Origin of the sequence: Lelliottia sp. CFBP8978 (genome assembly GCF_034046055.2) — a bacterium.
Classification (GTDB): Bacteria; Pseudomonadota; Gammaproteobacteria; order Enterobacterales; family Enterobacteriaceae; genus Enterobacter.
Genome location: NZ_CM188253.1, coordinates 631,810 through 689,480, shown reverse-complemented (window position 1 = coordinate 689,480; position 57,671 = coordinate 631,810). Strand labels below are relative to the sequence as shown.

The window sequence follows — 57,671 nt, the reverse complement described above, 5'->3', positions numbered from 1 at the left end:
GGGAGAGGGCCGGGGTGAGGGGAAGAATTGGCATGCTCTCCCATCAGCTCTTTCACCAGCTCCACGCAGCGCAGGAAGCGGCCGTCATAGTCCGACTCCTCCACATGAACAAACTCCACGTTATTTTCGCGCAGCATATCCACCAGCATGGTCTGGAACTCTTTGCGATCCACCGAGCTACCGAGGCTGCGCATGCCATCAGCCACCCACGGCGTGTTGTTCTCCAGCAGAATCACCAGATCGAACCGGTATTCGTCAATCAGCGCCTGCACAAACGGATGTTCGCGCCCTTCGTACTTTTTACAGAACGCCTGGGTGGTGACAAAATCGGTATCAACAAACGCGACTTTATTGGCGTATTTGACTGCAAAATCAATGTACTGGGCATGACCTAGCGCGATTTTATCGTAGTCAGAATACTGAAGTGCCATCTCATCACCGCCCAGGTGTGAGAAAACATAATCACGTCCGTATTCCCACGCGCTGCTGGTGTTGAAAATGTTGGCCAGTTTATTGACCAGCGTCGATTTCCCGCTCGATTCGCCTCCCAGAATGGCCACCGTGCGCACGAAGAAGGGTTTGACTTCGGTAGGGATGTAATCCCAGTAGCGGAACGGGTTTTCACGGATTTGCGCGCCACTGATATTCATAAATGTGCGTTTAGGGTCGATCAGTACCGTTTCGGTCCCCAGATGCTCGCGAAACTGCGGCGCATCGGACTCTTCAGAGGTGTAGATCCAGTTCGGGGCAATCCCCTTTTCTTCCATAAACGCTTTAATGCCGTTGCTCCAGACATCCCATCCGTGCGGATACGGCTCCATCCCCTCTTCATTAAAGGCATGAATACGAATGTTTTTCTGATATTTGAAGGTCTGAAGCAGCCAACGGAGGCGATCGGAGACGGTGGGCTGTTGGGACATCGCGCTGTCCTCGAACAGCGCCCGATCGCGTTTTTCGTCGTAACCCATGATGATATGCAGCTCATCGACCTGGCTACAGGCCCGCTGAATCAAATAGATATGCCCGGTATGCAGCGGATAAAACTTGCCAAACACGACGCCAATATTCTTTTGCATGCGCGGGAATTCAAGGCCGAGGAAGCGGTGCAGCGCCTCCAGCTTTTGCGCGCCAGGGCTTTTGATTTTGGCATTCAGAAGCTGGCTTAAATAGCCTTTGGTCATCCCACTGGCATCCGCCACCTGCTGCAAGGTGCAGCCTTTCTGGCGGATCGCGGTTTTAAGATAGTCAAATGTTGACATAAATTACGGTGCCTCCTGCAAAATCGAATAGCCAAACCCTGAATCATTCGAGTTGCGGGGAGCGGGCTGTGCTCACCTCATGCGCTTACAGGGAAGCTGCTGGGGTGAACGCACGCCGGCAACGCACATGCAACTTGAAGTACGATGGGTATAATTATATGTCGTCAAACACATTTAACGCATCAGACAGTTTCTTGACGGGAAAAATCTTCATCCCTTCCGGCACTTTTTTCGGCACGTTGGCAGCCGGGACTATCGCCCGACGGAAACCATGTTTTGCCGCCTCAGAGATGCGCTCCTGCCCGCTGGGTACCGGGCGAATTTCTCCAGCCAGCCCGACTTCACCAAAGACCACCAGATCCTGCGGCAACGGCCTGTTGCGAAGGCTGGAAACCATCGCCAGCAGCAGCGCCAGGTCAGCACTGGTTTCCGTCACTTTGACCCCGCCCACCACGTTGACGAAGACATCCTGATCCGCCATCTGTAGCCCGCCGTGACGGTGCAATACCGCCAGCAAAATCGCCAGACGGTTTTGCTCAAGCCCTACGGCGACGCGACGGGGGTTGCCCATCATGGATTGGTCCACCAGCGCCTGGATCTCTACAAGCAGCGGACGCGTCCCTTCCCAGAGCACCATGACAGAGCTGCCAGCCGTCTCTTCATCGCCCCGGCTCAGGAAGATGGCCGACGGATTACTGACTTCTCGCAGCCCCTGTTCGGTCATCGCAAAAACGCCCAGCTCGTTTACCGCACCAAAGCGGTTTTTATGGCTGCGGAGCGTACGAAAACGGGAGTCAGCATCGCCGTCGAGCATCACGGAGCAGTCAATGCAGTGCTCCAGCACTTTAGGGCCAGCCAGCGAGCCATCTTTGGTGACATGGCCCACCATCACAATCGCTACGCCGCGCGTTTTGGCAAACCGCGTCAGATAGGCGGCGGTTTCGCGCACCTGCGCGACGCTACCGGGCGATGACTGGATATCCGCCATGTGCATCACCTGAATGGAGTCGATGACCATCAGCTTCGGCTGCTCTTCTTCCGCAATCATGCAAATCTGCTCAATGCTGGTTTCAGAGAGCATATTGAGATTCCCGGTCGGCAGGCCAAGGCGGTGCGCGCGCATCGCGACCTGCTGCAGGGATTCTTCGCCGGTGACGTACAGTGTTTTCATCTGTTCTGCGAGTTTGCACAGCGTCTGTAGCAGTAACGTCGATTTACCCGCCCCAGGATTACCGCCGATCAGAATCGCGCTGCCGGGCACTACACCGCCGCCTAACACGCGATCAAACTCTTTAAAGCCGGTGGAAAAACGCGGCAGCTCTTCCAGACTGATGTCCGAAAGCTTCTGCACTCTGGAGACACCGGCATGGCCCGCATAGCCACTCAGACGCTCGTTACGGGCCACGGTCGGCGAAGCGGCCACACGCACTTCGGTGATGGTGTTCCACGCATGACAGGCGCTGCATTGCCCCTGCCAGCGCGGATAATCCGCACCACATTCATTACAGACAAATGCGCGTTTTGGAGCTTTCGCCACGGTGTACCTCTTTATTTCTGATTCACGCTGCCGGACAGGATGCAAAACACCCCCATCAGGTCAGCATGACGGATGGTGACTTCAGTCTTTTCATTCACTTTAGGCTTGGCATGGTAAGCGATGCCCAGTCCCGCGACTTTGATCATCGGCAGATCGTTCGCACCATCGCCAATGGCCACCGTCTGCATGACGGGAATTTCGTACTTCTCAGCCAAACGGGTTAGCGTATTGGCTTTGTACTGGGCGTCAACGATATCGCCAATCACCTGGCCGGTCAGTTTGCCGTCCATGATTTCCAGCTCGTTGGCGACCACGGTCGTCAGGCGCAGTTTGTCGCGCAAATAATCGGCAAAGAAAGTAAACCCACCAGACGCAATCGCCACCTTCCAGCCCAGCGTTTCCAGCTTGAGCACCAGTTGAGTGAGACCCGGCATCAGCGGTAATTCATCGCGCACCTGACGTAAAATATTCGCATCCGCCCCTTTCAGGGTCGCAACACGTTGCTTCAGGCTCTGTGCAAAATCTAACTCGCCGCGCATCGCGCGCTCGGTCACTTCCGCTACCATTTCGCCACTTCCGGCCAGTTTGGCGAGTTCATCAATGCACTCGATCTGAATGGCGGTTGAGTCCATATCCATGACCAGCAGGCCCGGCGTTTTCAGATGTGGGATTTTACCCAGCGGAGCAACGTCCAGCCCGGCATCGTGCGCCAGACGGGTCGCGCGCTGCGTCAGCGAACCGGCCAGACGCAGCACCTGATAGTCTTCCACACACCAGGCCGCCACGATCACCATCGCCGCGCCGAGCTTCGTTTGATATTGGGTAAGGCGTTGTTTATCCAGACCGCGTCCATACAGTAGCCAACCGCTACGCCCTGCATGGTAGTCCAGAGGCATGACCTCATCACCACTTAAAGAGAGCGGCAATCCTGGCCATAAAGAGACATCATCGGTCAGGTCACACCAGGTAATGTTCGGCATTGAAGCTCCTGTAAATTGGTTCGCGCCGGAAGGTTCCAGGGGGAAAATAACGCATGAGGCTACCCTGTAACCATCACTTCTGGCAACATTAAGCCGTAAATTTTCAGCAGGTGGAATATGGCTCGCGCAAAACTGAAATTCCGGCTTCATCGTGCAGTGATTGTCCTTTCCTGCCTCGCACTTCTGGTCGCGTTGATGCAAGGGGCATCCTGGTTTAGCCAGAATCATCAACGACAACGTAATCCACAGCTCGAAGAGCTGGCCCGTACTCTGGCCCGTCAGGTGACGCTGACCATCGCCCCGGCGATGCGTACCGAGACGCCTGACGACAAACGAATAGCCCAGGTATTGCGGCAAATTACGGAAAATAGCCGCATTCTGGATGCTGGCGTGTATGACGAACAAGGCGATCTGATCGCGCGGTCCGGTGAGCATGTCGACGTGCGCGATCGGCTGGCATTAGATGGCAAAAAGGCGGGCGGTTACTTTAATCAACAGATCGTTGAGCCGATTCAGGGCAAAAACGGTCCACTGGGCTATTTGCGCCTGACGCTCGATACCCACACGCTACCGACTGAAGCAAAACAAGTGGATAATACCACCAATATTCTGCGCCTGATGCTATTGCTTTCTCTGGCCATCGGCGTGGTGCTGACGCGAACGCTGCTGCAGGGCAAACGCACACGCTGGCAGCAGTCGCCTTTCCTGCTGACGGCCAGTAAATCGGTGCCCGAAGAGGAAGAGAGCGAGAAGAAAGATTAGTGGTAAAGTAGGCGAACGATTCGGAAAAGGAAATCTGCCATGACGACGTTACGCCTGCTCATCTCTGACTCTTACGATCCCTGGTTTAATCTCGCAGTGGAAGAGTGCATCTTCCGCCAGATGCCCGCCACCCAACGCGTATTGTTCCTCTGGCGCAACGCCGACACGGTGGTGATTGGCCGCGCGCAAAACCCGTGGAAAGAGTGCAATACGCGGCGCATGGAAGAAGACCATGTGCGCCTCGCACGGCGCAGCAGCGGTGGCGGCGCGGTGTTCCACGATCTCGGCAACACCTGCTTTACCTTTATGGCCGGTAAACCGGAATACGATAAAACTATCTCCACTGCGATTGTGCTCAATGCGCTGAATTCACTCGGCGTCACGGCGGAAGCCTCCGGGCGCAACGATCTGGTGGTCAAAACGGCTGAAGGCGAGCGCAAAGTCTCCGGCTCGGCGTATCGCGAAACCAAAGATCGCGGTTTTCATCACGGTACGCTGCTGCTCAATGCGGATTTAAGCCGTCTGGCGAACTATCTTAATCCGGACAAGAAAAAGCTGCAGGCCAAGGGGATTACCTCGGTGCGCGGTCGCGTGGCCAACCTGGTGGAGCTGCTGCCTGGGATCACCCATGAGCAAATCTGTGCGGCGATCCGTGAGGCGTTCTTTGAACACTATGGCGAACGCGTTGAAGCGGAGGTCATCTCCCCCGACAAAACGCCGGACCTGCCTAATTTTGCCGAGACATTTGCCCGTCAGAGTAGCTGGGAATGGAACTTTGGTCAGGCGCCGGCGTTTTCACATCTGCTGGATGAGCGGTTTACCTGGGGTGGCGTGGAGCTGCATTTCGACGTTGAACGAGGCATTATCACCCGCACGCAGGTGTTTACCGATAGCATGAATCCGGCACCGCTGGAAGCGCTGGCGGCTCGTTTACAGGGCTGTTTGTATCGCGCGGAGAGTCTGCAACAGGAGTGCGACGCGCTGTTAGGGGATTTCCCGGAGCAGGAAGCGGAGCTGAGAGAACTGTCACAATGGATTGCCCAGGCCGTTCGCTAGATGCGCGCTGATGCCCTCACCCCGCCCCTCTCCCACAGGGAGAGGGAGGGAAAGAGAGAAAATTACTCTTTATCGCCCAGCAGAACAGATTCCAGCGCGATTTTAATCATATCGTTGAACGTGGTCTGACGTTCAGCGGCAGTGGTCTGCTCGTGAGTACGGATGTGGTCAGACACGGTGCAGATGGTCAGCGCTTTCGCGCCAAACTCAGCCGCTACGCCGTAAATGCCCGCCGCTTCCATTTCCACGCCCAGGATGCCGTATTTTTCCATCACGTCGAACATTTCGCCGCCGTCCGGAGAGTAGAACAGGTCTGCAGAGAAGATGTTACCCACGCGAGCATCAACGCCCAGCGCTTTCGCCGCATCAACCGCGTTACGCACCATGCCGAAGTCAGCAATCGCCGCAAAGTCGTGATCTTTGAAACGCATACGGTTCACTTTGGAATCGGTGCAAGCACCCATGCCGATCACCACATCACGCAGTTTCACGTCCATACGCACCGCACCGCAAGAGCCCACGCGGATGATTTTCTTCACGCCGAAATCGGTGATCAGCTCTTTGGTGTAGATCGAGCAGGACGGGATACCCATACCATGACCCATGACAGAAATTTTGCGGCCTTTATAAGTACCGGTGAAGCCCAGCATGCCGCGCACGTTGTTCACTTCACGCACGTCTTCAAGGAAGGTTTCAGCAATGTGCTTCGCGCGCAGCGGGTCGCCCGGCATTAAAACTACGTCCGCGAAATCGCCCATTTCTGCATTAATGTGAGGAGTTGCCATCTTCAGATCCTTTTCATTTAATATCCCCCTCTCCCTGTGGGAGAGGGTTGGGGTGAGGGCATCAGACCGCACCCATGTTTCCCGTGGGAGAGGGTTGGGGTGAGGATATCAGGCCGCACCCATGTTTCCCGTGGGAGAGGGTTGGGGTGAGGACATCAGGCCGCACCCTGTGTGTTCAGAACATGGCCTTGCCATATTCCATGTCGGACGTACCAAAGTATTTTGCAATCGTCTGACCGATATCCGCGAAGGTTTCGCGGTGGCCCAGCGATCCTGGTTTCACTTTCGGTCCGTACACCAGCACAGGAATGTGCTCGCGGGTGTGGTCGGTACCGGTCCAGGTTGGGTCGCAGCCGTGGTCAGCGGTCAGGATGATGATGTCATCTTCCCCGACCAGCTCCAGCAGCTCCGGCAGACGGCGGTCGAACAGCTCCAGACCGGCAGCATAACCGGCGACGTCGCGACGGTGGCCCCAGGAGGAGTCGAAATCAACGAAGTTGGTAAAGACAATCGTCTTATCGCCCGCTTCTTTCATCTCTTTGATAGTGGCGTCGAACAGCGCGTCCAGACCGGTCGCTTTCACTTTTTTCGTGATACCGCAGTTCGCGTAGATATCCGCGATTTTACCAACAGAGACCACCTGGCCGTCTTTCTCTTCAACCAGCTTTTGCAGCACGGTCGGTGCTGGCGGTTCTACGGCCAGATCGTGACGGTTGCCGGTACGCTGGAAGTTACCCGGTTTGTCACCAATAAATGGACGAGCGATGACACGGCCAATGTTGTAGCCACCTTCAGTCAGCTCTTCACGCGCGATTTCGCACAGCTCGTACAGACGATCCAAACCGAACGTCTCTTCGTGGCAGGCAATCTGGAACACAGAGTCCGCGGAGGTGTAGAAAATCGGCTTGCCGGTTTTCATGTGCTCTTCGCCAAGCTGATCCAGAATCACCGTCCCGGAAGAGTGGCAGTTACCGAGGTAACCCGGCAGATTGCCGCGCTCAACCAGCTTGTCCAGCAGCTTCTGCGGGAAGCTGTTTTCGTGATCGGAGAAATAGCCCCAGTCGAACAGAACCGGTACACCGGCGATTTCCCAGTGACCTGACGGAGTGTCTTTGCCGGAAGAGAGCTCGTGCGCCCAGGCGTATGCGCCCACCACTTCCGCGTTGCCGTCCATACCGGCCGCCACTTTACCTGTCGAACCTTCATGCGCTTTGACCAGACCCAGGCGGGTCAGGTTTGGCAGATTCAGAGGGCCCTGACGGCCATTGTTCGCTTCGCCTTTGGCACAGGCTTCTGCAATATGACCCATGGTGTCGGAACCGACATCACCAAAACGTTCTGCGTCTTCTGTCGCGCCGATGCCGAATGAGTCCAGCACCATAATAAATGCACGTTTCATAATTGTTCTCCGTACTTATGTGCTTCAAAAATTCATAAAAAACCGATCAGATCAGTATATCGCTATTCGGTGATACGACGATAGACGGTTGGCGTGGTTTCGGGAGCTGTGTCGTCAAGTTTAATGGCCGCTTTCACCGCTTTGGCCGCTTCCTGCCAGCTGGCTTCGTCTTGCGCGTGGATCACCGCCAGCGGACGCTGCCCGTCAATGCTATCACCCAGACGGGCCATATCGGTAAAGCCGACGCTGTAATCAATGGTGTCCGAAGCCTGACGACGTCCGCCGCCCATCGAGACAACAGCCATGCCCAGCGCACGGGTATCCATCGCGGAGACAAAGCCTTCAGTATCGGCGTAAACCGCTTTGCTGAGCGTCGCGGTCGGTAGGTATTTTGCGTAATTTTCGACGAAATCGGTCGGACCTTTTTGGGCCGCAACCATGCGACCAAAGATATCAGCCGCTTTGCCATTATCGAGACCCGCCTGCAGTTTAGCGCGCGCCTCGGCGTCGTCTTTGGCAAGCTTGCCGGAGATCAGCATCTCAACGCACAGCGCCATCGTGACGTCGAACAGACGTGGATTTCGGTATTCACCGGTCAGGAATTGCACCGCTTCGCGCACTTCAACCGCGTTACCCGCACTTGAGGCCAGCACCTGATTCATATCGGTGAGCAGCGCAGTTGTACGTACGCCCGCGCCGTTGGCCACGCCAACAATCGCTTCAGCCAGTGCCGCAGAGAGTTCGTAGGTTGGCATGAATGCGCCACTGCCCACTTTCACGTCCATCACCAGCGCATCCAGGCCTTCCGCCAGTTTTTTGGCGAGGATCGAGGCGGTAATCAGCGGGATAGAATCGACTGTCGCGGTGATATCACGGGTGGCATAAAAACGTTTATCTGCCGGAGCAAGAGAGCTGGTCTGGCCGATAATCGCCACACCAACGTCTTTAATAATTTCGCGGAAGCGTTGGTCATCCGGGAAGATATCGAAGCCCGGAATGGCTTCCAGTTTATCGAGCGTGCCGCCGGTATGGCCCAGGCCACGCCCGGAGATCATCGGGATATAGCCGCCGCATGCCGCCACCATTGGGCCAAGCATCAGCGATGTCACATCACCCACGCCGCCGGTGGAGTGTTTGTCCACAATCGGGCCGTTGAGGTTAAGGCTTTTCCAGTCCAGGACGGTCCCTGAATCCCGCATCGCCATGGTCAGCGAGACACGTTCCGGCATCGCCATATCGTGGAAGAAAATGGTCATCGCCAGGGCGGCAATCTGCCCTTCAGAGATGGTGTTGTCACGAATACCGTTGATAAAGAAGCGGATCTCTTCGTCGCTTAATGCATGACCATCACGTTTTTTACGAATAATTTCTTGTGCGAGAAACACGGTAACCCCCGAGGAATCAGGTTAAATGCGGCGGATAAACCCGCCGCGAGAAAATATTACTCTTAATAATTCGAGTTGCAGGAGGGCGGCAAAGGAGCGAATCCCCCAGGAGCTTACACAGGTAAGTCGCTGGGGTGAGAGAGTGCAGCCAACGCACCTGCGGCCTGAAGTATGACGAGTAATTAGTAGCTGCTTGCGCTCTTACCGTCGCCGTGCCCCAGCGCTTTCAGCAGGCTTGCCAGCAGGCTGGATGCGCCAAAGCGGTAGTGACGGGAATCAGCCCAGTCGGCGCCAAACAGATCGTCAGCGATAGCCAGGAACTGCTGCGCGTCTTCTGCAGTACGCACGCCACCCGCAGGTTTGAAACCAACGGTTTTAGAAACGCCCATGTCGCGAATCACTTCCATCATGATGCGTGCGCTTTCTGGCGTGGCATTGACCGGCACTTTACCGGTAGACGTTTTGATAAAGTCCGCACCGGCTTTGATAGAGATTTCAGACGCTTGACGAATAAGCCGCTCTTCTTTCAGCTCACCGGTTTCGATGATCACTTTCAGCAATACGTTTGCTTTAGCACAGGCGTCTTTACACGCTTTCACCAGATCAAAACCGACCTGCTCGTTGCCGGCGATCAGCGCGCGGTACGGGAACACCACGTCAACTTCATCGGCACCGTAGGCGATCGCCGCGCGGGTTTCTGCCAGCGCGATCTCGATGTCGTCGTTACCGTGTGGGAAGTTTGTCACAGTGGCGATGCGCACATCCGGCGTGCCCTGCTCTTTCAGAGTCTTACGTGCAATCGGGATAAAACGCGGGTAGATACAGATAGCGGCAGTGTTGCCTACTGGCGTTTTCGCCTGATGACACAATGCGATCACTTTTTCATTGGTGTCGTCATCGTTCAGGGTGGTCAGGTCCATCAGTTTCAACGCGCGCAGGCTGCTTGCGGTTAAATCGGTCATAACATTCTCCAACGGCATCGCCGTATAAATTTTCACCGTGCGGGTCTGTGAGTATTCTAACATTCACCCGCATTCACACTTCGACATTCATCACAGTTAATGAAAACTGCGTACAAATTTGCATTACTGTAATGAGATCAACTTCAAATTTTACTCTTGAATCTGCTGACTAAAACAGCAATCACCCACGTCTGATCAATAGACCCGATGTGATGACTTCCTACAATCTGCCCATCATCCGCAGAATATAAGGAAGCGAACATGTCCACCTCCGGTCTCGATGCTATGCAACAACGTTGCCAGCAAATTGTGACAAGCCCGGTACTGACGCCTGAGCAAAAACGCCATTTTCTGGCGCTGGAAGCGGAAAACAATCTGCCCTATCCCTCCCTGTCATCCGTAGCTCGTGCCGCGCTGGACGAGGGTTTCATTTGCGACATGTTTGAAGGCCATGCGCCTTTCAAGCCACGCTACGTTCTGCCGGACTACGCCAGGTTCCTGGCAAACGGCTCGGAGTGGTTAGAGCTGGAAGGGGCAAAAGACCTTGATGACGCCCTTTCATTACTCACTATCCTCTATCACCATGTTCCATCCGTCACATCCATGCCCGTGTTTCTCGGCCATCTCGACGCGTTGCTGCAACCGTATGTTAGAATTCTAACACAAGAAGACATTGATAGCCGAATAAAACGTTTCTGGCGTTATCTCGACAGAACCCTGCCCGATGCCTTTATGCATGCCAACATCGGCCCGGCGGATACGCCTGTCACTCGTGCGATTTTACGTGCTGATGCAGAGCTAAAGCAGGTCGCGCCTAACCTCACGTTCATTTACGATCCGGAAATCACCCCTGACGATCTGCTACTGACGGTGGCAAAAAACATTTGCGAATGCAGTAAACCGCATATTTCCAACGGCCCGATGAATGATAAAATTTTCACAAAAGGTCGTTATGGCGTGGTGAGTTGTTACAACTCCCTGCCGCTCGCGGGCGGTGGCAGCACGCTGGTTCGCCTGAATCTCAAGGCCATCGCGCAGGCCAGTGAATCAGTGGATGATTTCTTTACCCGCACGCTACCGCACTACTGTCAGCAGCAAATGGAGATCATTGATGCGCGCTGTGATTTCCTTTATCAGCAATCTGGCTTCTTTGAGAATAGCTTCCTGGTGAAAGAGGGGCTGATTGATGCAGATCGTTTCGTGCCGATGTTTGGCATGTACGGCCTGGCTGAAGCCGTGAATACGCTATGTGAAAAAGCCGGTCTCGACGGGCGATATGGCAAAGATGAGCAGGCCAATACGCTGGGTTATCGCATCAGTGAACAGCTCGCGGAATTTGTTGAAAATACGCCGGTGAAACACGGCTGGAAGCAGCGCGCCATGCTGCATGCCCAGTCGGGTATCAGCTCCGATTCCGGCACCACGCCAGGAGCACGCCTGCCCTATGGCGATGAACCTGACCCCATCAGCCATCTGCTGGCCGTTGCCCCTCATCACAAACACTACACGTCCGGCATCAGCGATATTCTGACGCTGGATGAAACCATCAAACGTAATCCGCAGGCGGTAGTACAGCTTTGCCTGGGTGCGTTCAGGGCGGGTATGCGCGAGTTTACCGCTAATGTCGCCGGGAACGATCTGGTGCGCGTTACCGGGTATATGGTGCGCTTGTCAGATCTGGAAAAATATCGTGCTGAGGGTTCACGCACCAACACCACCTGGCTTGGGGAAGAGGCTGCGCGAAATACCCGAATCCTTGAACGTCAGTCGCGGGTGATCAGCCATGAACAGCAGATGCGCTTTAGTTAGTCAGATTATCCCGTTTTCCTGCGTGGACGGGCCAGGCAGCCGCCTGTCTCTGTTCCTGCAAGGGTGTAATCTGCGCTGCAAAACCTGCCACAATCCGTGGACAATCGGTCGCTGCAATGACTGTGGCAACTGCGTCATACATTGTCCGCACGATGCGCTGAGCATTCAGGCCGGTCGCGTCTGGTGGCAGGAAAAGGCGTGTCAGAGTTGCGACACCTGTTTACGCCTGTGTCCACACCAGGCGACCCCGATGGCACAGCGCTTCAGCGTGGAGGAGATACTCGGGCAGATCCGCACCGTCGCGCCCTTTATCGAAGGCATTACCGTCAGCGGCGGCGAGGCCACCACCCAGCTGCCGTTTTTGCTGGCGCTGTTTCACGCGGTGAAAGCCGACGCGGCCCTAAAGCATTTAACCTGTCTGGTGGACAGTAACGGTCTACTCAGTGAAACCGGCTGGCAAAAACTGTTGCCGGTTTTTGAGGGAGCCATGCTGGATCTGAAAGCGTGGAACAATGAGCATCATCGTTTCCTGACCGGACGTGAAAACCCGCAGATTAAACACAGTATCCGCTGGCTGGCCGATCGTCATCGGCTGGCAGAGTTACGCCTGCTGGTTATTCCTGAACACAGTGATTATCTGCAGCATCTGGGGCCCCTGAGCGCATTTATCCGCGCACTGGGCGATGTCCCGGTGCGGATCAATGCGTTTCATGCGCACGGCGTTTATGGTGAAGCAGCCTCGTGGCGTAGCGCCACGGCTGACGATATCGAACCGCTGGCGCAAGCGCTGGAAAAACGGCAGATCAGGGTGATCCGCCCGGCGCTTTATTTATAGCGTTATGCCAAAGAGATCTTCGGTGTTTTGCAGCAGTGCATCGGCGATCGCCTTTGCAGGTTCAGCACGTAATTCGCACAGCGTCGCAAAGACCCGCGCCGCCTGCTCCGGACGATTAGGCTGTCCCTGAAAACCGTTCAGGGGCATATCCGGCGCATCGGTCTCCAGAAGCAGTGACGAAAGCGGCAGTTGCGCCATGACATCCCGCGTTTTACTGGCGCGTGGATAAGTGATCGTCCCGCCGACACCGATTTTGTAGCCAAGCTCAATAAAACGTTGTGCCTGTTGAAGGCTTCCGGAAAAACCATGAACCACGCCGGTTCGCGGCAGATCGGCGCGTTTGAGGTGCATCGCCAGTTTGTCGTGAGTGCGTCTCGAGTGGAGGATCACCGGCAGATCGTGGCGTTTAGCCAGTTTTAGCTGCGCATCCAAAAGCGCCTGCTGGCGATCGAATTGCGGATCGTCACGATAGAGATCGAGTCCGATCTCACCGATCGCCACCAGCTTTTTTCCGGCGGCGAGAATGCACGCTTCCAGCTGTTCCAGATGCGCATCCTGATGCGTTTCCACCACAATGGGATGCAAACCCAGCGCGGCGTACAGTGCGCGGTGGGATCGGGACAACTCAAGCACCCTTTCGAAATTGGCTGCTTCAATGGCTGGCACGATGATCGCCTGCACCCCTGCGCAGGCTGCTTTCTCAATACTCTGCGCTTCATCGCCGACAAACGGCGGAAAATCGAAGTGGCAGTGGGTGTCGATAAAGCGAAAGCTCACGCCAGATCCTCATTATCAAAGGTCGTGTCGTTAGCCTGCGGAACATCAATTAACGGCATATCCAGCGCGTCATTTGCCACAATCGCAGGCGGCGTAATAATCCGTTTATGTCGGTGAATAGGCGGGCGCTCAGCCAAAAGTTTGCCCGCCGTCGCCAGGAAATAACGTCCGCAAAGACGGCCCATTTTGTAGTCGTCCCGTAGCGCTGGCACGCGGCTGCCAAGCGCCATACTGTTCAGCGGTTTAGGCGGGTAGATTTCAAAGATGCGCAGTTTGCCGGGCGGCTTTTCGATAAAACGCTGCATGGCGCTGTAGCTGGTCTCATGATGATGGGCAATATTCACCAGCGGCTGAAGGCTGCTGTCGTTCAGCCAGCGTTCCATTCGTTTAAACCATTGCGGCGTATAGTACATTTGCGAAGGGACGGTGCGAATCACCACGATAGTTTGCGCCCCCCGGCGGGCGGCTTCCTGTACGGGAACTGCGTCGCTGATCCCACCGTCCAGATAGTTGATGCCGTCGAGGGCCGCTGCGGTTCGGTAGAAGCCAGGGATCGCGCTGGAAGCACGCAGAATATCCAGCCAGTTCTCTTTATGCGGCGAGAAATAGCCCGGTGAATAGTCATCGCCGCGACTGGCGCACATCCAGAACTCTTTCCCGGTATCAAAAAGGCGCGCCGCAGTGTCCATTGCCAGCGGCATCTGGCTGGCGGTGGAGTCTAACAGCCAGTCAAGATCAATCAGATTACCGCCGCGCACAAAGCGCATCGGATTAAAGAAATCCCGTGAGGTGGTGTAACGCATAATCACTTTGCGGGCGTAGCCGGGTTGGTTACAGACATAGGCAGACAGATTTTGCGCGCCAGCAGACGTGCCGAAGAACTGATCAAAGGGGTTAAACTGCGCGCGCATGAACTCATCCAGCACGCCGGCTGTAAAGATGCCTCTCTGTCCACCGCCTTCACAGACTAATGCAAGCTGGCCTGGGCGAAATGGTTTTAACGCCAGCGGCGCTATATTGCCGAGTGTTACGGGAATTCTCTGCCCCACCGCTGCTTTCCTGTTCTCTTTATTATGTGACTACACAGTAGCGCATACTGACCCCATGACTCAAACAAGAAAAAGCCAGTCGCAAGGACTGGCTTTGATGTATTGGTCGGTTGTCGTGATGCATTCCGACGGTCCCATTACGCTTAGCTAGGGACGACGGCGTCCGGTAAACAGGCTGACCAGGAACAGGATAATACCGACGACGAAGACAATTTTCGCCGCACCGGCTGCTGTACCTGCCAAACCACCAAAGCCCAGAGCGGCGGCAATTAACGCGATAACCAGAAATATGATGCCCCAACGAAACATAAAACTCTCCTTTACCATAGTTAATATCAGCCGCTATACGTGAGCGCTCAGGACGCTCACAAGCGTTGTGTCCAAAAGTCGTTCTTATTTCGCTTTCAGATCGTTTTTGACGCTTTTCACGCCATCTACGGCTTTAGCGATAGTTTCAGCGCGTTCAATCTGCGCCTGAGAATCAACCGTACCGGAGAGCTGTACCACTCCATCGGTGGTTTCCACCTTCACTTTACGAGACGGCACGATGTCATCAGCTAATAGTTTAGCTTTGATTTCGCTGGTAGTTGCCGTGTCTCCTGCATAACCTTTTACAGACTGGTCTTTACCGTCACGAACATGCAGTTTGTCGCTGACTGAGGTCACACCCTCAACGCCTTTAGCAACGGTAACCGCTTGTTCAGCCTGGGCCTGGCTTTCTACAAAGCCGCTCAGGGTGACCACTTTATTGTCAGTTTTAACGGAAATGTCGGTGCTCTTGATGTTTTCATGATCCACCAGAGCGGCTTTCACTTTTGCTGTGATAGAGCTGTCATCCATGAAATTACCGACTTTATTCATAGAGCTATCGATTTTCTGCCCTGCACTGTCAGCCGTGGACTGAGCCTTATCCGTGGTGGTGCTTTCTGCGAGTGCAGATCCACTTACCAGGAGACCGCCCAAAGTGACCGCCAGCAGAGTTTTAGAAATCTTCAGTCTTGTCATATTCATCGATGTATTCCTGTAGGTTTGCTCATAATTTGAGCGTCAAACATCCCTTCATACTAGTTATTAATCTTGCGAATAAACACGCGGTCGGGATGAGAGGCTTATCAACACGCATTGAACAGAGCTTTCATCCGCGCCCGGTGTTAAACACTGAGTTAAATATAGATCACATTTTCAAGTGCGCTTTCCGAAACGGGCAAAAAACGAGCAACAACGATGAAAAGACGTTGAATTAAGAACATTCCGCAAGGGATTAATAAGGCAGGACTTTAAGAAGAGCACGGCAGACGCCGTGCTCTGAGAAGTGATTAGTGTTCGCGAGTTTTGCGGAACTGAACATCAGGATAACGTTCCTGAGTCAGGTTCAGGTTGACCATGGTTGGGGCAATATAAGTGAGGTTATCGCCACCATCCAGAGCCAGCTGGATTTCGTTCTTACGCTTAAATTCTTCGAATTTCTTCACGTCAGAACATTCAACCCAGCGCGCCGTTGCCACGTTCACCGATTCGTAAATCGCTTCAACGTTATATTCGCTCTTAAGACGCGCAACGACCACGTCAAACTGCAGCACACCCACCGCACCCACGATCAGATCGTTGTTGGCGATTGGGCGGAAGACCTGCACGGCCCCCTCTTCGGAGAGCTGAACCAGACCTTTGAGCAGCTGTTTTTGCTTCAACGGATCTTTCAGGCGGATACGACGGAACAGCTCAGGGGCGAAGTTCGGGATGCCGGTGAACTTCATCATTTCGCCCTGGGTGAAGGTGTCGCCGATCTGAATGGTGCCGTGGTTATGCAGACCGATGATGTCACCTGGATAGGCTTCTTCAACGTGCGAACGGTCGCCCGCCATAAAGGTCAACGCATCAGAAATCACCACGTCTTTACCGATACGCACCTGGCGCAGCTTCATGCCTTTCTCGTATTTACCGGATACCACGCGTAAAAACGCAACGCGGTCGCGGTGTTTCGGGTCCATGTTGGCCTGAATTTTAAAGACAAAACCGGTGAATTTCTCTTCTGCGGCTTCGACCAGGCGGGTGTCGGTTTTACGCGGCATAGGCTGCGGCGCCCACTCCACCAGACCATCCAGCATGTGGTCCACACCAAAGTTGCCCAGAGCAGTACCGAAGAACACCGGCGTGATTTCTCCGGCCAGGAACAGCTCTTTGTCGAACTCATGAGAGGCGCCTTTCACCAGCTCCAGCTCATCACGCAGCTGTGTTGCCAGCTCTTCGCCAACGGCGGTGTCCAGGTCCGGGTTATCCAGCCCTTTCACGATACGCACTTCCTGGATGGTGTGACCTTTACCGGTCTGGTACAGATACACTTCATCTTTATAGAGGTGGTAAACGCCTTTGAACAGTTTGCCGCAGCCGATCGGCCAGGTGATGGGCGCACAGGCAATTTTCAGCTCGCGCTCCACTTCATCCATCACTTCCATCGGATCGCGGATGTCACGGTCGAGTTTGTTCATGAAGGTCAGGATCGGCGTATCGCGCAGACGGGTGACTTCCATCAGCTTACGGGTTCGATCTTCTACACCTTTTGCGGCATCAATGACCATCAGACAGCAGTCAACCGCCGTCAGCGTACGGTAGGTATCTTCGGAGAAGTCTTCGTGCCCTGGGGTATCGAGCAGGTTGACCAGGCAGTCGTGATAAGGAAACTGCATAACAGAAGTGGTAATCGAGATACCACGCTGCTTTTCCATCTCCATCCAGTCAGATTTTGCATGCTGGCTGGAGCCACGGCCTTTGACCGTACCGGCGGTCTGGATAGCCTGTCCGAACAGTAGCACCTTTTCGGTGATGGTCGTTTTACCGGCATCCGGGTGAGAAATAATGGCAAAAGTACGGCGCTTGGCCACCTCTTGCAGATAAGGAGACAACGTCATAATCAAATCTTCTTATATAAGCGCGACACAGGGCCACGCATCATGGAATACGAAATTGCGGCTATTTTACCCATCAACAGGGGGCAGGCAATCATTGTTTACACAGGAGTTGCTCCAGTTCGTTCAATGACGTTACGGTCCAGGTCGGGGTGATACCTTCAGGCAACGCGCGGTTGTGCGCGTTCAGCCAGCAGGTGGCAAGCCCGGCGTTCATGCCGCCGAGAATATCCGACTCAGCGGTATCCCCCACCATTAATACGCGTTCACGAGCGGGACGACCGGCTTTTTCCAGCGCATAATCAAAAATACGCGGATCCGGCTTTGGTACACCAACCTGCTCGGAAATCACTAATGCATCAAAATGATCGCGCAGACCCGTACGCTCAAGACGGATCTGCTGCAATGCGGTAAAACCGTTGGTGATGATCCCCAACTTCACTTTACCTTTTAATGAATCGAGCAGGGAAATCGCCCCAGGCAGCGGCGCGCAAATCTCGGCCATCGCATTGAGAAATGCTTCATTCAAGGCGCCAGGCGAAACATCCAGACGCTCCGACCAGCCCTGAAAACGCTGATGTTGTAGCTGTAACGCGCTGATGGCACCGTTCTGGTAATCCACCCAAAGCGGCTTATTCACCGCCTGATAGTCCTGGAAATCTTCCGCGGTAAACGTGACGCTGTAGTCTAAAAACATCCGCTGTAGGCCGCCAAACGAATCGAACGTAAACAGCGTTTCGTCGGCGTCAAAGAAAATCCAGTCCCATTTCATCGTTACAACCTTTTTCGTTATCCAATCGGCAAAGCCATGATTATGGCGTCTTCGCGTCCCTCTGCGGCAGGGTAGTAGTTCCGGCGAATTGTCGCCTCGTTGAAACCTAAGCTCTCGTAAAGCGCGATAGCAGCCGCGTTGGACGCACGCACCTCAAGCCACAAAGTGAAGACATCCCGTGCTTCCAGCTCACGAATCAAAAACTCAAGCAGCTCTCTGCCCAAACCCCGGCGCTGAAAAGCGGGGTCAACGGCAATATTGAAGAGCGTCGCCTCATCCAGAACAACCTGCGTGATGGCAAATGCCGCCATCTCGCCATCCACATCCAGACGGTAGTTGAGATAGCGTTCGCCCTGGTTACTGGCAAAGGTCTTTTCGCTCCATGGAAAAGCATGGGCGCGTGTTTCAATCGCGAACGCAGATGCAAGATCAGACGTCGTGAGGGAAGAAATCATGTTCATTTTCGCAGATTTGTCGCCATAGCGCGCTTCGCGCCGCGGGGTTTGCTTTCAGTTCTTCCAGCGCCGGCGAGGAGAGTTGTCCGCCGTTAAGCGCCACCTCTTCTGCTGTGCCGAGCCGCCAGCTATTGCAATGACTCTCAGGGGGCAACATCGCCACACGATCGGGCGTCAGCTGCAGCACCTGGTCTGGGGTCACTTTCAGCGCTCGTAACACGTCGCCTATCAGCGTTTCATTTAACGCGGGCGGCTCTTCCGCCACCATTACCAGACGAACGTGCGCAGGAATTGAGATGGCGATTTCGCCCTGCAACGCCGTCGGGCGACGCAAAGCCCACTGGGTAATACCCAGTTGCTGCAACTGCCACTCTCGTCGGGATGTCATAGCGAAAACTCCTGTCTGTCAGGCGCGCAAATATAGCAAATTCGTCGTATATCCGCCAACAAACTACTATAATCCCCGCCTGAGTTTATTGAGGAACAATTCATGTCTGCATTTACCCCGGCAAGTGAAGTCTTGCTGCGCCACAGTGATGATTTCGAACAAAGCCGTATTCTTTTTGCCGGAGATATGCAGGATGACCTTCCTGCCCGTTTCGAATGCGCGGATAGTCGTGCGCATACCCAGCAGTTCCACCACTGGCAGGCTCTTGACCGTCAGATGGGCGAACGCGTGCGCTTTAGCCTGGTGGCAGAGCAAGCCGATGTCGCCGATTGCGATACGCTGATCTACTACTGGCCGAAGAACAAACCCGAAGCGCAGTTCCAGCTGATGAATCTGCTTTCGATGCTGCCGCTTGGCTGCGACATTTTCGTTGTCGGTGAAAACCGCAGTGGCGTGCGCAGTGCAGAGCAGATGCTGGAAGATTACGTCACGCTGAACAAAATCGACAGCGCGCGTCGCTGCGGTTTTTATCATGGCCGTCTGGAAAAACAGCCTGAATTCAATGCCGAAAAATACTGGGGCGAGTATCAGCACGAAGCGTTGACCATTAAAACGCTCCCGGGCGTCTTTAGCCGCGATGGTCTGGATGTCGGTAGCCAGCTGCTGCTCTCCACCCTTACCCCGCATACGAAAGGCAAAGTGCTGGATATCGGTTGCGGAGCGGGCGTGTTGTCTGCCGTGCTCGCCAGCCACTCACCGAAAGTGCGCCTCACCCTTTGCGATGTGAGCGCTCCGGCGGTGGAAGCCAGCCGCGCTACGCTTGCAGCGAACGAAATCGAAGGCGAGGTCTTTGCCAGTAACGTCTTCTCTGAAGTGACCGGGCGTTTCGATATGATTATCTCCAACCCGCCGTTCCATGACGGAGTAGAAACCAGTCTCGAAGCAACGCAAACGCTGATTCGTGGCGCGGTACGCCACCTCAACAGCGGCGGAGAGCTGCGTATCGTTGCCAATGCCTTCTTGCCTTATCCTAAACTTCTGGATGAAATTTTCGGCTTCCATGAAGTGCTGGCTCAGACCGGACGTTTTAAAGTGTACCGCACGGTAATGACCCGTCAGGCGAAGAAGTAATTCGTTTCGGCCCGGCGGCATATTGTCGTCCGGGCTATGTAAATGCCCATTTTTGCAGCAATTAAAACACCCTGGGCAATTATCTATTGACGAAAAGCTGAAAACATCTAGAATGCGCCTCCGTGGTTGCGATACTTTTTAAGTATTGATGGTATGCGACGGTGGCGGAATTGGTAGACGCGCTAGCTTCAGGTGTTAGTGTCTTTACGGACGTGGGGGTTCAAGTCCCCCCCCTCGCACCACAAACCATGTTGATATTGTTCTCACCGGGCGACGGTGGCGGAATTGGTAGACGCGCTAGCTTCAGGTGTTAGTGTCTTTACGGACGTGGGGGTTCAAGTCCCCCCCCTCGCACCAACGAGGCGATATCAAAAGAATAAGATAACAGTGCGAAGGTGGCGGAATTGGTAGACGCGCTAGCTTCAGGTGTTAGTGTTCTTACGGACGTGGGGGTTCAAGTCCCCCTCTTCGCACCACTTATCTTATCTCCTTCCTGATTTTTCTCTGTTTTCCCTTTTATTTCAAACTCATCATTATTACCAGCATCCCACTGATCAGCGCTACGCATGATGGCAGCAGAACGAAGTGCCGCAACTGTTTGTGCCAAATCATCGCTGATGTCGCCAACAAGCCAGACACAATCATCGTTTTCCAGACATCTAATGAGAGATCGGCAAATGTCAGCCCGGCAACGATCATCCCCGGCAGTAACACTCCCCATCCACTTCCCAGTGCCCTACTCAACATGATTTTCTCTCTCAATTCGATAATGATAACCAATATCATATGGTAGATTTTCTCATTTGTCAGTATGGGCGTACACATTCTCGCAACCTTTACCTTTCCCGTAATGACAGGAAATGTGTAAGGTGATAAATTGCACACCTGTTAACTACCTATAACAATTTCCTGATATTTTAGTACCAGATAATTTCTCAGTTTTTCATTCACATTGGCAGCCATTATTTTGATTTAATTCAGTTTTAATAAAAAACACCGACATGACAGCACAATCCTGGCGTTCATTACGTCACAAGAAATATCAGTTATCTTTACGTTTATTTTTATTCCTGAACGCCATATCTGCGCTTTTTACTGCGTTGAACCCGCTTTACAGCGTGCGTGCGCTGACTTTACCTGTAGCGATAATTCTTACGCTCAGTTTGTCGTTGCTCACATGGCACTGGAGAAATAAAACCAGGAAGATCAATATTCCGCTGATTTCGTTCATCTTTGGTGGAATATGGGCATGGCATATCGCGTATAAATTCACGTTCGTGACTGACGATCGGATCACTTTCCTGCTGCTCGCATTTTTAAGCGTACTTTTTATTGGTTCGCTGGCTTTCGCCAGTAATATCAAGGCGTTCACGATGCACTCGCTACCGACATTTGTCGTCTGTCTGTGGTTTAGCGATCACGATCAGTGGCTACGTATTGTGTACTCCCTCGCCCTGCCTATGGCCGGGATTGCGATTCATCATGTGATTCAAAAGCGAAACGATCGCTTTGCTCAACAACTGCTGTACCGGCTGCTTGAGGAGCGAGAGACGCTGAACGATTTGAGCATGATGGACCCACTGACAGGCCTGTATAACCGCCGTGGACTACAAAATCGGCTCGAGAACCTTCCGGCCCTGGAGCAGGGTGAACATTTCGTTCTGTTGCTGGATATCGATCATTTCAAAGCTTATAACGATCATTACGGTCATATGATGGGCGACCAGGCGCTGATTCGGGTTTCCGCCGCTATTCGCGATGCGGTGCGTTCACGGGATATTGTTGCGCGCTTTGGCGGCGAGGAGTTTATGGTGCTGCTCACCAGCGTGACGCTCGATCAGGCACGCCAGACAGCAGAACGTATTCGTCAGAAGGTTTGCGACCTGAAGATCCCGCATATGTTTAACGTGAGCGTAGCCACCAATGTGACCGTCAGCATGGGTATTGCCATCTTTGAGCCGGAGGATATCGACAGCGCACTTGAGAAAGCCGATAAAGCGTTATACGAAGCCAAACATATGGGGCGCAACAATATCCTGCTAAGCCCTGAACTCCAGGCCGGTTAAGCCACAGCTCCCGCTTTAACGACAAAAGGCTTGCGATCGAATTTATCTATAGCTAGGATTGGCAATCATTATCATTTAGATTTGTATCCTATTCCACTATGGCTACTCGTTCCGTACACGTTGTTGACCCCATTCTCTGGCGAGCCCGTCTCTCCGGGAGCACAACGCTTGCGGATTCCGTACGAGAGACGATCGCCGAAACACGCGCTTATCTGCTGGATTTCATCAAGCTGGATGAACCGCATCCGCATCAGGCGATGACGCTGGCAGAGTGGAGTCGACCGGCCGAGATGCAATCTTTGCTGGCGGTTTATTCCGATCATATTTACCGTAATCAGCCTTCTCTCGCTCGGGAAAACAAGCCGTTACTCTCCCTTTGGGCGCAGTGGTATATCGGGCTGATGGTCCCGCCGCTGATGATTGCACTGTTAACACAGGACGCAGCGCTGGATCTTTCACCAGAACATTTTCACGTTGAATTCCATGAGACCGGCCGCGCGGCGTGTTTCTGGATTGACGTGCATGAAGATCGAAATGCGACGGTGCTGTCAGCTCAGGATCGCATGGAAACGCTGGTGAAGCAGGCGCTCATTCCGGTGGTGAATGCGCTGGAAGAGACCGGCGAGATTAATGGAAAGCTCATCTGGAGTAATACCGGATATCTCATTCACTGGTATCTGACCGAAATGAAACCGGTGCTGGGCGATGAGACCGTGGACGCACTGCGCCAGTCCTGCTTCTTTGCTAAACAACTGTCTGATGGTCAGGATAACCCGCTGTTCCGCACCGTGGTTCCGCGAGATGGACTGCTCGTGCGCCGTACCTGCTGCCAACGCTATCGCCTGCCGGATGTTCAGCAGTGTGGTGACTGTACGCTGAAATAATAACCTGTAGCCTGCTGGCTACGCACTCCCGCAGTGATATTAAAAACGGCAACTCAACGTTGCCGTTTTGCTGTTACCTAGGCAACCTGCTGACTTTCGTCTTCTGCACGCTGCGCTTCTTCAGCTTCCTGCTCAAGCAGTTGCTTCTCATACACTTTGAAGAACGGGAAGTAGATGATTGCGGAGACCAGCGCCAGCAGAATCACCAGAACGGCAGCCCGGAAGTCCCATCCCAGCGCCCACGCAGCCCCCACCGGTGCTGGTGCGGTCCAGGGCACGACTGAAATCACACGACCAATCAGATCCAGCTTCATGGCTCCCCATGCAAGTACCGCGTTAACCATTGGTGCCAGCAGGAAAGGAATGAAGAACACTGGATTCATCACAATCGGCGTACCGAAAATAACGGGTTCGTTGATGTTGAAAAAGCTGGGAACGACGCTTAAACGGCCAATGGAACGTAAGTGCGCAGAGCGGCTGCGCAGATAACAGATCACCAGCCCCATCGTTGCGCCAGAGCCACCGATAACGATAAAGAAAGTCCAGAAGGCTTCCATAAAGATATGTGGCAACGGTGCGCCCTGCGCCAGCGCAGTCTGGTTCATCCCCAGATTGGTCAACCAGAACATTTGCAGCATACCAGACACAATCGCTGCGCCGTGGATACCGGCAAACCACAGCAGATGCCCAATGAGCACCGCCAGCAGGATCGCAGGCAGAGAGTCAGCAGCAGAGACTAACGGTTTAAAGATCGACATGATGGCCTGAGGGATCAGCATGTCAAACTGAGACTGAATCAACAGGCTCAGCGGATACAGCGTGAGCACCACGACTAACACCGGAATGAGCAGATCAAACGAGTTTTTGATCATCGGTGGAACCTGGTCCGGCAAACGAATGCCAATATTGTGCGCTTTCAGGAAACGCATTAGTTCGACACAGTACACCGCCACCAGAATCGCGGTAAAGATCCCCGTTCCGCCCAGGCTATCAACCGGCATTGCGCCTTTTGTTTTCGGAGCAGCCACCAGTAAAAACGCCATCAGTGACAGCATCGCGCACATGAACGGGTCAAGCTGATGCGACTTAACGTAATGCTTGCCGAGGTTATAGGCGATTGCTGCACAAATGTAGATCGACATGATACCCATGGTCATATCGAACGGGGTCAGGATCTGACCTTCAAACTGTTTTGCCATATCCAGCCACGCGCGCGCAAATCCCCATGTGGTGTCTGGTGAAAAAGGTGGGTAAGCAAACACTAACAAGAAAGAACCGACAATCATAAACGGCATCGCGGAGATAAACCCATCGCGAATCGCCATCACATGACGCTGGGAGGAGATCCGCCCGGCAATCGGACTGACATAGTTTTCGACAAAACGGAATATCAGATTAAACGCAGCATGGTTGGCAGACATTATGGCTCTCCTGTCAGATGTTAAATTCGAGCGCATACGCGCCACACGGTGTTCCAAACATCAGATTCACAACCTTGCTGGTTCGTGTACCAGCAGCACAGCTCGGACGGATTGATTTCATAATCGACTCTTATTATTGGATACAGAGGAAGTAACCTTGTCAGTATTAATCTCTCGTTCACGCACTGCAACCGGTTACTGTAACCGGTTTCCGTGAATGTGAAGGTGATCCAGAAATCGGCTGAACAGGATATTTGTTACTTAAGAGATATTTACAGAGCATAATTTCTTATGACAGATTACGCAGGATATTTGTCAGGAGATAACAATGAGTTTGCACTCTGTACGGCAATTTTTTGCTGACAATGCCCCGGATATTGATGTTATTGAGCTTAGCCAAAGCACTGCTACCGTTGCACTGGCTGCTGCCGCCCATCACGTCGAGCCGGGTCAGATAGCGAAAACTTTGTCACTGAAAATCAAAAATCAGGTGATATTAGTGGTTGCCAAAGGCGATGCGCGCCTGGATAACAAAAAGCTAAAAGATGCCTTTGGCGCGAAGGCACGAATGCTTTGCAGTGATGAGGTGGTGACACTGACGGGCCATCCTGTCGGCGGAGTCTGTCCCTTTGGCCTGGAAAATCCGCTACCTGTTTATTGCGATATATCGCTTAAGCAATATGAGGAAGTGCTCCCTGCGGCCGGTTCAATCCATAGCGCTGTACGTATCGCACCGGAGAGGATGGCAGAACTCACATCAGCTAAATGGATTGATGTCTGCAGCTAATTGTCGCGTCAGATCGCTCTGGCGCTTCAACCATTCAGGAGAAAAGCGGCGGGACAGGTGCGGTAAACAGGGGCTCCCGGGAGGGGAAATGCCCTAAAATATCTGCTGCATCAAGCAGACCCACGTCAGAACTCACCCCCAGTTTAACCATCGCGTTATATTTATGTGCCCGGATAGTTTTGATATTACGGTCCAGCCGGGCCGCAATTTCGGGTATCGACAGGCCAGACGACATATACCGCAGAATGGCGCGTTCCGTTGGACTTAACATCCTGCTCTGGCTGCGGTTACAGTGATTGAATGTGCTGTCATTGACCCGGGTCGTTTCCCCTAATAACAGAGCCAGTTGCTGGCGCAGTTCGGGCAAGGAAACCGACTTACTGATGACACCATGGAGACGAGACGGAGAAAACTGACCAATCAATCTTGCTTCGTTTTCATTTGCAGCCAGAATAATTCGCTGAATCCGGGCATGGGTCAACGCTAATTCACGCAGGTACACCAGACAGTTCCGCCGTTCTTCTCGCCCATCAGAAAGTGAATAGATCACCGAGAAAAAAGGGATATTCGAAAGAGCTGTCTCAAAGGTGTCGAAATCATTAAAAAGATGTAACTGATACTGGCCGAGAGGGTCAGCAGCAAAAAGATGTCCTAGCCCTACCGCACTCAGAATGCATTGGTCTATGACAGCAATATGTCTTCCTGAGATATTTTTATCCATTCTTCTGAATCTCCATAGGCTGAAATTAAGTTCAGTTCTCTTATTCCCTGAGTACTATTAATCCACGCGTACATTTCAGCATTACCATGCAGAGATAAGCGCCGCATCGCGCTATTCTTTTGCGCACTGACTGTTTTATTGCTTTTCTTAAGTAACATAGCGATTTGATTGATGCCCCACCCCTTGCCTAACAAACGCAGAACTTTGCGCTCAGAAAGGGTCAGCACCACACGCGGCTCATACGCTTCATCCACCTTTAGTGGCTCAGGAGTTAGCAAGCACTGACTTATGCGTTCAGCATACTGACTGCTCCCCGCACTGACGGCTTTAAGAACCCCCTCAATAGGTTCGATATCGGACAGCAGCGTGCTTTCCGGGGACATGAGCAACTCCACCGCCAGTGGATAGAGAGGGCGCGGAACTAAAAATATCCAGTGGATATGGCGATGCTGTCTCAATAATAAATAATATTGTTCGAGCGTGACACGGGGATTAACATAATCGCCAGAGATATCGATAATGGCAACGACGGCCCGGCCTAACGGCAACGATGTCATTTCATCCTTCGAATCGCAATAAGCCACTTCATATTCAGGAAAATTATGAGCCATCACACCGGCCAGCCCGGCCTTCATCACCGGACTTTTACTGAAAACAATTCCGAACTTTCCCTTCGCTAGTGACATAGGTACTCCGAATCCTTTCTTCATTTAATTCATGACATTTAAAGCGTCACCCTGATATGAGGTTCACCTCGAAAATAAATTATGGGTATAAGTTCCATTTATAACTTACCAAATAATGCCGGGGCGCTAAAACCGAGGGTAATATAATACAAAACCCGCGTAATGTAATAGCCTTGCGATAAAATATAAACAAGAGATTATTAGTTAGTAAATGTATATTTGAAAATTAAATATTCATAAAATAAATAAAAATAGACTCTATCCCCTCAACGACTTTTCCCCGCTGATTGCACAAATGTTGATCTGGCCCAGCGCACCAGGGGCTGTGCTTCGTGATAAAAGTAAACATTCAGACCATCTGGCAGTTCTCATTTTTCAGGGCAACAAATGCAGGCAGATCAGTCGTCACAACGCGCCGTTACACGTCTGTGTATCCAGTGCGGCCTTTTCTTATTGCAACACGGTGCCGAAAGCGCGCTGGTTGAGGAGCTCTCTACACGCCTTGGCCTGGCGCTGGGTATGGACAGCGTCGAAAGCTCTATCTCATCAAACGCAATCGTGCTGACCACCATTAAAGATGGGCAATGTCTTACATCAACCCGTAAAAACCAGGATCGCGGGATAAACATGCATGTGGTGACGGAAGTGCAGCATATCGTCATCATGGCCGAACATAAGCTTCTGGACCTGAGCACTGTTGAAAAACGCTTTAACCAGATAAAACCCCTGCGCTATCCGCGCGTTTTAGTGGTGGTGATGGTCGGGCTTTCCTGCGCCTGTTTCTGCAAGCTGAATAAAGGTGGATGGGATGGTGCGGTGGTGACCTTCTTCGCCAGCGCTGTCGCCATGTATGTACGCCAGCTTCTGACTCAACGACATATGCATCCCCAAATTAACTTCTGTATCGCCGCGTTTGTGGCCACGACGGTATCCGGTCTGCTGCTGCGCCTGCCGGTTTTTGCTAACACACCGACCATTGCGATGGCGGCCAGCGTGCTACTTCTTGTGCCAGGTTTTCCGCTGATCAACTCAGTGGCAGACATGTTCAAAGGGCATATCAACACTGGCCTGGCGCGTTGGGCTATCGCCAGTTTACTCACCCTCGCGACCTGCATCGGGGTGGTGATGGCCATGACACTTTGGGGGCTACGCGGATGGGCGTAATCGAGTTTCTGTTCGCGCTGGCGCAAGATATGGCTCTTGCCGCCATTCCCGCTGTCGGTTTTGCCATGGTGTTCAATGTACCGCAGCGCGCCTTACCCTGGTGCGCGCTACTGGGGGCCATCGGACATGGATCGCGCATGGTGATGATGACGGCTGGATTCAATATTGAATGGTCAACCTTCATGGCATCTTTGCTGGTTGGCTGCATTGGCATTCAGTGGTCTCGCTGGTATCTGGCACATCCTAAAGTCTTCACCGTCGCGGCAGTGATCCCCATGTTCCCGGGCATTTCAGCCTATACCGCCATGATCTCTGCGGTGAAGATCAGCCACTTCGGCTACAGCGAGCCGCAAATGATTCTCCTGCTAAGCAATTTCCTGAAAGCCTCGTCAATCGTCGGCGCACTTTCGATTGGTCTGTCGATACCGGGTTTATGGCTGTATCGTAAACGCCCACGCGTCTGAAATTTGTGTTCTCTCGCTGCCATGGTGATAATCCCTGCATTCTGTTTGGCGATGTAAGGAGTGGAAGTGGCTAACCCCGGCAGCGAATTCCCCGACCACCATGATGATTCCAGCCTGAAGGACAAAATTTTTCAGAGCGCGATTGCCCTGTTCGCTGAATATGGTCTGAACGGCGCGCGCATGGAGCAAATTGCGGAAAAAGCAGGCACCACCAAGCGGATGGTGGTTTATCACTATAAAAATAAAGAGAGTCTGTATCTGCAGGCGCTTGAATACGTCTACACCCAGATCCGTGCCAGCGAAAAGCAGCTTAGTCTGGCCGATATCCCGCCCGTTGAGGCGCTGGTACATCTGGTTGAAACAACCTTTGACTATCACGCCGATCACCCTGATTACATCCGCATTATCTGTATGGAAAACATGCAGCGCGGTCGTTTTATGCAGCAATCCAGCTATTTACGCCAGGTTAACCGCAGCGCCCTGGAGTTGCTAGAAGCAATCTTACAGCGCGGTAAAGCAAAACAGCTGTTTAATCAGACCGTTGACGCACGCGACTTACACCGTCTTATCAGTAGTTTTAGTTTTCACTATGTCGCCAATAGCTATACCTTCACGCTGCTGTTTGAAGAGGGTGCCGATGAGCAGGCCCAGCGCCAGCACTACCGCAAGATGGCGGTTCAGGTCGCCCTGCGCTATACCTGTCCATAAAATCGCTTGCAATTAAATCGTGCACTATCTATATTCAACGCATGAACGCGAAAACGAACGACACCCACTCTGCGCTGATGCTGGATAACCAGCTCTGCTTTGCGCTTTACTCCGCAAATCTGGCGCTGAATAAGCTGTACCGGCAACTGCTGGCACCGCTTGACCTGACTTACCCACAATATCTTGTCATGCTGATATTGTGGGAGCAGGATGACATCACAGTGTCGGAGATTGGCGAACGTCTGTTTCTGGACTCAGCCACCTTAACCCCGCTGCTGAAACGACTGGAAAATGCCGGTTTGATTGTCCGCCAGCGTTCGCGCCAGGATGAACGTCAGGTAGCGGTGACATTAAGCCCTGAAGGCCGTGCTTTGCAGCAGCAGGCTCTGAATATCCCTCAGGCAGTGGGCTGTGCAGCGCAATGCGATGCCGATACCCTGCTCGCCCTCAAGCAACAGCTTGAGCAGCTGCGCCAGCAACTCCATCGCGCCTGAGGCTATAGTCAACATGTTTAGATTTACCCACATATATCGCACGCTATTTAATAGCACACATAAATGTAAGATGAGGAACCTGCCATGTCTTTAGAAAAAGTTATTTATACCGCCAAAGCCAAAGCCACCGGAGGCCGTGACGGCCGTGCGACCTCTTCTGATGGCGTACTGGATGTTAAACTGGGCGTGCCAAAAGAGATGGGCGGTATGGGCGGTGAAGCCACTAACCCTGAACAGCTGTTCGCTGCTGGCTACTCTGCCTGCTTCCTGGGCGCGATGAAATTCGTCTCTGCCCGTGACAAAATTGCCCTGCCAAAAGAAGCATTCATCGAAGGTGAAGTGGGTATCGGACCACTGCCAACCGGTTTTGGTATCGAAGCAAAACTGAATATTCACGTCCCAGGCATGGACGAAGCAGAAGCCAAAAAACTGGTTGATGCCGCGCATATCGTCTGCCCGTACTCTAATGCCACCCGCGGCAATATTGATGTGACGCTGAACATCATCGCCTGATGATTTCCCGATACCCTCTCGTGAAGCGGGAGGGTATTCGCCCACGCACGATCCCCTGCCTGCCCCCTCCTCTCTGTGCTAACATAAGCCCCTATCACGCCCGCCGTTATTCAGTAGAGAAAGTGTTATGTCCTCCAGAATCCTGACCACCAGCGTCGCCGGAATTGATGCCTTTATGCGCGATCCCCGTGGCGTATTGTCCAATGCCGAAGGCGGCACGATCGCCGTATTTGCGGATAACGCCCCGGCGTTTTACGCCATTACGCCGGAACGTCTGGCGCAGCTTCTGGATATTGAAGCGCGCTTATCGCGCCCGGCCAGCGATGTCACTCTGGATACGCAATTCTATGAAGAACCGGCCAGCGCCCCCGCAGCCATACCTATGGGGAAATTTGCCATGTATGCTGGATGGCAACCGGATGCCGATTTCCAGCGCCAGGCGGCGCTGTGGGGCATTGCCCTGATGCAACCTGTCACGCAGGAAGAGCTGGCGGCGTTTGTTGCTTACTGGCAGGCAGAAGGCAAAGTGTTCCACCACGTACAGTGGCAACAAAAACTGGCGCGCAGCGTGCAAATAAATCGTGCCAGCAACGGCGGCCAACCTAAGCGGGATATTAATACCCTTTCCGAGCCCGATAATCAGATCCCACCAGGATTCAGAGGATGATATGAAAAACGTCGGCGACCTGATGAAACGTTTGCAAAAAATGATGCCAGCCAATGTTAAGCCTGCCTTTACATCGGGCGAAGAGCTGCTGGCCTGGCAAAAAGAGCAGGGAAAAATGCGCTCTGAAGCGCTGACCCGAGAAAATCGCGCCATGAAAATGCAGCGCACTTTTAACCGTTCAGGCATTCGCCCGCTGCATCAGAATTGTTCTTTCGATAACTACCGCGTTGAGAATGACGGCCAAATGATGGCGCTGGAAAAAGCGCGCCAGTATGTTGAAGAATTCGACGGCAGTATCGCCAGTTTTATTTTCAGCGGTAAACCCGGCACCGGCAAAAATCATCTGGCGGCAGCAATTTGTAATGAGCTGCTGCTGCGCGGAAAATCGGTACTGATCATCACGGTCGCCGATATTATGTCCGCCATGAAAGACACCTTCAGCAATCGCGAGACCACCGAAGAACAGCTGCTTAACGATCTGAGCAACGTCGATCTGTTGGTCATCGATGAGATCGGGGTGCAAACTGAATCGCGCTACGAAAAGGTCATTATCAACCAGATAGTAGACCGCCGCTCCTCTTCAAAACGCCCAACCGGGATGCTCACCAACCACAAAGCCGAAGAGATGACAAAGCTGCTGGGTGAACGCGTGATGGACAGAATGCGGCTGGGCAACAGCTTATGGGTGAATTTCACCTGGGACAGCTATCGCGACCGCGTAACAGGAAAAGAGTATTAGGATATTTCCAGGAAAGGCGCGCGTTTCGGGGGTATATACTGATGCCACATTCAGCCCATACAGGCCTCTTCGAGTCAATTTTATGAAAAAACATATTCTACTGAGCACAGCATTAAGCGTCGTTCTGCTGACCGGCGCAGCACAGGCCGCCTCATGGCAAGACTCTTTATCCAGCGCCGCCAGTGAACTCACCAAAGGGAGCAGCAGTTCCCAGAGCGGTGGACTGTCTGCTTCGTCGCTCACCAGCCTGCTGGGCAACAGTAATAAAAGTCTGAGCGCAGGAACCATGAATAACGCCGCGGGGATTCTGGATTATTGCGCGAAGCAAAAGCTGGCATCGGTCACGGATACGCAAAACATCAAAAATCAGGTTCTGGGAAAACTGGGGCTGGATACGCAAGAGCAGAAGCAAGATACCAACTATATGGACGGTATCCAGGGTCTGCTGAACGCGCAAAATGGACAGCAACTGAATCTGAGCACCATTGGCGATTCCGCTCTCGCGAAACAGGTGAAAACCAAAGCCTGCGATCTGGTGTTAAAACAAGGCGTTAATTTCCTCTCCTGACCACTCACATTTTCTGCCACAACATGCCGCGTTTGTTGGGATATTCTGGCAACGCGGCGTCAGAGTCGGATTTGCCCTACCTGCCAGTGTCTCCATCCCCTCATATCGGGATGCGACGGCGTTCAAAAAATCCACTTTCTAAACCAAATCCTAACAACAGCACAATTTAGTAACACTAGAATTGCAGCTATGTGACTTCGCCATTAAATTGTATTACCCAAAAAATAATCAGTTAGCCAGCTAAGTGACTGGCACTATTGAGGATAAGCTGTTGTCAGAGTTTATATCCCTTGCGCTGTTCCTTGCTTCCGCGGGCATTTATGCCTGGAAAGCGGGACGTAACACCTGGTGGTTTATCGCTACCTTACTGGTGTTGGGCCTTTTTATTGTTTTAAACATTACCCTGTACGCCAGTGATTATTTTACCGGTGACGGTATCAACGATGCCGTGCTTTATACCCTCACTAACAGCCTGACCGGTGCAGGTGTTAGTAAGTACATACTTCCTGGGATCGGGCTGGTTCTGGCGCTGGTAGCGGTGTTTGGCACTCTCGGCTGGGTATTACGCCGCCGCCGTCATCTTCCGCATCATATGGGGTACAGCGTGCTGGCACTGGTGCTGGCGCTCGCCTCTGTCGATGCCAGCCCTGCTTTCCATCAGATTACCGAGCTGGTGAAGTCCCAGTCGCGCGATGGCGATCCGGATTTCGTGGCGTATTACAAAGAACCGGCCAAAAAAATCGCTAATCCGAAACTCAACCTGGTGTATATCTACGGCGAAAGCCTTGAGCGCACCTATTTTGATAACGATGCCTTCCCGGATCTGACGCCTGAACTCGGCGCGCTGAAGGGCGAAGGGCTGGATTTTAGCCATACTGCGCAACTGCCAGGCACTGATTACACCATTGCCGGCATGGTCGCCTCTCAGTGCGGTATTCCGCTGTTCGCGCCGTTCGAGGGTAACGCCTCCGCCTCGATGTCGAGCTTCTTCCCGCAGAATATTTGTCTGGGCGACATCCTGAAAAACTCCGGCTATGAAAACTACTTTATGCAGGGCGCCAATCTGCGTTTTGCCGGTAAAGACGTGTTCCTGAAATCTCACGGCTTTGATCATCTGTACGGCGCCGAAGAGTTAAAAACCAGCGTGGCGGATCCCTCCTATCGCAACGACTGGGGTTTTTATGATGACACCGTGCTGGATGAAACCTGGAAGAAATTTGAAGAGCTGTCCAAATCCGGCAAACGTTTTTCGCTGTTTGCCCTGACCGTCGATACCCATCATCCCGACGGTTTTATCTCGCGTACCTGCCAGCGCAAAAGCTATGAGATCAACGGCAAAAAGAATCAGTCTTTCAGCGCGGTGACCTGCAGCCAGGAACATATCGCCGCGTTTATCAATAAAATCAAAGCCTCACCCTATTTTAAAAATACCGTCATCGTCGTCTCTTCCGACCACCTGGCCATGAAAAACACCGCATGGGATGATTTAAATAAACAGGACCGCAGCAACTTATTTTTTGTCATGCGCGGCGACCAGCCCCAGCAGGAAGTGATTGGCACCAAGCGCAACACCATGGATAACGGCGCGACGGTGCTGGATATTATGGGCGGCGATAACTTTATCGGACTGGGGCGCAGCACCCTGTCGGGTCAGTCGTTGTCAGAAGTGTTCCTCAATATGAAGGAAAAGATTCTGGCCTGGAAACCCGATGTGATCCGCCTGTGGAATTTCCCCAAAGAGATGAAAGATTTCACTATCGACCAGCAGAAAGGCATGGTCGCCTTCTCGGGCAGCCATTTCCGTCTGCCGTTGCTGCTGCGTATTTCGGATAACCGCGTCGAACCGCTTCCGGAAAGCGAATACTCTGCTCCGCTGCGTTTCCAGCTGGCAGACTTTGCCCCGCGCGATAACTTCGTCTGGATCGACCGCTGCTACAAAATGGGCCAGCTGTGGTCCCAGCCGCTGTCACTGTCTACGGACTGGTGTGTATCGCAGGGCCAGCTGGGTGGCGAGCAATCCGTTAAGCATGTCGATAAAGATCAGTGGAAAAGCAAAACGGCTTTCAAAGATACCGTGATCGATACCGATCGCTACAAACGTAACGTCGACCTGCTGAAAGTCGTCGATAACGATATTCGTTATAAAGCTGACAGCTTTGTCTTTAACGTGGCGGGCGCGCCCGAAGAGGTGAAGCAGTTTAGCGGGATTTCGCGTCCGGAATCATGGGGACGCTGGTCGAACGCACAGCTTGGCGATGAGGTTAAAATCGAGTTTAACGCGCCACTGCCGGAAAAATTCGATCTGGTGATTACGGCAAAAGCCTTTGGCCCCAATGCTAACAAGCCGATTCCGGTCCGCATTGGCGACCAGGAACAGACCTTAACGCTGGGTAACGATGTGTCTACCACAACGCTGCATTTCGACAATCCATCACGGAGTCGCACTGTTGTGATTGTTCCGCCGGATCCGCAATCGACAAACGAGGGCAATATCCTCGGGCACTCGCCGCGTAAACTGGGAATTGGGATGGTTGAAATGAAAGTTATCCACACCGCCGGTTAACATTCATTTGAGAAGAGAAAGCGCCCTGCCTGAGCAAGGCGCTTTTTTTACATCAGAAGGTTTCCCAGTTGTCACCTGCACCGGAGCTGGCTGCTGCGGCTTTACGTCCCTTCACCGGCAATACCGGTGATTTAAGACCCGCCTGCTCACGCGATTTCACCTGTTCCTGCTGAATGCGGAATACCGCAACGGCCTGCGTCAGACGGCTCGCCTGCTCTTCCAGCGCCGCCGCTGCCGCCGCGGACTCTTCCACCAGCGAGGCGTTCTGCTGAGTCACACGATCCATCTCAGCCACCGCCAGACCCACCTGGTCGATACCGCGGCTCTGCTCGTCAGAGGCAGAAGCGATTTCGCCCATGATATCGGTCACGCGGGTTACCGCATTCACGATTTCACCCATGGTTTCGCCCGCGCTTTCCACCAGAGTAGAACCCAGCTCCACGCGGCCAACAGAGTCTTCAATCAGACTTTTGATTTCGCGTGCCGCCTGGGCGCTGCGCTGCGCCAGATTGCGCACTTCACCGGCCACCACCGCAAATCCACGGCCCTGCTCACCCGCACGCGCCGCTTCTACCGCAGCGTTCAGCGCCAGAATGTTGGTCTGGAAAGCAATGCCGTCGATCACGCTGATAATATCCGCGATTTTCTGCGAACTGCCCGCGATGTCGCGCATGGTTTGCACCACGTTATCCACCACTTTGCCGCCTTTCTGCGCCGTTTCGGACGCGCTCAGCGCCAGATTGCTGGCCTGACGGGCGTTTTCGGCGTTCTGCTTAACGGTCGCGGTCAGCTGTTCCATGCTGGCTGCCGTCTCTTCAAGAGAAGCGGCCTGCTGCTCGGTACGGGAGGAGAGATCGTTGTTGCCAACCGAAATTTCACTCGCGCCGCTGTAAATCGCATTCGCGCCGTTACGCACGTCGCCCACGGTGCTCACCAGCTCACTCTGCATGTGACGCAAAGTATCTGCCAGCTGGCCCATCTCGTTAGTCCCTTCGACATCAATACGCTTCACCAGATCGCCGCTGGCGATATGGCGAATGCTGTCGATCAGACGATTCAGCGGAGAAATCAGAGACTGTTTAATGCCCAGCCACACGCCAACGATCACCACCAGCACCGCGATCAGCACGCTAATCAGGACCCAGATGGCCTGCGTGTACGAGCTGTTGCTGTCATCCACTGCAGTTTGATACAGATGATCGTTCTGCTGCAGATAGTTTACATATTGCTTCTCGAACCCATCCTGATAGCTCTGAGTCGGCTGATCGAAGAAATCATTGATCTTGCCTGCGCCCAGCAGCTGGATCAGCTCGGCTAAAGCCCCGTGGTAGATATCGTAGTTACGCTTAATTTCCAGTGCGGCGGCGTCGCTCTGACGCGGATCGCGCGGCAGTGCTTCGTAGTCAGCCCAGTTTTTTTCCGCCTGCTTCAGAGAAGCAGAAGCAATCTGCATCAGATCGGCTACGGTCGCGCCGCTACCGATATTGCTCTGATCCATCATGTAACGAATACCCGCGCGGTTGAGGGTATTACGGGTTTGCAGCAACGCGACCCAGCTGCCGTTAAGCGTGGATTGCTGCTGGCGAATAGTTTGAAGGACAGTGAAGTTTTCTTTGTCATGCTTTAGGGCATTAAAGAAAAGACCACCGGATGTCAGTTGTAAAAGGCCAAAAATAGCCAAAACCAGCAACAGACTGGTGACAATCTTGATACGATTTAACATGTTTTCTCTTTCCATCAGACAGATAACAGAATTTTCGGCCTGGTTAGGGAAAACTTTACGAAAATCGTGTTGATGATTGTGATGTTTACCGATTATCTGGCAAAAAAAAGATTAATGTTTATCCTAAATCGCGCCGTTATATAGCCATAAGATAAATTTTGCCTCTGTCATACTGACAACTTCTGTCAGTGATATCTGCATAATTCAGAGCTTTTCACAGCAATCATCAGGAATATATTATGGCCACTCCAGCCCGGAGCCGATCGGCTGAACGACTTGTCGATATTCTTATGGAGCTGCATTTAAACGGTGCGGTAAATCGCCACGACCTAATGCAAAAATTCAACATTACTGAACGCACGGTATACCGCGATCTCAATGCGCTTTCGCCTATTGTTCAGCATACCGGCAGCGGTCATTATCGCCTGATCCACTCGGTACAAAGCGCCCACGGACAGGGGCTGCACCACGCGATGGCTAACCTTCTGAATGCGGATAATTATTTCCCGGAACGAGGCAATGCCTTCTGGCAAAATCTGGAGGCCCGCGTTGAAGAAAATCATATTCGGATCCTCAGCAACGATGCTGAACACACTGTACAAAACGATATTCGTCGTCATCTGCTGGCGATTGAGAAATCTATTAAGAAGCGTAATGTTTGCCAGATAATTTATAAAGGTAAAACGCGTCTGATTAATCCATACAAACTCATTAACAAGAAAAACATATGGTATTTACAAGCCACGGAAAATGACAGGCTAAAATCCTTCTCGTTGAGCCAGATAAGCTGGTTTGATATTCAGAAGCAGACCTTCAATCCGGATGCAGATACCACAGAATTACTGGAAAAAAATCTCGACCCGTGGGTCAGCGAAGATACTTTCGAAGTGAAAATATTTATTAACAATAATATTTCCCACTACTTTAAGCGGCGTGATTTATTGCCCGATCAGGAAGTCATCGCAGAAGTTCATGACGGCGTGACGATCCGCTGCCAGGCGGCGCATGAGAATCAGATCCTGCCGCTGATCTTCTACTGGCTGCCCAACATTCAGGTTTTAGAGCCTCAGTGGCTACGGGAAAAACTTTTCGGAACGCTCGAAGGCTATCTGACAACAGCCACCGCAGACGCAGTGGAATAAACATTGTGATCTCAATCACATAAACCAGACCGCTGGCGGCGAGCCTGAACCACTCGCCGCTGCCTTTGACCGCTTAACGCCCGCAAACAACCACTCGCCCATTTACTCTCCTTTACACACGCCCGGATCTGGCAAGATCGCCTCAGCATTAATCAATACCTCCTCATAACGAACTCTGACCCCTTTTTACTGTTAAAAAACCAGGTCTAACTATGGATACGAAAAAACTACTTAAGCACGTACCCTGGGCGCTCCTTGGGATCCTCGGTGCTTTCTGTCTGGCGGTTGTCGCATTACGCAGGGGCGAGCACGTTAGCGCCCTGTGGATCGTGGTCGCGTCAGTCTCCGTCTATTTGGTCGCCTACCGCTACTACAGCCTGTATATCGCGCAGAAGGTCATGAAACTCGACCCGACCCGCGCCACGCCTGCGGTTATTAACAACGACGGCCTGAACTATGTTCCGACAAACCGCTATGTGCTTTTTGGCCACCACTTTGCCGCTATTGCCGGTGCGGGTCCGCTGGTTGGGCCGGTACTTGCCGCGCAGATGGGCTATCTGCCAGGCACGCTGTGGCTGCTCGCAGGCGTGGTGCTGGCGGGTGCGGTACAGGACTTCATGGTGCTGTTTATCTCGACCCGCCGTAACGGCGCGTCCCTGGGTGAAATGATCAAAGAAGAGATGGGCCGCGTGCCGGGGACCATTGCCCTGTTCGGCTGCTTCCTGATTATGATCATCATCCTCGCGGTGCTGGCGCTGATCGTGGTGAAAGCCCTGGCAGAAAGCCCGTGGGGCGTCTTTACCGTCTGCTCCACCGTGCCGATTGCGCTGTTCATGGGTATTTACATGCGCTTTATCCGCCCGGGCCGCGTCGGCGAAGTGTCGGTGATTGGCATCGTGCTGTTGGTCGCATCCATTTACTTTGGTGGCATTATCGCGCACGACCCGTACTGGGGCCCGGCGCTGACCTTTAAAGACACCACTATTACCTTCGCACTGATCGGCTACGCCTTTATCTCTGCGCTGCTGCCGGTCTGGCTGATTCTGGCCCCGCGTGATTATCTGGCGACGTTCCTCAAAATCGGCGTCATCGTCGGTCTGGCGATCGGTATCGTGATCATCAACCCGGAACTGAAAATGCCAGCCGTGACCCAGTACATTGACGGTACTGGTCCACTGTGGAAAGGCGCGCTGTTCCCGTTCCTGTTTATCACCATCGCCTGTGGCGCTGTTTCTGGCTTCCATGCGCTCATCGCCTCCGGCACTACGCCGAAGCTGATGGCCAACGAAACCGACGCACGCTTTATCGGTTACGGCGCGATGCTGATGGAGTCTTTCGTGGCGATCATGGCGCTGGTTGCCGCGTCTATCATCGAACCGGGTCTGTACTTTGCGATGAACACCCCGCCTGCGGGCCTGGGTATCACCATGCCTAACCTGCATGAGATGGGTGGCGATAATGCCGCGCTGATCATGGCGCAGCTGAAAGATGCCAGCGCGCACGCAGCGGCGACCGTCAGCTCCTGGGGCTTTGTCATTTCGCCTGAACAGATTATGCAGACGGCGAAAGATATCGGTGAACCGTCGATTCTGAACCGTGCCGGTGGCGCACCAACCCTGGCTGTCGGTATCGCACACGTGTTCCACAAAGTGCTACCGTGGGCTGATATGGGCTTCTGGTATCACTTCGGTATTCTGTTTGAAGCACTGTTCATCCTCACCGCCCTGGATGCGGGCACGAGGGCGGGCCGCTTCATGCTGCAGGATTTGCTCGGCAACTTTGTTCCGTTCCTGAAAAAAACCGACTCACTGGTGGCGGGCGTGCTGGGTACTGCGGGCTGCGTCGGTCTGTGGGGCTATCTGCTGTATCAGGGCGTGGTTGATCCGCTGGGCGGCGTCAAGAGCCTGTGGCCGCTGTTCGGTATCTCTAACCAGATGCTGGCAGCCGTAGCTCTGGTTCTCGGTACCGTGGTTCTGGTGAAAATGAAACGCACCAAATACATCTGGGTCACCGTGGTTCCGGCTCTGTGGTTGCTGCTTTGCACCACCTGGGCGCTGGGTCTGAAACTGTTCAGTAGCAACCCGCAGCTGGAAGGCTTCCTTTACATGGCGAACCAGTACAAAGAGAAGATTGCCGCAGGCGGCGGTGACCTGACCGCACAGCAGATTGCTAACATGAACCATATCGTGGTGAATAACTACACCAACGCGGGTCTGAGTGTTCTGTTCCTGGTGGTGGTGTACAGCATTATCTTCTATGGCATCAAAACCTGGATGAAAGTGCGCAACACCGATGTGCGAACCGATAAAGAGACACCGTATGTTCCGGTGCCGGAAGGCGGCGTGAAAACCTCTTCACACCACTAACGCAACATCGCCCCTCACCCCGGCCCTCTCCCCATAGCGGCGAGGGTGAAAACCGCCCCGAGCAGTCCCCTCTCCCCTTGGGAAGAGGGGGTGGGTGAGGGGAAACAACGCCCGGTGGACTCACATCGCCGGGCTTTACGCATATCTGGATGGCACAATGTTTGGTAACTTAGGCGAAGCAAAAAAATATCTTGGTCAGGCGGCGAAAATGCTGATTGGTATTCCGGACTATGACAACTACGTTGAGCATATGCAGACCAACCATCCGGATAAACCGTACATGACCTATACCGAATTCTTCCGTGAACGCCAGCAAGCGCGCTATGGCGGTGATGGCAAAGGCGGCGTGCGCTGCTGCTAAAGGAGAGAACATGACACCGATTGCAGTAACCCTTCTTACCGGCTTTCTCGGCGCGGGCAAAACCACTCTGTTACGCCATATCCTGAATGAACAGCACGGTTTTAAAATCGCCGTAATCGAAAACGAATTTGGCGAAGTCTCCGTGGACGATCAGCTGATTGGCGATCGCGCCACGCAGATCAAAACGCTGACCAACGGCTGTATCTGCTGCACCCGCTCAAACGAACTGGAAAACGCCCTGCTCGACCTCGTCGACAGCCGCGACCGCGGTGAGATCGCTTTCGACCGTCTGGTTATCGAATGTACCGGCATGGCCGATCCCGGCCCGATTATTCAGACCTTTTTCTCGCATGAGATCCTCTGTCAGCGCTATCTGCTGGACGGCGTGATTGCGCTGGTGGACGCGGTCCATGCCGACGAACAGATGAACCAGTTCACCATCGCGCAGTCGCAGGTGGGTTATGCCGACCGCATCCTGCTCACCAAAACCGACGTCGCGGGAGACGCGACGGCACTGCGTGAACGTCTGGCGCGCATCAACGCCCGCGCGCCAGTCTTTACCGTCACCCACGGCGATATCGACCTCGCACAGCTGTTTAACACCAACGGCTTTATGCTGGAAGAGAAGGTCACCTCTGCGCCACGTTTTCACTTTATCGCCGATAAGCAAAACGACGTCTCGTCGATTGTGGTCGAACTGGACTACCCGGTGAATATCAGCGACGTCTCCCGCGTGATGGAAAATCTGCTGCTGTCGTTTGCCGACAAACTGCTGCGCTATAAAGGCATGCTGTGGATCGACGGCGAACCCAACCGTCTGCTGTTCCAGGGCGTACAGCGCCTCTACAGCGCCGACTGGGACCGTCCCTGGGGCGACGAAGCGCCGCACAGCATCATGGTGTTTATCGGTATTCAACTGCCGGAAGAAGAGATTCGGGCGGGATTTGCATCGCTTAAATCCTGATCTCAGGACTCAAACCGCCCTTTCTTCGGGGCGGTTTATATCAAATAAGCGTAATATCGTTTCCAGAAATGTAATGTTACGTTATTTTCAGAACTTATTTTAAATAATAAAAATCCTAATTAATTCTCTTCAAACGATTAATCCGGCCACGTTCAACTGCTGTTTAGCCAATAAATAAAACGTAATCTAAACACGAAAAGATTATGGGTTGACGCCGTCACAATTCAACGCTCGCTTAACATCAAAAACACATTTTTATAGCGAAATCAGGATAAAACCGCGAGTTTCGTCACATTTGCAGTCATAAACATCCCTTGTTAAGGTATCCCCAGATTAATTTGATGACGAGGATTTAACCATGAAAAAGATTAACTTCATTCTGCTTTCTGTTCTGACTGCTGTTTCCGGTTCCGCGATGGCGATGGGCGCTTCCATTGAACAGGGAAAAAACTTCACCAATTTAAATATTGAAATGGGTAAATCCTCATCCGGTATTTACGCCGAAACCAACTGGCTGAAAAATACCGATGACGGTACTCAGACGGGCGGTGTGGGTGCAGGTTATAACCTGGAAGTTGGCCCGGTAATGCTGAATGCCGGTGCGAAAGCCATCTACCTCGGACCGAAAAAAGGCGATAACGGTGTAGCCTTCCCATTCGGTGGCGGCGTGAATGTTGCCCTGACCGACAGCATTAATGTGTTCGGTGAAGGTTATGTCGCCCCAGACGGCCTGAACAACAGCGTGAAAAACTACGTAGAAGCCAACGGCGGCGTAAGCTGGGCCCCTGTTAAACCGGTTACGCTGAAAGTGGGTTACCGCCACGTAAGCGTTGATGGCAAAGACGGCCGTCCAAACCACACTCTGATTGACGGTGTCTATGTGGGCGGCGGCGTAAGCTTCTAACACCTCCGAACGGACCAAAAAAAACCTGCCAGATGGCAGGTTTTTTTATACGCGGATTTTACTGACGCACAACCACCAGTTTCTGGTTCACGAACTCTTTAATCCCCAGATCCGACAGCTCGCGCCCGTACCCGGAACGCTTCACGCCGCCAAACGGCAGCTCCGCCGCGGTATCGGTCAGCCAGTTGATATACACCATACCGGTTTCAATTCGCGACGCCATTTTCTTCGCTCGTTCGATATCCTTGCTGAATACCGCACCGCCAAGGCCATAGTGGGAATCGTTCGCCAGGCTCACCGCTTCGTCATCGTTTTTGACCACATAAATCTGCGCTACCGGGCCAAAGAACTCTTCAAAGTACGCAGGATTATCACGGGAAATATGGGTCAGTATCGTCGGCTCAAAGAAGTTACCTTCACGCTGCACCGGCTTACCGCCGAAGTGAAGCTTCGCGCCGTTCTTCACCGCCTCGTTGACCTGTTTGGTCAGGGTTTCCAGAGCGTCTTTCGACGACAACGGTCCCAGCGTGGTGTTCTCATCCAGCGGATCGCCGATCTTCACCTTTCCAAAAGCTTCGGTGAATTTAGTCAGGAACTGCTCCGCCACTTTTTCATGAAGAATAAAGCGTTTAGCCGCCGTACAGACCTGCCCGGCGTTATTGAGACGCGCATTAACGCCGATTTTCACCGCGTTATCCAGATCGGCGTCGTCGAGAACCACAAACACATCGTTACCGCCCAGTTCGAGGGTCGATTTTTTGATGTGCTTCGCCGCCTGCGCGGCCACTACGCTACCGGCTTTTTCCGAGCCGGTCAGAGCCGCCCCCTGCACACGCGGATCGGCGATGATATTCGCCACCTGATCCTGAGAAATAAACAGGTTAGTCCACGCGCCGTCCGGCGCTCCCGCCTCGCGAACCAGATGCGCAAAGGCTTCGGCACAGTGGGGGACGATGCTGGCATGTTTTGCGATCACCGGGTTACCTGCTGCCAGGTTAGGCGCCAGTACGCGCATCAGCTGATAGAACGGGAAGTTCCACGGTTCAACGGCCATCACCACACCGATGGGATGATGCTCCACCCACGCGTCGCCCAGCTCCGTTTTATAGGTCACCGGAGCCAGAAATTGCGTCGCGTTATCCGCATAATAACGTGCGATTTGCGCGCAGAGTTTCACCTCTCCACGACTTTGTTCGATGAGTTTCCCCATCTCCTGACTGGCAATTTTCGCCAGCTCTTCTGTCCGGCTGTCGATGAGATCCGCGAGCTTATGCAGGACAGGTAAGCGCTGCCCGATATCCCCTTTCGCCCATTCGGAATGGTAAAGCGCATCGGCGGTTTTCAGCGCCGCTTCGACGTCAGCATCGGTATGCGATTTGTACTCTTTGACGAGCTGGTTAGTAGCAGGATTCACTGTCTGGTAAGCCATGTAGGTCTCCTTAATTTCCGTTCAGGCTATTAAGGGTAGTCAAGATGACTGAGGCCGGGCGTAAAGTTGGGTATATCCGGAGTGTTCTTAGGAAATATTTTGCAAGATACCGACATGAACGTTTCAGACTCAGTTAAATATCTTTTAATTCCGCTCAATATATTCATTAATCAGATCATTTACACAAAACAATAAACTTAAGCTATTGATAATGATCATAAAAATAATGATCAATCAAATTGTATCTGTTAAAAAGAGGTCTGTTTACAGACACAAAAGCAAGACATTTGCTTGACGCAAGGAACGCTTTGATGACCTCCCACTCTTTTTCACGAACAGCCGCCTTTATTTGGTCTGTCGCCGATCTCCTGCGCGGTGATTTTAAACAGTCGCAATATGGCCGAATTATCCTTCCCTTCACTCTGCTTCGCCGTCTTGAATGTGTACTTGAGAAATCCAAAAATGCCGTCATTGTGGAGGCGGAAAAAACCCGCAAGATGAGCCTGCCGGAGGAGGCGAAAGAGAAGCTGATCCTGCGTGCGACAGACGGCCTGATATTCTTCAACGCCTCGCCCATGGATCTGGGTCGGATGGGGCATTATGATATTCAGGCCAACCTCGAACACTATATTCAGAGCTTCTCCAGAGACGCTCGTGAGATCTTCGAACACTTTAAATTCAGCGAATTTATCAGCCTGCTGAATGAGGCCAACTTGCTCTACAAGGTTGTGCAGAAATTTGCCACGACCGATCTCAGCCCCCAGGCAATATCAAACCACGAAATGGGGCTGGTTTTTGAGGAGCTTATCCGCCGCTTTGCCGAAAGCTCTAATGAAACCGCCGGTGAGCATTTCACCCCGCGTGATATCGTGAGACTGACCACGTCGCTGGTCTTTATGGAAGATGACGACGCCCTGTCGAAAAAAGGCATTATCCGCACGATCTACGACCCCACGGCGGGTACGGGCGGGTTTCTCTCCTCTGGCATGGAATACGTCCACGAGCTTAACCCTCACGCGGTGATGCGCGCTTTTGGTCAGGAGCTGAACCCGGAATCCTGGGCCATTTGCAAAGCCGACATGCTGATCAAAGGCCAGGACGTCAGCCTGATCAAACTCGGCAATACCCTCTCTAACGATCAACTTCCCAAAGATCAGTTCGACTACATGCTCTCCAACCCGCCGTTTGGCGTGGACTGGAAAAAGATCGAAGGCGAGATCAACGACGAGCATCTGCAAAAGGGTTTCGGCGGCCGGTTTGGCCCGGGTCTGCCCCGCGTGTCGGATGGGTCGCTGCTGTTTCTGCTGCACCTGATCAGCAAGATGCGGGATAGCGATCCTGTTGAGGGTTCACAGGGCAACGGCGGACGCATCGGGATTATCCTCAATGGTTCTCCGCTGTTTACCGGTGGCGCGGGCAGCGGCGAGAGTGAAATTCGCCGCTACATTCTGGAAGCCGATCTGCTGGAAGGGATTGTAGCCCTGCCGACGGACATGTTCTACAACACCGGCATCGCGACCTACGTCTGGATCCTGTCGAACAAAAAATCGCCGGAACGTAAAGGCAAAGTGCAGCTGATCGATGGCAGCAGCCTGTGCGGCAAGATGCGTAAATCTCTCGGCTCCAAACGCAATCTGATGGGCGAGGATGACATCAGGCTGATCACCCGCACGTTTGGCGATTTTGCCGTACTGGAGGCCACCTCGCTTGTCGACTTAGGGCTTGAGAAAGCGCCTGAACAAAAATCCAGCCGTGGCCGCCAGCCTGCCAGCGCCAAAACCGAAACGCTGAAAACCTTCGCCAGCAAAATCTTTCGCAGCACCGATTTTGGCTATCGTCGCCTGACTATCGAACGCCCGCTGCGCCTGTCAGCCCAGGTCACAGACGAGGCGATCGCCAGCCTGCGCTTTGCGCCAAAGCCCTTTAATGCGCCGATGGAGTGCCTGTATGAAGCCTTCGCGCCCCAGTGGCAGGAGGCTAATTATGGCGACTTTACGGATATTGACGTTGAAGCCCGCGCGATTATCAAAGCAGAATTTGCGGAGCTGAAAGAGAAGCAGATTAAAGATCTGCTCGACAACAAACTGTGGCTGGCGCAGCGCGAACTCATGTGCAAAGCGCAGCACATCCAGACCGCGCTAAGTTTTGCCGAAGGCGGTAAATCGCAGGCCAGCAACGATTTCAATCAGTTTCAGCTCACGTTGAAAGGCGCGATCAAAACCGCAGGCGTTAAGCTCGATACCAAAGAAAACAAACAGTTAATCGAAGCGATCACCCGTAAAAATCCGGCAGCTGAGCCGGTGGTGAAAAAGGAGCTGAAAGAAGCCGCCCAGCCGCTGTACGGGGCATTTGAATACCAGGGCAAAGTGGTGGAGTTCGAGCAGGACGGCGATCTGCGTGATAACGAAAACGTCCCGCTCAACCCGGCGCTGGCCACCAGCGAACTGATTGAAAACTACGTTAAGGCCGAAGTTCTACCGCACGTCGCCGACGCCTGGATCAACGCCGATAAGCGCGATGCCAAAGACAATGAAGTAGGCATTGTCGGCTACGAAATTCCGTTTAACCGCCATTTTTACGTTTATAAACCGCCTCGCCCGCTAGCAGAGATCGACGCCGATCTCGACGCCATTAGCGCCGAGATTATGCAGCTGCTTCAGGAGGTACACTCCTGATGGCTAAATATAAAACGTATCCGGAATATAAGGATTCTGGGGTTGAGTGGCTGGGGGAAATCCCAAGGCATTGGGAAATATTATCCGGAAAACGCATGTTTCAAAGCATGCGTACATTAGCATATAAATGTGACGAGCAACTCGCAGCAAGCCAAAAATATGGAGTAATTCCCCAGTCCTTAATGATGCAACTAAATGACTCAAAAGTGATGCTTGCATTAAAAGGAACGGACTTTTTTCGACATGTGGAAGCTAATAATTTTGTTATAAGTTTACGTAGCTTTGAAGGCGGTATTGAATATAGTCGGTACACTGGGTGTGTGTCGCCCGCATATACTGTACTGAAAAACTCCAAACCTATTAGTCATGGCTATTATCGTTATATTTTTAAAAGTACACCTTTCATCGCTGCATTACAGTCGTCTACAGACAGCTTAAGGGATGGTAAATCAATTAATTATGAGCAATTCAGTGTGCTCAACCTACCATTAACTTCAATTCAGGAACAAAATGTAATCGCTGTCTTCCTCGATCACGAAACCGCAAAAATCGATAACCTGATCGAGAAACAACAACAACTTATTGAACTACTAAAAGAAAAGCGTCAGGCAGTGATTAGCCATGCCGTGACTAAAGGGCTAAACTCTGATGCACCGATGAAAGATTCTGGGGTTGAGTGGTTGGGGGAGATCCCAGATTATTGGGAGTTGAGCAAGGTACGTTACAAGTTTTCTTTTGGAAAGGGTTTAACCATTACAAAAGAACATCTTTTGGATGAAGGAGTTCCATGCCTCAATTATGGCGAAATACATTCTAGATACGGTTTTGAAGTGGACCCTCGCATTCATCTTTTAAAACGCGTAAGCAATAACTATCTCAAAGACCATACTGATTCTCTTTTATTGAAGGGTGATATTATATTTGCCGATACTTCAGAGGATCTTGAAGGCTCAGGAAATTTCACCCAATTAATCAGTGATGACAGAGTATTTGCTGGATATCATACAATCATAATCCGTCCATACATTAGAAATAACTTTCGTTTCTATGCCTACCTCTTGGATTGCCAAGAATTACGAACACAAATCAGAAACTCGGTCAAGGGTGTTAAAGTTTTTAGTGTTACTCAAGCTATTCTACGAAATATATCGATATGGCTTCCCTCTGAAAATGAACAAAAGAATATTGCTAATTTTCTCGACTACCAAACTGCAAAAATCGATACCCTAATCGACAAACAACTTCAACAAATTGAACTCCTGAAAGAACGCCGCACCGCCCTTATCTCCGCTGCCGTTACCGGCAAAATCGACGTGCGCGACTGGGTTGCCCCAGAAAGTCCGCCACAAACAGTCGAAGATGAAATGGCAGAGGAGGCGCTGGCATGAGTATCGACACCACCAAAGAGCGGATTTTTCAGGATGATATTTTTACTCAGCTACAGGAAAACGGCTGGCTTTGCGGCAAATCGGAAGGCTATGACCGCGAGCGTGCGCTGTACTCGCAGGATGCCATCGCCTTTGTGCAAAAAACTCAGCCGCTGGAATGGGAGAAATTTAGCAAAATTTTCCCCAGCGATACTGAACGCTATTTCCTCGATACGCTGGTGGCGCAGCTGAAAAAAGCCGATATCAACGCCACCGACAGGCTGTCGCGCACTTACGGAACGCTCGGCGTCTTGCGTCATGGGATCAGAAGTCACAACGCCCGTTTTTCTCTGTGTCAGTTCAGGCCCGAGCATAATCTCAACCCGGAAACGCTCGCACGCTATCAACAAAACATCTGCCGCGTAGTGCCGGAGCTGGTTTACAGCCCGCACGCCTCGAAAGCGGCGCTCGACGAGACTGGCGTCAAGGCGAAGCAATGGCGTATCGATCTGGTGCTGTTTGTGAACGGACTTCCGGTGGCAACGCTGGAGTTAAAGTCTGAATTTAAACAGGCAGTGCAAAACGCCGTCACCCAGTATAAGAAAACGCGTTTGCCGAAAGATCCGGCAACCAACAAACCGGAACCGCTTCTGGCCTTTAAACGTGGTGCACTGGTGCACTTTGCCGTCAGCCAGTATGAGGTATTTATGGCCACCAGGCTGGCCGGAGATGACACCTTCTTCCTGCCCTTTAACAAAGGCACCAAAGACGGCGGCGCGGGAAACGATATTCCACAAAATAAAAATGATTACGCAACCAGCTACCTGTGGAAAGAGGTGCTGCTCCCGAATAATTTGCTGAAAATACTCGCCAGTTTCGTCCATTTGCAAATCGAAGAGAAGGAGGACTGGAACGGCCTGAAAGTGAAAAAAGAGAGCCTGATCTTCCCCCGCTATCATCAGTGGGACGTGGTGAATAAGCTGATAATTGCGGCAGCAATGGAAGACACCGGCCAGAAATACCTTATCCAGCACAGCGCCGGTTCCGGAAAATCTAACTCTATCGCCTGGACCGCCCATCAGCTTTCCACCCTCTATGATCGAAATGGCGAAAAGCAGTTCCACTCGGTGATCGTGGTGACAGACCGCACGGTGCTGGACGATCAGCTTCAGGACACCATTTATCAGTTTGAACATGCGGACGGCGTGGTCGGGCGCATTAACAACAAAGAAGGCGATGGCACGAAGTCGGAAAAACTCGCCAGCGCGCTGGAAAACTCTCAGCCGATCATCATCGTCACCATCCAGACTTTTCCGTTCGTCCTGAAAGCCATCGAAAACAGCGTCAGCCTCAAGCAGCGTAAATACGCGGTGATTGCCGATGAGGCGCACTCATCACAAAGTGGTTCTACCGCTCGCCAGCTTAAAGAAGTGCTGATGACAGAAGAAGTGAATGACGATGCGGTGCTGTCGTCGGATGACATTCTGGATGCCACCATCGCCGCGCGTCGGGGCAGCAGTAATCTCAATTACTATGCCTTTACCGCCACGCCAAAAGCCAAAACGCTGGAGCTGTTTGGCCGCCGCCCTCATCCGCTTGAACCGGCCTCGAAAACCAATAAACCCGAGGCGTTCCACGTTTATTCCATGCGCCAGGCCATCGAAGAGGGTTTTATTCTGGATGTTCTGAAGAATTACACCAACTACAAAGTGGCCTATAAGCTGCTGCAAAAACTGAACGATCCTGACCGTGAAGTGGACAGCAAAAAGGCCAAAATCAAGCTCAATCAGTGGGTTGCTCTGCACGAACATAACGTCTCACAAAAAGTAAAAGTGATTGTCGAGCACTTTAAAAAGCATGTGATGAATCTGCTGGGGGGACAGGCCAAGGCGATGGTTGTTACCAGCTCGCGCAAAGCGGCGGTGCGCTACAAGCTGGCGTTTGATAAATACATAGCGGATAACCATTATTCGAAAATTAGCGCGATGGTCGCGTTTTCTGGCGAAGTGGAATTTGCAGAAAACGATCACAATAGCTTTGGGCTGTTAAATCAGAAATTTACCGAAAACAACATGAACCATGGCCTAAAAGGCCGGGAAATGCGTATAGCATTCGACAGCGATGACTATCAGGTGATGCTGGTCGCGAATAAGTTCCAGACCGGTTTTGATCAGCCTAAGCTGTGCGCGATGTACGTGGATAAAGCGCTGGGCGGGGTGGAGTGCGTTCAGACATTATCACGGCTGAATCGTATCTATCCGGGCAAAGCGCAGTCCGGCACTTTTGTACTGGATTTCTATAACGAACCGGATGACATTCTGGCAGCCTTCCAGCCCTACTATCAAACGGCGGAACTGACGGATGTCAGCGATCCGCAATTAGTCTTTGAGCTGTTCGAAAAGCTACGCAGCAGCGGTATTTTCCTGTGGACCGAAGTAGAACAATTCTGCGACGCCTTCTTCACCAAAAATAAATCCAACGCGACAATCAGCAATATCTGCAAGCCTGCGGTTGAGCGCTGGAAACATCGCTATACCTCCGCCATTGATGCATATGTGCTGGCAAAAGAGATGTTTGAACGCACCAAAAAAACTGCCGATGTGGTGCTAATCACAAACGCAGAGAACAGCTTTAAGGCCTGTAAACAGGAAAAGGATAAGCTGGATATTTTCAAAAAAGATCTGGGCAGCTTTGTTCGATTCTACGAATTTATGTCGCAACTGGTCGCTTATGATGACAAAAGTTTAGAGAAGCTGAGCCTGTTTTCCCGCCACCTGCGCCCGCTGCTTCATGAGCAGAGAATAACAGAAGACGAGATTGATTTAAGCAACGTCGAGATGAGCCATTACCGCTTATCAAAGCTGCACGAACAGCATCTTAAATTGCAGGAAGATGCAGAAGAGTACACCATCGCACCGGGCAATGATGTGGGCTCAGCAAAGCCTAAGGATAAGAAAGAAGAGTTTTTGTCGACTATTCTGGCGCGTCTGAACGAACTGTTTATGACCAATAACCTTAGTGAAAAAGACATGATCAACTACGCCTTTACCGTGCGCGACAAACTCTCAGAAAACCAGGCGGTAATGATTCAGATAGCCAATAACACGCGTGAACAAGCGATGCTCGGCGATTTCCCAAAAGCGATTGATAATGCCGTAATGGACAGTAACGACGCTCAGCAAGAAATGATGATGCAGTATTTGTCGAATCCGGAGCTGGCGAGAGGATTTGCGCGCGTGGTGTTTGATATGTTGAAAAGCACGTAATTTTTTTGCCGGACAACATCTGAAATATCATGACACAGGGCGTTTATACGCCTGAGTGACTCTCAGGCGCTAAAAATCACAAGCATCATCAAATAATTATGATTTATCCATCACCGACACAATGATTATTTCTGATTTAGCGTTGATGCTCACGGAGACTGACATACCGGGCTCATCTCCTTGCCAGCATTCTCCGTCGATATCGCAGCTACCGAGACGCCTGAAGCCGTTTTTCTGAAGGTAATGATTAATTCTGCTGGTATGAGTCGTTCCAGAAAACGTCACCTCATAGATAAGGAGATCCGGACCGGAGACGTTGGAGTACCCAAACTGGTAATGGTCTGACACACGAGGCATGTTCTTCAAAATATCAGGCGTAAAAAATTCGTACTCCCGTTTATCCTGTTCCGTGTAACTCGCGCTTTCGGTGAAATCCATTTTGACATACGGCCATAGGTAAACCGCCCCCACAGTGATAACAGCGAGAATAGCCAATGTAACGCTGGCAGAGGTTTTCATATCTGCGGAGTATCCTTTCCTGATTACAAGAAGAGTAATGAATAACTGCTACAAGGAAAATAGTCATTTAGTAGGTTCCTTTTAGTTCCTCAACCGTAGCCATTTAATCATCCCTGTTTTTACCTTACGTTCATCGTACGCGTTATTTGAAAAAGGATTACACATCTTATTTCAGAAATGCACGTAAAGTTAAAGAATGTTAGCTGCACACAATCAGGAATAAATTTTTTAATCACCAAAAACAACCTTTCAGTGGTTAGGGATGATCCCAATTTATCTGCGATTTTGTGTATACTCGCTACTTAGAGGTGTCTACATTTTAAGGATAAAAGGTGGAATGCGATGAAAGTGAGTGAGACTGCACTACTTAAGTCAGGGTTTAGCCATGCAGAGCTACAAAAACTGAAGAACAATTTGGCTAATTATGGCGGATCACTGGATTCCATAACTCATGATCTTGCAAACCGCTTTATCGCATCGAAATGGGTTACTATCGTGGCCTTAAGCATACTGGCTATCACGTTGATGCTGGCATCTATCAATACCAGCATCACGCTTGCAGCCACACTTGCAATTGTATTGCCTTTTATATGGTATATAGCCCCGGCAAAACTCGCATACAAATCATGGCGTTATCGAAGACTGCCAACTAATTCTGAACCGAGTCGGTAACAGACATAAGGTCAAAAATGACCTTAGATTTAACCCCATAACCTACAATTTTCATTGTGAGCTTTGGACGGCTCATGGTGCTCACTTTACGATAATAATCGGCCGGCAGATACCGAAATAGACGCCAGGTTCCGGGGCGTCTGAACAGACCGAATATGCTATATGTATTTGCAGCGAGCGAGATTGATTTATAGATCCCCAACCCGCTATTACGGCTGAACCCCATGAATTCCGCGGTGGAAATAGCTGCATCAGCAATCAACCCTTCCGAGGTTTTGTTATCCATTGCGTAATGTGCAATTTCTTTGCTTATGCCGTTTGCACCATCAGTAACCAGAACCGCACCAGCAAGAACGCCCAAGGGCGTCATAGAACCGATGAGAGTTAGACCAACAGCTATTTCAACGCCGGACAAGACTACATTTACAGTTGAAATAACATAACCCACAATTTTGTTATTTTCCCGGACGAACTCCACTTTGGCATAAAGTTTCGCCGATTTCGTTCGCAGCATTCTGTCCTGTACCTCAAGGTTTTCCGTCTCAGAAAACATCATTTCCGACTGCATGAAAAGCGATAAATATTCGTTACGAGGAGAAAAGCCATTTAATCATCCCTGTTTTTACCTTCCGTTCATCGTACGCCTTATTTGAAAAATGATTACAGATCTTATTTTCAAAAATGCACGTAAAGTTAAAGAATGTTAACTGCGATTTAATAGTTTTTAAGCGAGGGTAAATAACACTGAAATGATTACTGACTTTTATCCAATAATGAATGATTCCTTTTATATTTTTATTGCACAGTGCGCAGTAACAGTGTGCTATTTAATTCGTCAGGCTTTTGAACCTGGCCAGCTCTTCGCTTGCCGGAGTTGTATTCCATCGCTTATCCCTCCTAGTGAACCCCATCACAATTCAACTTCTTATTTTTCCCTGACCAACCAACGCGCTAAACGTCCTTTTTTTGTAAGCCACTGAAACAAAAAACATCCGTTGTTCGCAGCTCTCAATTCATTCATAAAATCGAATCAATAACTGCGTATATGCAATTGGATTAGCAATCGCGCGCTTCGCAGAATGGGCACATACCCATCTTATTCAGGAGCTACTGATGTCTCATTCGGTCATTAACAACACCCCATACGAAGCCGTTGAAATCCTTCGTAATGCCAAACCCGACTTTAAACCACGCATTGCGTTTATTCTCGGATCTGGCCTCGGCGTGCTGGCAGATAAGCTTGAGAACAAAACCGTTATCTCTTACGAGAAATTACCGGGCTTTCCGGTCAGTACCGTGATTGGCCATGCGGGGGAAGTGGTGATGGGCTCGCTGCACGGCGTGGATCTCATCTGCATGAAGGGCCGCGGTCATTTCTACGAAGGCGTCGGAATGGGCATCATGACCCATGCGGTGCGCACTTTTAAGCTGCTTGGCTGCGAATTTATGTTTTGCACCAACGCGGCGGGATCGCTCAATCCGGCTATCCCGGCGGGCAGCCTGGTGGCGCTGAACGACCACATCAATACCATGCCGTCCACGCCGCTGGTCGGACCGAACGACGATCGTTTTGGCCCGCGCTTCTTTAGCCTCGCTAACGCCTACGACAAAGACCTGCGCGAAAAACTGCATCATACCGCGAACGATTTAGGTCTCACGCTGCACGAAGGCGTGTTCGTCTCCTATCCGGGGCCTAACTTCGAAACCGCGGCAGAAATCCGCATGATGCAAAATATGGGCGGCGACGTGGTCGGCATGTCGGTGGTGCCGGAAGTGATTGTCGCACGCCACTGCGGCCTGAAAGTGCTGGCCGTATCGGCCATCACCAATATGGCGGAAGGCCTGAGCGACGTGGAGCTCTCCCACGAACAAACCCTGAAATGTGCGGCGATGGTCACCGACGATTTCATTCGCCTGATTAGCCAGTTCGTGAAGAACTGCCGCTAACTTCCCGTCCAGCGGCGGGCCACGCGCCCGCCAGGAGAAATGCAGATGTCAGAAAATTACTCCCGCAGCAGCCTGAACGCGATTTCCTGGCTGAGCTACTACTTCGTCGGCGCCCTGGTTTCGACGCTGGGGATTGTCCTCGGCCCGCTGTGTGCCGCGTTCAATAAGAACCCGAGCTTTATCGGTCAGGTGTTTACCCTGATGAACATCGGCATGTTCGTGCCGATCATGCTCGGCGGCATTCTGATGAAAAAATGGGGCCTGCAAAAGCCGCTGGTGATCGCCGCGGCGCTGACCATTCTCATCAGCGCCCTGCTGTTCGTTACCCCGACGCTCACCATGTTCAGCATCGCGGTCGCGGTCATCGGCGCCTGCGGCGGGATTTTCATGACCATCGGCAGCTACCTGGTGGTACGCATTAATCCCGACGAAAAAAGCCGTTCGTCGAGCCTGATTTTCACCGACTTTTTCTTCAGTCTGGCGGGTGCGACGCTCTCTTTTCTGCTGGCGTGGTTGTTCAAAATGGGCGCGAGCTGGATGGCGATGTACGGCATCATGGGCGGGCTGGGTGTGCTGATGCTGCTCCTGACACTCCGCAGCCGTTATCCGGCAACCGTAGCGCCGGAACCCGCGCAGCACAAAGCCTCCGGCCAAGAGCAGTGGGGCCGTTCCGTGTGGCTGCTGTGCGGGGCGCTGTTCCTGTTCCTGCTGGCGGAGCCGATTTTCACGATGTGGACGCCGGGCTATCTGCAGTGGCGTTTCCAGATGCTGCCAGAACAGGCGGCGCTGTACACCACGGTCTACTGGGTGGCGAAAGCGACCGGGCTGTTCCTCAATCAGTTCACCGTGAAGTGGATGAAACTGCGCACCTTCCTGCTGATCTGTACCACCGTCGGCCTGGTCGCGATTGCGCTTATCAGCAACAGCGCCAATACCACGTTAATTATGATTGCCTGCGGCGCGTTCGGCTTCTTTAATTCTGGTCTGTTCTCCGGCCTGATGAGCTACGGCTCGCTGCAGGTTAGCCGCAGTTCGCCGACGCTGATCTCCGCCCTGCTCACCTGCGGCACCGTGGGTACCCTGCTGTTTGCGACCGTTTCATCGCTGGTAAACAGCCGCTACGGCCTGCACGGCGCAGTAAATGCTTCCACCTGCGCTTATGCGCTGCTGATGATCACCCTGCTTGCGGCTATCGCCTGCAGCAACGCAGAACGCCTGCACCGGGGCGAAGTGGCCGCGGTTTGACACTCTCCAGAGGGGGTTGCATGATATCGCCACCCTCTTTTTTCTCGGTACCCGTCATGCTTGATACTCAGGCCAATAGCCGTATCCGTTTCCGGATGTTGCGCTATTTCCAGACCCTCGCCGAAGAGCTGCATTTTGGCCGTGCCGCCGCAAAACTGAATATCTCCCAGCCGCCGCTCAGTATGCAAATCAAAGAGCTGGAGGAGATCCTCGGCGTGGCTCTTTTTGAGCGAACCAGCCGCAAAGTGGTGCTCACTCACGGCGGAAAAGTGCTGAAAGCGGAGGTCGACAGGCTACTGAGCGCCACCGAGCAGTCGTTAAATTACGTGCGCCAGATTGGTCGCAGCGAAAAGCAGCATATCAATATCGGGGTCATTGGCAGCGCGATGTGGGGGCCACTGCTCACCAGGATGAAAGCCTTTCGCGAGTCCAATCCGGACGTCAACTGGACGCTGCATGAACTCGGCCAGCAGGAACAAACCGGGGCGTTGCTCGCCCGCACAATTGATATCGCCATCAATCGCAACGTCATTCCTCACGTTGAAGCGAGGATCCGCTGCCAGCTCTTTGCGCGTGAAACCGTATGCGTGGCGGTGCATGAAAGCGATCCGCTGTGCCGCCGCGCCACCCTCTCCCTGAAGGATCTGGCCGATCGGGCGTTTATCTCCCTCTCCTTCGCGCGCAGCGATTTTGCCCGTCAGGTGTATGACCACTGTCTCGCACTCGGCGTCTCGCCGCTGGTGACGCATCAGGTTTTTGAACCGCAGACCGCGCTGGCGCTGGTGAGCACCGGAAACGGTGTCTCGCTGTTACCCGAATCTTGCGCGCTGATCCACTGGCCAGGCGTGGTGTTCCTGAAACTCGAAGAGACCATCCCCGCCGATCTCTATGCGCTATGGTATGACGAACCGCAGCCAGACTTTTTCACCCGTTTTGTGCAGGCGCTGCGCGACTAACCACAGATTTTTGCACTCCGCCCGCGTTCCGCTCTATCCTTAACCCTATGGAAAAATTAGCTGAACTCAAACGCGCCAAGCTATTGGCGCTGTCGCTGCTGCTGATTGCGGCTGCCACTTTTATTGCCACACTGTTCCTGCCGCAGACGTTTTGGGTGCGCGGGATTAAGGCGATTGCCGAAGCGGCGATGGTAGGTGCGCTGGCGGACTGGTTCGCCGTGGTAGCGCTGTTTCGACGCGTCCCTATTCCGTTCATCTCTCGTCACACGGCGATTATCCCGCGCAATAAAGACCGGATTGGCGACAATCTCGGCCTGTTCGTGCAGGAAAAATTTCTCGATACCCAGTCGCTAGTGGCCCTCATCCGCCGCTATGAGCCGGCGCAGCTGATTGGCAAATGGTTCAGCCAGCCGGATAACGCGCAGCGCGTCGGGCAGCATCTGATTCAGGTGATGAGTGGGTTCCTGGAACTGACCGACGACGGACGCATTCAGCGTCTGCTGAAACGCGCGGTGCATAAGGCGATTGATAAAGTCGATTTCACCGAAACCAGCGCGCTGATGCTGGAGAGTATGACCAAAAATAATCGCCATCAGGTGCTGCTGGACGCGATCATCAACCGCCTGATTACGCTGATTCAGCGCGACAGCACGCGGGATTTTATCGCCGCACAGATCGTTCACTGGCTCAAAACAGAACATCCGCGCAAGGCCATGATGCTGCCCACTGAATGGCTGGGCGATCAAAGCGCCGAGCTGGTTTCCGATGCGGTGAACGCCATCCTGGATGATATCAGCCACGACCGCACGCACCAGATCCGCCAGGCGTTTGATCGCGCCACGCTGAAGCTCATCGACAATCTGAAAAACGATCCGGAGATGGCGACCAAAGCCGAGAACATCAAACACTATCTTAAGAACGATGAGGCGTTTAACCGCTATCTGGGCGAGATGTGGGCCGACCTGCGCGCGTGGCTGAAAGCTGATATGCAGAGCGACGACTCCCGCGTGCAGCAGCGCATCGCCAGGGCCGGGCAGTGGTTTGGTGAAACGCTGGTCGCCGATGCCAGCCTGCGCGCCTCGCTGAACGAGCATCTGGAGCAGGCGGCGCATCGCGTGGCGCCTGATTTTGCCGCGTTCCTGACGCGCCATATCAGCGACACGGTCAAAGGCTGGGATGCGAAGGACATGTCGCGCCAGATTGAGCTGAATATCGGTAAAGATTTACAGTTTATCCGCGTTAACGGGACGCTGGTCGGCGGAACGATTGGACTCATCCTGTTTTTACTGTCGCAAATCCCGCCGTTTTTATCACACTAAAACGGGGCGCAATGCCCCGTTTTTCACTTAACTCGCCGGCTGTGGCGTGGGCGCGTCGCTTCCCGCCTCGCGCTCGCGGATCACTTCCGCTTCAAAGAACTCGCGCACCACCGTCACTGACAGACCG

At 52.5% G+C, this 57,671-nt stretch carries 53 protein-coding genes and 3 tRNA genes (2 of these 56 only partly in view); 32 read left to right on the top strand and 24 right to left on the bottom strand.

Annotation, left to right across the window (positions count from 1 at the left end):
- The 3 genes from nadR to serB all read right to left on the bottom strand — a co-directional run.
- Positions 1–1,259, bottom strand: the 5' portion of a protein-coding gene (gene nadR / locus SOM82_RS03225) for a multifunctional transcriptional regulator/nicotinamide-nucleotide adenylyltransferase/ribosylnicotinamide kinase NadR (protein ID WP_320460378.1). Its footprint begins 19 nt before the window's first position; only the first 1,259 of its 1,278 coding nucleotides appear in the window; its start codon is at positions 1,257–1,259; its stop codon lies off the left edge, out of view.
- A gap of 154 nt (positions 1,260–1,413) precedes the next feature.
- Positions 1,414–2,796, bottom strand: a complete 1,383-nt coding sequence (gene radA, locus SOM82_RS03220; protein ID WP_320460379.1) for a DNA repair protein RadA — start codon at positions 2,794–2,796, stop codon at positions 1,414–1,416.
- 11 nt (positions 2,797–2,807) lie between these two features.
- Positions 2,808–3,776 carry a phosphoserine phosphatase gene (gene serB, locus SOM82_RS03215; RefSeq protein ID WP_154127123.1) on the bottom strand — a complete coding sequence of 323 codons (969 nt, stop codon included), beginning with the start codon at positions 3,774–3,776 and terminating at the stop codon, positions 2,808–2,810.
- Positions 3,777–3,893: 117 nt separating this feature from the next.
- Between serB and SOM82_RS03210 the strand changes: the two genes are divergently transcribed.
- Positions 3,894–4,538: a YtjB family periplasmic protein gene (locus tag SOM82_RS03210; RefSeq protein WP_154127122.1), complete on the top strand. Its 645-nt coding sequence runs from the start codon at positions 3,894–3,896 to the stop codon at positions 4,536–4,538.
- A 39-nt stretch (positions 4,539–4,577) separates the two neighbouring features.
- Entirely contained in the window at positions 4,578–5,594 is a 1,017-nt protein-coding gene (gene lplA, locus SOM82_RS03205) for a lipoate--protein ligase (protein WP_320460380.1), read from the top strand.
- A 62-nt stretch (positions 5,595–5,656) separates the two neighbouring features.
- On the opposite strand, the gene deoD is transcribed toward lplA, so the two are convergent.
- From deoD to deoC, 4 genes are all read right to left on the bottom strand, one after another.
- Positions 5,657–6,379 (bottom strand): purine-nucleoside phosphorylase, encoded by a 723-nt coding sequence (gene deoD, locus SOM82_RS03200; RefSeq protein WP_095280675.1) that lies wholly within the window; start codon positions 6,377–6,379, stop codon positions 5,657–5,659.
- Between the two features lie 175 nt (positions 6,380–6,554).
- A complete protein-coding gene (deoB, locus tag SOM82_RS03195; protein ID WP_154127120.1) occupies positions 6,555–7,778 on the bottom strand; it encodes a phosphopentomutase in 1,224 nt (407 codons plus the stop codon).
- Positions 7,779–7,840: 62 nt separating this feature from the next.
- The gene (gene deoA / locus SOM82_RS03190) at positions 7,841–9,163 is read right to left on the bottom strand and encodes a thymidine phosphorylase (protein ID WP_320460381.1); all 1,323 of its coding nucleotides are present in this window, start codon (positions 9,161–9,163) and stop codon (positions 7,841–7,843) included.
- Between the two features lie 182 nt (positions 9,164–9,345).
- A complete protein-coding gene (deoC, locus tag SOM82_RS03185; protein ID WP_320460382.1) occupies positions 9,346–10,125 on the bottom strand; it encodes a deoxyribose-phosphate aldolase in 780 nt (259 codons plus the stop codon).
- A gap of 261 nt (positions 10,126–10,386) precedes the next feature.
- Between deoC and SOM82_RS03180 the strand changes: the two genes are divergently transcribed.
- Together SOM82_RS03180 and SOM82_RS03175 are read left to right on the top strand one after the other, a co-directional pair.
- On the top strand, positions 10,387–11,934 hold the full coding sequence (locus SOM82_RS03180; RefSeq protein WP_320460383.1) for a YjjI family glycine radical enzyme: 1,548 nt from the start codon (positions 10,387–10,389) through the stop codon (positions 11,932–11,934).
- Positions 11,909–12,769 (top strand): YjjW family glycine radical enzyme activase, encoded by an 861-nt coding sequence (locus tag SOM82_RS03175; RefSeq protein WP_320460384.1) that lies wholly within the window; start codon positions 11,909–11,911, stop codon positions 12,767–12,769. The genes SOM82_RS03180 and SOM82_RS03175 overlap by 26 nt, the downstream gene beginning before the upstream one ends.
- Here SOM82_RS03175 and SOM82_RS03170 read toward each other — a convergent pair.
- From SOM82_RS03170 to SOM82_RS03135, 8 genes are all read right to left on the bottom strand, one after another.
- Positions 12,764–13,546, bottom strand: a complete 783-nt coding sequence (locus SOM82_RS03170; protein ID WP_320460385.1) for a TatD family hydrolase — start codon at positions 13,544–13,546, stop codon at positions 12,764–12,766. The genes SOM82_RS03175 and SOM82_RS03170 overlap by 6 nt on opposite strands.
- On the bottom strand, positions 13,543–14,595 hold the full coding sequence (locus SOM82_RS03165) for a patatin-like phospholipase family protein (protein ID WP_320460386.1): 1,053 nt from the start codon (positions 14,593–14,595) through the stop codon (positions 13,543–13,545). The genes SOM82_RS03170 and SOM82_RS03165 overlap by 4 nt, the downstream gene beginning before the upstream one ends.
- Positions 14,596–14,742: 147 nt before the next feature.
- Positions 14,743–14,904 (bottom strand): DUF1328 domain-containing protein, encoded by a 162-nt coding sequence (locus tag SOM82_RS03160; protein ID WP_002887716.1) that lies wholly within the window; start codon positions 14,902–14,904, stop codon positions 14,743–14,745.
- 84 nt (positions 14,905–14,988) lie between these two features.
- Complete coding sequence (gene osmY, locus SOM82_RS03155; protein WP_320460387.1) at positions 14,989–15,606, bottom strand: molecular chaperone OsmY; 618 nt, start codon at positions 15,604–15,606, stop codon at positions 14,989–14,991.
- 305 nt (positions 15,607–15,911) lie between these two features.
- Positions 15,912–17,501: a peptide chain release factor 3 gene (gene prfC, locus SOM82_RS03150; RefSeq protein ID WP_320460388.1), complete on the bottom strand. Its 1,590-nt coding sequence runs from the start codon at positions 17,499–17,501 to the stop codon at positions 15,912–15,914.
- 91 nt (positions 17,502–17,592) lie between these two features.
- On the bottom strand, positions 17,593–18,270 hold the full coding sequence (yjjG, locus tag SOM82_RS03145) for a pyrimidine 5'-nucleotidase (RefSeq protein WP_154127115.1): 678 nt from the start codon (positions 18,268–18,270) through the stop codon (positions 17,593–17,595).
- 17 nt (positions 18,271–18,287) lie between these two features.
- Positions 18,288–18,731 (bottom strand): ribosomal protein S18-alanine N-acetyltransferase, encoded by a 444-nt coding sequence (rimI, locus tag SOM82_RS03140; protein WP_320460389.1) that lies wholly within the window; start codon positions 18,729–18,731, stop codon positions 18,288–18,290.
- Positions 18,700–19,113, bottom strand: coding sequence for a DNA polymerase III subunit psi (locus SOM82_RS03135; protein WP_320460390.1), 414 nt, complete (start codon positions 19,111–19,113; stop codon positions 18,700–18,702). The genes rimI and SOM82_RS03135 overlap by 32 nt, the downstream gene beginning before the upstream one ends.
- 102 nt (positions 19,114–19,215) lie before the next feature.
- On the opposite strand from SOM82_RS03135, the gene rsmC reads away from it, so the two are divergent.
- The 4 genes from rsmC to SOM82_RS03115 all read left to right on the top strand — a co-directional run bounded on the left by rsmC (position 19,216) and on the right by SOM82_RS03115 (position 20,720).
- Positions 19,216–20,244, top strand: a complete 1,029-nt coding sequence (gene rsmC / locus SOM82_RS03130) for a 16S rRNA (guanine(1207)-N(2))-methyltransferase RsmC (RefSeq protein ID WP_320460391.1) — start codon at positions 19,216–19,218, stop codon at positions 20,242–20,244.
- Between the two features lie 155 nt (positions 20,245–20,399).
- A tRNA-Leu gene (locus SOM82_RS03125) sits at positions 20,400–20,486 on the top strand.
- 28 nt (positions 20,487–20,514) lie between these two features.
- Positions 20,515–20,601, top strand: a tRNA-Leu gene (locus SOM82_RS03120).
- Between the two features lie 32 nt (positions 20,602–20,633).
- A tRNA-Leu gene (locus SOM82_RS03115) sits at positions 20,634–20,720 on the top strand.
- 40 nt (positions 20,721–20,760) lie between these two features.
- On the opposite strand, the gene SOM82_RS03110 is transcribed toward SOM82_RS03115, so the two are convergent.
- Positions 20,761–21,030 (bottom strand): DUF1435 domain-containing protein, encoded by a 270-nt coding sequence (locus tag SOM82_RS03110; RefSeq protein ID WP_320460392.1) that lies wholly within the window; start codon positions 21,028–21,030, stop codon positions 20,761–20,763.
- Positions 21,031–21,245: 215 nt separating this feature from the next.
- Between SOM82_RS03110 and SOM82_RS03105 the strand changes: the two genes are divergently transcribed.
- Together SOM82_RS03105 and fhuF are read left to right on the top strand one after the other, a co-directional pair.
- Positions 21,246–22,310 carry a GGDEF domain-containing protein gene (locus SOM82_RS03105; RefSeq protein WP_320460393.1) on the top strand — a complete coding sequence of 355 codons (1,065 nt, stop codon included), beginning with the start codon at positions 21,246–21,248 and terminating at the stop codon, positions 22,308–22,310.
- A 98-nt stretch (positions 22,311–22,408) separates the two neighbouring features.
- On the top strand, positions 22,409–23,194 hold the full coding sequence (gene fhuF / locus SOM82_RS03100; RefSeq protein ID WP_320460394.1) for a siderophore-iron reductase FhuF: 786 nt from the start codon (positions 22,409–22,411) through the stop codon (positions 23,192–23,194).
- Positions 23,195–23,271: 77 nt separating this feature from the next.
- Here fhuF and SOM82_RS03095 read toward each other — a convergent pair whose 3' ends face one another.
- Positions 23,272–24,615 (bottom strand): PTS sugar transporter subunit IIC, encoded by a 1,344-nt coding sequence (locus tag SOM82_RS03095; protein ID WP_154127108.1) that lies wholly within the window; start codon positions 24,613–24,615, stop codon positions 23,272–23,274.
- A gap of 328 nt (positions 24,616–24,943) precedes the next feature.
- Here SOM82_RS03095 and SOM82_RS03090 point away from each other — a divergent pair, with 328 nt between their 5' ends.
- The gene (locus SOM82_RS03090) at positions 24,944–25,402 is read left to right on the top strand and encodes a YbaK/EbsC family protein (RefSeq protein ID WP_154127107.1); all 459 of its coding nucleotides are present in this window, start codon (positions 24,944–24,946) and stop codon (positions 25,400–25,402) included.
- Positions 25,403–25,436: 34 nt separating this feature from the next.
- Here the strand turns inward: SOM82_RS03090 and bglJ are convergent, their stop codons facing one another.
- The gene (gene bglJ / locus SOM82_RS03085; RefSeq protein WP_320460395.1) at positions 25,437–26,123 is read right to left on the bottom strand and encodes a DNA-binding transcriptional activator BglJ; all 687 of its coding nucleotides are present in this window, start codon (positions 26,121–26,123) and stop codon (positions 25,437–25,439) included.
- The gene (locus SOM82_RS03080; RefSeq protein WP_154127105.1) at positions 26,084–26,809 is read right to left on the bottom strand and encodes a helix-turn-helix transcriptional regulator; all 726 of its coding nucleotides are present in this window, start codon (positions 26,807–26,809) and stop codon (positions 26,084–26,086) included. Before SOM82_RS03080 ends, bglJ begins: the two co-directional genes overlap by 40 nt.
- Before the next feature lie 387 nt (positions 26,810–27,196).
- Between SOM82_RS03080 and SOM82_RS03075 the strand changes: the two genes are divergently transcribed.
- The 9 genes from SOM82_RS03075 (at position 27,197) to opgB (ending at position 34,689) form a co-directional block, all read left to right on the top strand.
- A complete protein-coding gene (locus SOM82_RS03075; RefSeq protein ID WP_320460396.1) occupies positions 27,197–27,973 on the top strand; it encodes a threonine/serine exporter family protein in 777 nt (258 codons plus the stop codon).
- Positions 27,964–28,437: a threonine/serine exporter gene (locus SOM82_RS03070; protein WP_154127103.1), complete on the top strand. Its 474-nt coding sequence runs from the start codon at positions 27,964–27,966 to the stop codon at positions 28,435–28,437. The genes SOM82_RS03075 and SOM82_RS03070 overlap by 10 nt, the downstream gene beginning before the upstream one ends.
- 66 nt (positions 28,438–28,503) lie before the next feature.
- The gene (locus tag SOM82_RS03065; RefSeq protein ID WP_320460397.1) at positions 28,504–29,145 is read left to right on the top strand and encodes a TetR/AcrR family transcriptional regulator; all 642 of its coding nucleotides are present in this window, start codon (positions 28,504–28,506) and stop codon (positions 29,143–29,145) included.
- Positions 29,146–29,186: 41 nt separating this feature from the next.
- Positions 29,187–29,639, top strand: coding sequence for a MarR family winged helix-turn-helix transcriptional regulator (locus SOM82_RS03060; protein ID WP_320460398.1), 453 nt, complete (start codon positions 29,187–29,189; stop codon positions 29,637–29,639).
- Between the two features lie 84 nt (positions 29,640–29,723).
- On the top strand, positions 29,724–30,152 hold the full coding sequence (locus SOM82_RS03055; RefSeq protein ID WP_320460399.1) for an organic hydroperoxide resistance protein: 429 nt from the start codon (positions 29,724–29,726) through the stop codon (positions 30,150–30,152).
- A gap of 127 nt (positions 30,153–30,279) precedes the next feature.
- Entirely contained in the window at positions 30,280–30,819 is a 540-nt protein-coding gene (dnaT, locus tag SOM82_RS03050) for a primosomal protein DnaT (RefSeq protein ID WP_320460400.1), read from the top strand.
- 1 nt (position 30,820) lies between these two features.
- Positions 30,821–31,558 carry a replicative helicase loader DnaC gene (dnaC, locus tag SOM82_RS03045; RefSeq protein ID WP_154127099.1) on the top strand — a complete coding sequence of 246 codons (738 nt, stop codon included), beginning with the start codon at positions 30,821–30,823 and terminating at the stop codon, positions 31,556–31,558.
- Positions 31,559–31,640: 82 nt separating this feature from the next.
- Positions 31,641–32,126 carry a YjjA family protein gene (locus tag SOM82_RS03040; protein WP_154127098.1) on the top strand — a complete coding sequence of 162 codons (486 nt, stop codon included), beginning with the start codon at positions 31,641–31,643 and terminating at the stop codon, positions 32,124–32,126.
- 271 nt (positions 32,127–32,397) lie between these two features.
- Positions 32,398–34,689 (top strand): phosphatidylglycerol--membrane-oligosaccharide glycerophosphotransferase, encoded by a 2,292-nt coding sequence (gene opgB / locus SOM82_RS03035; protein ID WP_154127097.1) that lies wholly within the window; start codon positions 32,398–32,400, stop codon positions 34,687–34,689.
- A gap of 52 nt (positions 34,690–34,741) precedes the next feature.
- Here opgB and tsr read toward each other — a convergent pair whose 3' ends face one another.
- A complete protein-coding gene (gene tsr, locus SOM82_RS03030; protein ID WP_154127096.1) occupies positions 34,742–36,412 on the bottom strand; it encodes a methyl-accepting chemotaxis protein in 1,671 nt (556 codons plus the stop codon).
- Positions 36,413–36,651: 239 nt separating this feature from the next.
- On the opposite strand from tsr, the gene SOM82_RS03025 reads away from it, so the two are divergent.
- The 5 genes from SOM82_RS03025 (at position 36,652) to SOM82_RS03005 (ending at position 42,149) form a co-directional block, all read left to right on the top strand.
- Positions 36,652–37,554, top strand: a complete 903-nt coding sequence (locus tag SOM82_RS03025; protein ID WP_320460401.1) for a helix-turn-helix transcriptional regulator — start codon at positions 36,652–36,654, stop codon at positions 37,552–37,554.
- A gap of 212 nt (positions 37,555–37,766) precedes the next feature.
- The gene (locus SOM82_RS03020) at positions 37,767–39,920 is read left to right on the top strand and encodes a carbon starvation CstA family protein (RefSeq protein ID WP_154127094.1); all 2,154 of its coding nucleotides are present in this window, start codon (positions 37,767–37,769) and stop codon (positions 39,918–39,920) included.
- Positions 39,921–40,077: 157 nt separating this feature from the next.
- The gene (locus tag SOM82_RS03015; RefSeq protein WP_100777762.1) at positions 40,078–40,281 is read left to right on the top strand and encodes a YbdD/YjiX family protein; all 204 of its coding nucleotides are present in this window, start codon (positions 40,078–40,080) and stop codon (positions 40,279–40,281) included.
- 10 nt (positions 40,282–40,291) lie between these two features.
- Positions 40,292–41,245: a GTPase gene (gene yjiA / locus SOM82_RS03010; protein ID WP_320460402.1), complete on the top strand. Its 954-nt coding sequence runs from the start codon at positions 40,292–40,294 to the stop codon at positions 41,243–41,245.
- A gap of 358 nt (positions 41,246–41,603) precedes the next feature.
- Positions 41,604–42,149: a YfaZ family outer membrane protein gene (locus SOM82_RS03005; protein WP_154127092.1), complete on the top strand. Its 546-nt coding sequence runs from the start codon at positions 41,604–41,606 to the stop codon at positions 42,147–42,149.
- A gap of 58 nt (positions 42,150–42,207) precedes the next feature.
- On the opposite strand, the gene SOM82_RS03000 is transcribed toward SOM82_RS03005, so the two are convergent.
- Positions 42,208–43,578, bottom strand: coding sequence for an NAD-dependent succinate-semialdehyde dehydrogenase (locus tag SOM82_RS03000; RefSeq protein WP_154127091.1), 1,371 nt, complete (start codon positions 43,576–43,578; stop codon positions 42,208–42,210).
- Between the two features lie 311 nt (positions 43,579–43,889).
- Here SOM82_RS03000 and SOM82_RS02995 point away from each other — a divergent pair, with 311 nt between their 5' ends.
- From SOM82_RS02995 to SOM82_RS02985, 3 genes are read left to right on the top strand one after another with little or no spacing between them, the layout of a single operon-like run.
- On the top strand, positions 43,890–46,253 hold the full coding sequence (locus SOM82_RS02995) for a type I restriction-modification system subunit M (RefSeq protein ID WP_320460403.1): 2,364 nt from the start codon (positions 43,890–43,892) through the stop codon (positions 46,251–46,253).
- Entirely contained in the window at positions 46,253–47,641 is a 1,389-nt protein-coding gene (locus SOM82_RS02990) for a restriction endonuclease subunit S (RefSeq protein ID WP_320460404.1), read from the top strand. The genes SOM82_RS02995 and SOM82_RS02990 overlap by 1 nt, the downstream gene beginning before the upstream one ends.
- On the top strand, positions 47,638–50,886 hold the full coding sequence (locus SOM82_RS02985; RefSeq protein WP_320460405.1) for a type I restriction endonuclease subunit R: 3,249 nt from the start codon (positions 47,638–47,640) through the stop codon (positions 50,884–50,886). Before SOM82_RS02990 ends, SOM82_RS02985 begins: the two co-directional genes overlap by 4 nt.
- A 96-nt stretch (positions 50,887–50,982) precedes the next feature.
- On the opposite strand, the gene SOM82_RS02980 is transcribed toward SOM82_RS02985, so the two are convergent.
- On the bottom strand, positions 50,983–51,405 hold the full coding sequence (locus tag SOM82_RS02980; protein ID WP_320460406.1) for a hypothetical protein: 423 nt from the start codon (positions 51,403–51,405) through the stop codon (positions 50,983–50,985).
- Between the two features lie 649 nt (positions 51,406–52,054).
- The gene (locus tag SOM82_RS02975) at positions 52,055–52,633 is read right to left on the bottom strand and encodes a DUF4225 domain-containing protein (RefSeq protein ID WP_501083551.1); all 579 of its coding nucleotides are present in this window, start codon (positions 52,631–52,633) and stop codon (positions 52,055–52,057) included.
- 557 nt (positions 52,634–53,190) lie between these two features.
- Between SOM82_RS02975 and xapA the strand changes: the two genes are divergently transcribed.
- From xapA to SOM82_RS02955, 4 genes are read left to right on the top strand one after another with little or no spacing between them, the layout of a single operon-like run.
- Positions 53,191–54,024, top strand: coding sequence for a xanthosine phosphorylase (xapA, locus tag SOM82_RS02970; protein WP_320460408.1), 834 nt, complete (start codon positions 53,191–53,193; stop codon positions 54,022–54,024).
- Positions 54,025–54,069: 45 nt separating this feature from the next.
- On the top strand, positions 54,070–55,269 hold the full coding sequence (tsgA, locus tag SOM82_RS02965; RefSeq protein WP_320460409.1) for an MFS transporter TsgA: 1,200 nt from the start codon (positions 54,070–54,072) through the stop codon (positions 55,267–55,269).
- A gap of 20 nt (positions 55,270–55,289) precedes the next feature.
- A complete protein-coding gene (locus tag SOM82_RS02960) occupies positions 55,290–56,225 on the top strand; it encodes a LysR family transcriptional regulator (protein ID WP_320460410.1) in 936 nt (311 codons plus the stop codon).
- A gap of 47 nt (positions 56,226–56,272) precedes the next feature.
- Positions 56,273–57,544, top strand: a complete 1,272-nt coding sequence (locus SOM82_RS02955) for a DUF445 domain-containing protein (RefSeq protein WP_320460411.1) — start codon at positions 56,273–56,275, stop codon at positions 57,542–57,544.
- A 27-nt stretch (positions 57,545–57,571) separates the two neighbouring features.
- On the opposite strand, the gene SOM82_RS02950 is transcribed toward SOM82_RS02955, so the two are convergent.
- Positions 57,572–57,671, bottom strand: the end of a protein-coding gene (locus tag SOM82_RS02950; RefSeq protein ID WP_320460412.1) for an alpha-glucoside-specific PTS transporter subunit IIBC. The gene runs 1,526 nt beyond the window's last position; 100 of the gene's 1,626 nt are visible here — the last part of the coding sequence; the start codon falls outside the window, past its right edge; it ends in the stop codon at positions 57,572–57,574.

Bases quoted from the DNA above. Each gene is read 5' to 3' on its own strand.
- serB (WP_154127123.1), bottom strand. From the start codon at position 3,776: ATGCCGAACATTACCTGGTGTGACCTGACCGATGATGTCTCTTTATGG.
- SOM82_RS03210 (WP_154127122.1), top strand. From the start codon at position 3,894: ATGGCTCGCGCAAAACTGAAATTCCGGCTTCATCGTGCAGTGATTGTC.
- lplA (WP_320460380.1), top strand. From the start codon at position 4,578: ATGACGACGTTACGCCTGCTCATCTCTGACTCTTACGATCCCTGGTTT.
- deoD (WP_095280675.1), bottom strand. From the start codon at position 6,379: ATGGCAACTCCTCACATTAATGCAGAAATGGGCGATTTCGCGGACGTA.
- deoB (WP_154127120.1), bottom strand. From the start codon at position 7,778: ATGAAACGTGCATTTATTATGGTGCTGGACTCATTCGGCATCGGCGCG.
- deoC (WP_320460382.1), bottom strand. From the start codon at position 10,125: ATGACCGATTTAACCGCAAGCAGCCTGCGCGCGTTGAAACTGATGGAC.
- SOM82_RS03180 (WP_320460383.1), top strand. From the start codon at position 10,387: ATGTCCACCTCCGGTCTCGATGCTATGCAACAACGTTGCCAGCAAATT.
- SOM82_RS03175 (WP_320460384.1), top strand. From the start codon at position 11,909: ATGAACAGCAGATGCGCTTTAGTTAGTCAGATTATCCCGTTTTCCTGC.
- SOM82_RS03160 (WP_002887716.1), bottom strand. From the start codon at position 14,904: ATGTTTCGTTGGGGCATCATATTTCTGGTTATCGCGTTAATTGCCGCC.
- osmY (WP_320460387.1), bottom strand. From the start codon at position 15,606: ATGAATATGACAAGACTGAAGATTTCTAAAACTCTGCTGGCGGTCACT.
- prfC (WP_320460388.1), bottom strand. From the start codon at position 17,501: ATGACGTTGTCTCCTTATCTGCAAGAGGTGGCCAAGCGCCGTACTTTT.
- yjjG (WP_154127115.1), bottom strand. From the start codon at position 18,270: ATGAAATGGGACTGGATTTTCTTTGACGCCGACGAAACGCTGTTTACG.
- rimI (WP_320460389.1), bottom strand. From the start codon at position 18,731: ATGAACATGATTTCTTCCCTCACGACGTCTGATCTTGCATCTGCGTTC.
- SOM82_RS03135 (WP_320460390.1), bottom strand. From the start codon at position 19,113: ATGACATCCCGACGAGAGTGGCAGTTGCAGCAACTGGGTATTACCCAG.
- rsmC (WP_320460391.1), top strand. From the start codon at position 19,216: ATGTCTGCATTTACCCCGGCAAGTGAAGTCTTGCTGCGCCACAGTGAT.
- SOM82_RS03110 (WP_320460392.1), bottom strand. From the start codon at position 21,030: ATGATATTGGTTATCATTATCGAATTGAGAGAGAAAATCATGTTGAGT.
- SOM82_RS03105 (WP_320460393.1), top strand. From the start codon at position 21,246: ATGACAGCACAATCCTGGCGTTCATTACGTCACAAGAAATATCAGTTA.
- fhuF (WP_320460394.1), top strand. From the start codon at position 22,409: ATGGCTACTCGTTCCGTACACGTTGTTGACCCCATTCTCTGGCGAGCC.
- SOM82_RS03095 (WP_154127108.1), bottom strand. From the start codon at position 24,615: ATGTCTGCCAACCATGCTGCGTTTAATCTGATATTCCGTTTTGTCGAA.
- SOM82_RS03090 (WP_154127107.1), top strand. From the start codon at position 24,944: ATGAGTTTGCACTCTGTACGGCAATTTTTTGCTGACAATGCCCCGGAT.
- bglJ (WP_320460395.1), bottom strand. From the start codon at position 26,123: ATGGATAAAAATATCTCAGGAAGACATATTGCTGTCATAGACCAATGC.
- SOM82_RS03080 (WP_154127105.1), bottom strand. From the start codon at position 26,809: ATGTCACTAGCGAAGGGAAAGTTCGGAATTGTTTTCAGTAAAAGTCCG.
- SOM82_RS03075 (WP_320460396.1), top strand. From the start codon at position 27,197: ATGCAGGCAGATCAGTCGTCACAACGCGCCGTTACACGTCTGTGTATC.
- SOM82_RS03070 (WP_154127103.1), top strand. From the start codon at position 27,964: ATGGGCGTAATCGAGTTTCTGTTCGCGCTGGCGCAAGATATGGCTCTT.
- SOM82_RS03060 (WP_320460398.1), top strand. From the start codon at position 29,187: ATGAACGCGAAAACGAACGACACCCACTCTGCGCTGATGCTGGATAAC.
- SOM82_RS03055 (WP_320460399.1), top strand. From the start codon at position 29,724: ATGTCTTTAGAAAAAGTTATTTATACCGCCAAAGCCAAAGCCACCGGA.
- dnaT (WP_320460400.1), top strand. From the start codon at position 30,280: ATGTCCTCCAGAATCCTGACCACCAGCGTCGCCGGAATTGATGCCTTT.
- dnaC (WP_154127099.1), top strand. From the start codon at position 30,821: ATGAAAAACGTCGGCGACCTGATGAAACGTTTGCAAAAAATGATGCCA.
- SOM82_RS03040 (WP_154127098.1), top strand. From the start codon at position 31,641: ATGAAAAAACATATTCTACTGAGCACAGCATTAAGCGTCGTTCTGCTG.
- tsr (WP_154127096.1), bottom strand. From the start codon at position 36,412: ATGTTAAATCGTATCAAGATTGTCACCAGTCTGTTGCTGGTTTTGGCT.
- SOM82_RS03025 (WP_320460401.1), top strand. From the start codon at position 36,652: ATGGCCACTCCAGCCCGGAGCCGATCGGCTGAACGACTTGTCGATATT.
- SOM82_RS03020 (WP_154127094.1), top strand. From the start codon at position 37,767: ATGGATACGAAAAAACTACTTAAGCACGTACCCTGGGCGCTCCTTGGG.
- SOM82_RS03015 (WP_100777762.1), top strand. From the start codon at position 40,078: ATGTTTGGTAACTTAGGCGAAGCAAAAAAATATCTTGGTCAGGCGGCG.
- yjiA (WP_320460402.1), top strand. From the start codon at position 40,292: ATGACACCGATTGCAGTAACCCTTCTTACCGGCTTTCTCGGCGCGGGC.
- SOM82_RS03005 (WP_154127092.1), top strand. From the start codon at position 41,604: ATGAAAAAGATTAACTTCATTCTGCTTTCTGTTCTGACTGCTGTTTCC.
- SOM82_RS03000 (WP_154127091.1), bottom strand. From the start codon at position 43,578: ATGGCTTACCAGACAGTGAATCCTGCTACTAACCAGCTCGTCAAAGAG.
- SOM82_RS02995 (WP_320460403.1), top strand. From the start codon at position 43,890: ATGACCTCCCACTCTTTTTCACGAACAGCCGCCTTTATTTGGTCTGTC.
- SOM82_RS02990 (WP_320460404.1), top strand. From the start codon at position 46,253: ATGGCTAAATATAAAACGTATCCGGAATATAAGGATTCTGGGGTTGAG.
- SOM82_RS02985 (WP_320460405.1), top strand. From the start codon at position 47,638: ATGAGTATCGACACCACCAAAGAGCGGATTTTTCAGGATGATATTTTT.
- SOM82_RS02980 (WP_320460406.1), bottom strand. From the start codon at position 51,405: ATGAAAACCTCTGCCAGCGTTACATTGGCTATTCTCGCTGTTATCACT.
- SOM82_RS02975 (WP_501083551.1), bottom strand. From the start codon at position 52,633: ATGATGTTTTCTGAGACGGAAAACCTTGAGGTACAGGACAGAATGCTG.
- xapA (WP_320460408.1), top strand. From the start codon at position 53,191: ATGTCTCATTCGGTCATTAACAACACCCCATACGAAGCCGTTGAAATC.
- tsgA (WP_320460409.1), top strand. From the start codon at position 54,070: ATGTCAGAAAATTACTCCCGCAGCAGCCTGAACGCGATTTCCTGGCTG.
- SOM82_RS02960 (WP_320460410.1), top strand. From the start codon at position 55,290: ATGATATCGCCACCCTCTTTTTTCTCGGTACCCGTCATGCTTGATACT.
- SOM82_RS02955 (WP_320460411.1), top strand. From the start codon at position 56,273: ATGGAAAAATTAGCTGAACTCAAACGCGCCAAGCTATTGGCGCTGTCG.